Origin of the sequence: Cupriavidus sp. SHE, assembly GCF_000812445.1 — a bacterium.
Taxonomy (GTDB): Bacteria; Pseudomonadota; Gammaproteobacteria; order Burkholderiales; family Burkholderiaceae; genus Cupriavidus; species Cupriavidus metallidurans.
In genome coordinates this window covers 57,672-103,412 of record NZ_JWMB01000020.1, presented here as the reverse complement: position 1 = coordinate 103,412, position 45,741 = coordinate 57,672, and the positions used below count along the sequence as shown (strand labels likewise).

General features: G+C 65.2%; 40 protein-coding genes and 1 tRNA gene (1 of these 41 cut by a window edge). 16 read left to right on the top strand and 25 right to left on the bottom strand.

Features of this window, described 5'->3' with window-relative positions:
- Positions 1-145: 145 nt before the first annotated feature.
- From RN01_RS11000 to bcsB, 14 genes are all read right to left on the bottom strand, one after another.
- Positions 146-236, bottom strand: a tRNA-Ser gene (locus RN01_RS11000).
- A gap of 427 nt (positions 237-663) precedes the next feature.
- Positions 664-1,377, bottom strand: coding sequence for a GGDEF domain-containing protein (locus RN01_RS10995; RefSeq protein WP_017515510.1), 714 nt, complete (start codon positions 1,375-1,377; stop codon positions 664-666).
- A 26-nt stretch (positions 1,378-1,403) separates the two neighbouring features.
- The gene (locus tag RN01_RS10990) at positions 1,404-1,793 is read right to left on the bottom strand and encodes a DUF1987 domain-containing protein (RefSeq protein ID WP_017515511.1); all 390 of its coding nucleotides are present in this window, start codon (positions 1,791-1,793) and stop codon (positions 1,404-1,406) included.
- A gap of 21 nt (positions 1,794-1,814) precedes the next feature.
- Complete coding sequence (locus RN01_RS10985; RefSeq protein WP_008642446.1) at positions 1,815-2,387, bottom strand: SiaB family protein kinase; 573 nt, start codon at positions 2,385-2,387, stop codon at positions 1,815-1,817.
- A gap of 35 nt (positions 2,388-2,422) precedes the next feature.
- Entirely contained in the window at positions 2,423-3,598 is a 1,176-nt protein-coding gene (locus tag RN01_RS10980; RefSeq protein ID WP_024570388.1) for a SpoIIE family protein phosphatase, read from the bottom strand.
- Between the two features lie 217 nt (positions 3,599-3,815).
- Complete coding sequence (gene bcsR / locus RN01_RS10975; RefSeq protein ID WP_017512799.1) at positions 3,816-4,043, bottom strand: BcsR/BcsP family cellulose biosynthesis protein; 228 nt, start codon at positions 4,041-4,043, stop codon at positions 3,816-3,818.
- Entirely contained in the window at positions 4,040-5,602 is a 1,563-nt protein-coding gene (gene bcsG / locus RN01_RS10970) for a cellulose biosynthesis protein BcsG (RefSeq protein ID WP_017512798.1), read from the bottom strand. Before bcsG ends, bcsR begins: the two co-directional genes overlap by 4 nt.
- A 27-nt stretch (positions 5,603-5,629) precedes the next feature.
- Positions 5,630-8,203 (bottom strand): UDP-forming cellulose synthase catalytic subunit, encoded by a 2,574-nt coding sequence (gene bcsA / locus RN01_RS10965; RefSeq protein WP_024570387.1) that lies wholly within the window; start codon positions 8,201-8,203, stop codon positions 5,630-5,632.
- Positions 8,200-8,955, bottom strand: a complete 756-nt coding sequence (gene bcsQ, locus RN01_RS10960; protein WP_017512795.1) for a cellulose biosynthesis protein BcsQ — start codon at positions 8,953-8,955, stop codon at positions 8,200-8,202. The genes bcsA and bcsQ overlap by 4 nt, the downstream gene beginning before the upstream one ends.
- Positions 8,952-9,152 (bottom strand): hypothetical protein, encoded by a 201-nt coding sequence (locus tag RN01_RS10955; protein WP_017512794.1) that lies wholly within the window; start codon positions 9,150-9,152, stop codon positions 8,952-8,954. Before RN01_RS10955 ends, bcsQ begins: the two co-directional genes overlap by 4 nt.
- Before the next feature lie 3 nt (positions 9,153-9,155).
- Complete coding sequence (gene bcsE, locus RN01_RS10950; RefSeq protein ID WP_017512793.1) at positions 9,156-10,910, bottom strand: cellulose biosynthesis protein BcsE; 1,755 nt, start codon at positions 10,908-10,910, stop codon at positions 9,156-9,158.
- 28 nt (positions 10,911-10,938) lie between these two features.
- The gene (locus tag RN01_RS10945; protein WP_024570386.1) at positions 10,939-14,742 is read right to left on the bottom strand and encodes a cellulose synthase subunit BcsC-related outer membrane protein; all 3,804 of its coding nucleotides are present in this window, start codon (positions 14,740-14,742) and stop codon (positions 10,939-10,941) included.
- The gene (bcsZ, locus tag RN01_RS10940; RefSeq protein WP_017513317.1) at positions 14,724-15,887 is read right to left on the bottom strand and encodes a cellulose synthase complex periplasmic endoglucanase BcsZ; all 1,164 of its coding nucleotides are present in this window, start codon (positions 15,885-15,887) and stop codon (positions 14,724-14,726) included. Before bcsZ ends, RN01_RS10945 begins: the two co-directional genes overlap by 19 nt.
- A gap of 1 nt (position 15,888) precedes the next feature.
- Positions 15,889-18,141 (bottom strand): cellulose biosynthesis cyclic di-GMP-binding regulatory protein BcsB, encoded by a 2,253-nt coding sequence (gene bcsB, locus RN01_RS10935; RefSeq protein ID WP_017513318.1) that lies wholly within the window; start codon positions 18,139-18,141, stop codon positions 15,889-15,891.
- A 360-nt stretch (positions 18,142-18,501) separates the two neighbouring features.
- On the opposite strand from bcsB, the gene RN01_RS10930 reads away from it, so the two are divergent.
- Positions 18,502-19,350 carry a D-amino acid aminotransferase gene (locus tag RN01_RS10930; protein WP_024570384.1) on the top strand — a complete coding sequence of 283 codons (849 nt, stop codon included), beginning with the start codon at positions 18,502-18,504 and terminating at the stop codon, positions 19,348-19,350.
- Between the two features lie 69 nt (positions 19,351-19,419).
- The gene (locus RN01_RS10925) at positions 19,420-19,695 is read left to right on the top strand and encodes a hypothetical protein (RefSeq protein WP_008651922.1); all 276 of its coding nucleotides are present in this window, start codon (positions 19,420-19,422) and stop codon (positions 19,693-19,695) included.
- Positions 19,696-19,710: 15 nt separating this feature from the next.
- On the opposite strand, the gene RN01_RS10920 is transcribed toward RN01_RS10925, so the two are convergent.
- From RN01_RS10920 to RN01_RS10905, 4 genes are all read right to left on the bottom strand, one after another.
- The gene (locus RN01_RS10920) at positions 19,711-22,263 is read right to left on the bottom strand and encodes an EAL domain-containing protein (protein ID WP_052261171.1); all 2,553 of its coding nucleotides are present in this window, start codon (positions 22,261-22,263) and stop codon (positions 19,711-19,713) included.
- 285 nt (positions 22,264-22,548) lie between these two features.
- Positions 22,549-23,052 (bottom strand): OmpA family protein, encoded by a 504-nt coding sequence (locus tag RN01_RS10915; RefSeq protein WP_008651927.1) that lies wholly within the window; start codon positions 23,050-23,052, stop codon positions 22,549-22,551.
- A gap of 9 nt (positions 23,053-23,061) precedes the next feature.
- The gene (locus RN01_RS10910) at positions 23,062-24,342 is read right to left on the bottom strand and encodes a diguanylate cyclase domain-containing protein (RefSeq protein ID WP_024570383.1); all 1,281 of its coding nucleotides are present in this window, start codon (positions 24,340-24,342) and stop codon (positions 23,062-23,064) included.
- On the bottom strand, positions 24,339-24,968 hold the full coding sequence (locus tag RN01_RS10905) for a YfiR family protein (RefSeq protein ID WP_017512297.1): 630 nt from the start codon (positions 24,966-24,968) through the stop codon (positions 24,339-24,341). Before RN01_RS10905 ends, RN01_RS10910 begins: the two co-directional genes overlap by 4 nt.
- Positions 24,969-25,174: 206 nt before the next feature.
- Between RN01_RS10905 and RN01_RS10900 the strand changes: the two genes are divergently transcribed.
- From RN01_RS10900 to RN01_RS10890, 3 genes are all read left to right on the top strand, one after another.
- Positions 25,175-25,378, top strand: a complete 204-nt coding sequence (locus RN01_RS10900; RefSeq protein ID WP_008651931.1) for a hypothetical protein — start codon at positions 25,175-25,177, stop codon at positions 25,376-25,378.
- Between the two features lie 125 nt (positions 25,379-25,503).
- On the top strand, positions 25,504-25,935 hold the full coding sequence (locus RN01_RS10895) for a YXWGXW repeat-containing protein (RefSeq protein ID WP_017512296.1): 432 nt from the start codon (positions 25,504-25,506) through the stop codon (positions 25,933-25,935).
- A 98-nt stretch (positions 25,936-26,033) separates the two neighbouring features.
- The gene (locus tag RN01_RS10890) at positions 26,034-26,258 is read left to right on the top strand and encodes a hypothetical protein (protein ID WP_008651933.1); all 225 of its coding nucleotides are present in this window, start codon (positions 26,034-26,036) and stop codon (positions 26,256-26,258) included.
- A 109-nt stretch (positions 26,259-26,367) separates the two neighbouring features.
- Here RN01_RS10890 and RN01_RS10885 read toward each other — a convergent pair whose 3' ends face one another.
- From RN01_RS10885 to glpK, 3 genes are all read right to left on the bottom strand, one after another.
- Positions 26,368-26,751 (bottom strand): hypothetical protein, encoded by a 384-nt coding sequence (locus RN01_RS10885; RefSeq protein WP_024570382.1) that lies wholly within the window; start codon positions 26,749-26,751, stop codon positions 26,368-26,370.
- A gap of 78 nt (positions 26,752-26,829) precedes the next feature.
- Positions 26,830-28,434, bottom strand: coding sequence for a glycerol-3-phosphate dehydrogenase/oxidase (locus RN01_RS10880; RefSeq protein WP_024570381.1), 1,605 nt, complete (start codon positions 28,432-28,434; stop codon positions 26,830-26,832).
- A 19-nt stretch (positions 28,435-28,453) separates the two neighbouring features.
- A complete protein-coding gene (glpK, locus tag RN01_RS10875) occupies positions 28,454-29,986 on the bottom strand; it encodes a glycerol kinase GlpK (RefSeq protein ID WP_024570380.1) in 1,533 nt (510 codons plus the stop codon).
- Between the two features lie 33 nt (positions 29,987-30,019).
- Between glpK and RN01_RS10870 the strand changes: the two genes are divergently transcribed.
- A complete protein-coding gene (locus RN01_RS10870) occupies positions 30,020-30,871 on the top strand; it encodes an NUDIX hydrolase family protein (RefSeq protein ID WP_024570379.1) in 852 nt (283 codons plus the stop codon).
- Between the two features lie 47 nt (positions 30,872-30,918).
- Positions 30,919-31,785 (top strand): formyltetrahydrofolate deformylase, encoded by an 867-nt coding sequence (gene purU / locus RN01_RS10865; protein WP_008641549.1) that lies wholly within the window; start codon positions 30,919-30,921, stop codon positions 31,783-31,785.
- A 172-nt stretch (positions 31,786-31,957) separates the two neighbouring features.
- Here the strand turns inward: purU and RN01_RS10860 are convergent, their stop codons facing one another.
- The gene (locus tag RN01_RS10860) at positions 31,958-32,728 is read right to left on the bottom strand and encodes a DeoR/GlpR family DNA-binding transcription regulator (RefSeq protein WP_024570378.1); all 771 of its coding nucleotides are present in this window, start codon (positions 32,726-32,728) and stop codon (positions 31,958-31,960) included.
- A gap of 162 nt (positions 32,729-32,890) precedes the next feature.
- Here RN01_RS10860 and RN01_RS10855 point away from each other — a divergent pair, with 162 nt between their 5' ends.
- The 7 genes from RN01_RS10855 to RN01_RS10825 all read left to right on the top strand — a co-directional run bounded on the left by RN01_RS10855 (position 32,891) and on the right by RN01_RS10825 (position 40,390).
- On the top strand, positions 32,891-34,015 hold the full coding sequence (locus RN01_RS10855) for an ABC transporter ATP-binding protein (protein WP_024570377.1): 1,125 nt from the start codon (positions 32,891-32,893) through the stop codon (positions 34,013-34,015).
- A 1-nt stretch (position 34,016) separates the two neighbouring features.
- A complete protein-coding gene (locus tag RN01_RS10850) occupies positions 34,017-35,117 on the top strand; it encodes an ABC transporter ATP-binding protein (protein WP_017514822.1) in 1,101 nt (366 codons plus the stop codon).
- Positions 35,114-35,998 carry a carbohydrate ABC transporter permease gene (locus RN01_RS10845; protein WP_011516938.1) on the top strand — a complete coding sequence of 295 codons (885 nt, stop codon included), beginning with the start codon at positions 35,114-35,116 and terminating at the stop codon, positions 35,996-35,998. Before RN01_RS10850 ends, RN01_RS10845 begins: the two co-directional genes overlap by 4 nt.
- Positions 35,991-36,821, top strand: a complete 831-nt coding sequence (locus tag RN01_RS10840; protein ID WP_008641554.1) for a carbohydrate ABC transporter permease — start codon at positions 35,991-35,993, stop codon at positions 36,819-36,821. Before RN01_RS10845 ends, RN01_RS10840 begins: the two co-directional genes overlap by 8 nt.
- A gap of 11 nt (positions 36,822-36,832) precedes the next feature.
- Positions 36,833-37,141: a DUF2160 domain-containing protein gene (locus RN01_RS10835; protein ID WP_017514823.1), complete on the top strand. Its 309-nt coding sequence runs from the start codon at positions 36,833-36,835 to the stop codon at positions 37,139-37,141.
- Positions 37,142-37,264: 123 nt separating this feature from the next.
- Positions 37,265-38,995: an ABC transporter substrate-binding protein gene (locus tag RN01_RS10830; protein ID WP_008641556.1), complete on the top strand. Its 1,731-nt coding sequence runs from the start codon at positions 37,265-37,267 to the stop codon at positions 38,993-38,995.
- A 183-nt stretch (positions 38,996-39,178) separates the two neighbouring features.
- Complete coding sequence (locus RN01_RS10825; protein ID WP_017514630.1) at positions 39,179-40,390, top strand: hypothetical protein; 1,212 nt, start codon at positions 39,179-39,181, stop codon at positions 40,388-40,390.
- 27 nt (positions 40,391-40,417) lie between these two features.
- Here RN01_RS10825 and RN01_RS10820 read toward each other — a convergent pair whose 3' ends face one another.
- Entirely contained in the window at positions 40,418-42,382 is a 1,965-nt protein-coding gene (locus tag RN01_RS10820; RefSeq protein ID WP_017514629.1) for a diguanylate cyclase domain-containing protein, read from the bottom strand.
- Positions 42,383-42,637: 255 nt separating this feature from the next.
- Positions 42,638-43,468 carry a LysR family transcriptional regulator gene (locus RN01_RS10815; RefSeq protein ID WP_231582270.1) on the bottom strand — a complete coding sequence of 277 codons (831 nt, stop codon included), beginning with the start codon at positions 43,466-43,468 and terminating at the stop codon, positions 42,638-42,640.
- 115 nt (positions 43,469-43,583) lie between these two features.
- Here RN01_RS10815 and RN01_RS10810 point away from each other — a divergent pair, with 115 nt between their 5' ends.
- Together RN01_RS10810 and waaC are read left to right on the top strand one after the other, a co-directional pair.
- Complete coding sequence (locus tag RN01_RS10810; RefSeq protein ID WP_024570375.1) at positions 43,584-44,192, top strand: cysteine hydrolase family protein; 609 nt, start codon at positions 43,584-43,586, stop codon at positions 44,190-44,192.
- Positions 44,193-44,382: 190 nt separating this feature from the next.
- On the top strand, positions 44,383-45,405 hold the full coding sequence (gene waaC / locus RN01_RS10805; protein WP_011516931.1) for a lipopolysaccharide heptosyltransferase I: 1,023 nt from the start codon (positions 44,383-44,385) through the stop codon (positions 45,403-45,405).
- On the opposite strand, the gene RN01_RS10800 is transcribed toward waaC, so the two are convergent.
- Positions 45,360-45,741, bottom strand: the 3' portion of a protein-coding gene (locus tag RN01_RS10800) for a hypothetical protein (protein WP_017515614.1). 308 nt of this gene lie beyond the right edge of the window; only the last 382 of its 690 coding nucleotides appear in the window; its start codon lies off the right edge, out of view; it ends in the stop codon at positions 45,360-45,362. The two genes, waaC and RN01_RS10800, sit on opposite strands and share 46 nt — an antisense overlap.

The following is a 45,741-nucleotide window of genomic DNA, read 5'->3' as shown; positions in this document are numbered from 1 at the left end:
CGACTACGAGGCTCTGCTGCCCTGGAGGCTCAAGCCCTCAACCGTCTAGCGGATACCGCCGGCGGCCGCAAGGGGCGCCCTTAAAAGACCGCTTACAAAAAAAACCCGGTAGATCTTGGGATCTGCCGGGTTTTCTCGAAATCTGTGGCGGAGAGAGGGGGATTCGAACCCCCGATGGGCTATTAACCCATACACGCTTTCCAGGCGTGCGACTTAAACCACTCATCCATCTCTCCGGGAAGTCCGCGATTATAGCAGAGCCGCTCCGGCTGTCCAGCGTCGCGCATGTGCAACGTATTACTCGCTCGCTCGGCCTCCTTTTCCGGACCTCAGGGACTTTGGCAGCAGGCGCAGCATGATTGCCAGGAAGAAGAGCGTCGACAGCGCGCCTTTCCCTTGCCAGCCGGAGAGCGAGTGGGAGCAGTAGAGAGGATGAGCAGGCCGACGAGGTAGCGGAATCTGACGACAGGTTGCTTGGCGGGGGGGCAGATTCGGCCGATGAGCCAGACGCGGCCGTAGGCGGCAGCGTAGTAGCCGAGCATGATGAGGAGAGCGCCCGTGAGGTGACGGATAACGGATGCGGCACAAGACGCCTCATCTATCGGGCTGTGCCGGCGATTGCTTTCCCCTCGGAGTAGTGGGGCACTGGCTGGACGATGCCAGTCACTCCAGCGCCTGCACCACCCGATTCCGCCCGCCTCGCTTGGCTTCATACAGCGCCTCGTCGGCGCGGCCGTAGGCGTGCTCGAACGGGCGGCCCTGCGGTGACCAGCTCACGCCGAAGCTGGCCGTGACCTCGCGGTTGACGGGGGCAGGGAAGCGATGCCCGGCGATGGCCTGGCGCATCTGGTCGGCCAGCGCGGCGGCCGCGTCGATCGTGAAGTCGGGCAGCAGCGCCGCGAACTCCTCACCGCCCATGCGACCGATCATGCCTTCCATGCGGACCGTGTCCTTCAGGCAGGCCGTGACGCCGCAGATCACCGCATCGCCTACGGGGTGGCCGAAGTCGTCGTTCAGGCGCTTGAAGTGGTCGATGTCGATCACGATCAGCGCCAGGCTGCCGCGCGCCAGCGCCGCCGTGGCACGGTCGATGACGGCGCCGCGGTTGAGCGCGCCGGTCAGTGTGTCGTGCGTGGCGCGGTATTCGAGTTCCTGGGCCAGTTCCTGCAACCGGTGGTTGAGCCGGTTCATTTCCAGCTCTTCACGGTCGCTGCGCCGGATCAGGCGGCGCGTCTCGCGCATCAGCCGCTCGTAGTAGCTGATGAGCTGGCCAAGGGTGTGACGATAGGCTTCCTCGCCCGCGTCGACATCGCAGAACACGGATCTGGCGTGGGCCAGAACGCTGTTCTCCGATTCGAACAGATCGGGCTCGGGCATGGCGGCGACGGTAGCGAGAGGGGGATTCAACTGCTGGTCGTCACTTCATCGATGAAGTCGATGGCGGGGAAATCGGCGTGCAGTTCCTGGCCGAACTCGAGGATGGTGTCGTCGTCCTCGTCGTGGAACCAGTGCAGGCGGATCTCGTTGCCACGCTCGGCGGCCTCGTTCAGCGCGTCGAACATGCTGAACAGCATCTTGGTGCTGGAGCTGTTGAAGTACGTCAGCGCGACGTTGACCGTGACGGACGCGCCATCGCAATCGGACAGGTACTTGCGCAGACGCGCTACGGCTTCGCCGTAGAACACGGCGGCATTCTCGGGGTAGGACTCACCCTTGAGCGAAAGAACGTGCCGCGTGAAGTCGAAGCTCACTTCGGGCGAGCTTGGCGTGGCGGCGATGAACAGGTTTTCCATGGCGGGCTCTTTCCGATGGGCTCAGATGGTGGCGACGAGCTGGAACATCGTCGAGACCGGATCGGAGTCGATCGGCTGAAAGTTGTACTCCAGAGGGGCGCTGGCATCGCGCGCCATCGTCAGGATGCCGAGACCGGCGCCTTTGCTGCCCTCCGGCACCTCGGCCCGCAGGGTTTCCTTGTAGGCGCGCTTGATCTCGTCGAGCGTCATGGTGCGCACGCGTTCCAGCGTGCCGCGCAGTTGCGCCACGCGTGCGGTGGACACCGGGTTCGAGCACATCAGGCGGTAGTGCTCGTCGACCATGCTGATGCAGACGGAGCCGTGGCGCAGATGACCGTCGGCTTGCGATGGCGATGTCAGCGAATCGGACGAGTAGTGCACGATGTTCTGCGCCATCTCCACGAACGACGAGAACAGCTTGCGGCGCGTGGCGCCGTCCACGCCGCTGACGGAAAGCTGCAGGCGCACCGCGTCGGACATCGCGGCGATGATGTTCTGCGAAAAATAGCCGACGTAGTAGAAGATCACGTTGCGTTCCCGAGCCATCGCGAAGAAGGGCTCATATTCATTGTCAATCGATTGTGCGGCGGTCATGTGTTGGCGAGTGGGCGCGGTGCAGCCGGATGGCGTCACGGCGCGCGGAAACAGAAGAAAGTCAGGTCGTCGCGTCGGCGCTGCGTGCCTTGCCAGTCCCGGTGCGCGTCCTGCACGGCCTGGCTGATCTGCGTCGCCGATGCGACGCGATTCGCGCAGATCGCCTCGCGCATCCGGCGCTTTCCGAAGGCGATTTCCTTTGGGCCGCCGATCTGATCGATCAGGCCATCGGTGGTGACAAACACCAGCGTGCCAGATGTGGTCGGAACGGCGCTGTTCTGCCATGTGAATGCCATGTCGGTATCGACGTAGCCGACACCCATGCGCGCGCCGTTGACCATCTCGCCTTCGGCGTCGGCGGGTTGCAGCACGAACAGCGATGACTTCGCGCCGGCGAAGGTCAGTTGGCGGGTGGCGTTGTCGAACCAGAAGAAGGCCGCGTCCATGCCGTCGTCGGATTCCGACGCGCTCGGTGATTCACGCGGCTCGCGGTCGTTCTGGCCGAGCATCTGCTTGATGCCGCGATTCACGGCCATCAGCAACGCGCCGGGGTCGCGTGGGCCGATCTGCTCGATGGCCTGCGTGAGTAGCGACGAGGCGATCAGCGTCATGAAGGCGCCCGGCACGCCGTGGCCGGTGCAGTCGGCCAGCGCCGCGAACCAGCCGTCCTCGAAGGCGGCAAAGTGGTAGAAGTCGCCGCCGACCACGTCACGCGGTTCCCATACCAGTGCCGCGTCGGGCAGCGTGGCGCCCAGCATCTCGCGCGAGGCGCGCAGCATCGCGCGCTGGATCGTGCTCGCATAGTCGATGCTGTGCATGATCTGGCGATTGCGCTCGGCCTGCATGTCAGCCACTACGCGCATCAGTTGCAGACCCTGCCCCAGGCCGATGTACTGGTCGTCGCGCGCGATGATGAATCCATCGGCCAGCGCCTTTTCACCGTATTCCACGGTTCGGAACGTCAGCGCGTCAATGCTCATGGCCGCGTCGACGATCAGCGGCTCCTTGTCCATGAACGCGATACAGCTTTTGCGGTTATAGAGCTCGCGATGGTATGGCTTGCTCATCTGCGAGAGGAAGATCGACCGGTTGATCAGGCCGATCGGCTTGCCTTGCTCGGTGACGGGCAGGCAGGCCAGGTCGCGATGGGCGGCAAAGACTTCCAGCACATCCTGGTTCGTCTGGTCGGTGGTGACAGACGGGGTCGGCATGGCCAGGTCTTCGGCGCATGGCTGTCGGAAGCGTGGACGGGCAGCGGAAGGGTCGACCAGTACGCCAGACATGACGGGAGGGACACTGTGTGGAAAGTGGCCCAGAGTCTAGGCAGGCTATATGACGAATCCGTGACGCTTCGGCCCCGAAGGCCAATGTTGCTTCCCTACTGGCGAGGGATGGCGGGCGTAGCGCTTTGAGGAGGGCGGGCGACCGTCAACCGCCACCGTTCGGGCCGACGGCGACCGCCGGCGCCGCTTCGGCCAATGCCGCGCACCCCATCACCCGGGCCAGCAGAGGCCAGCGTTGCGCGGCGGCCACTGTTTCTACTTCGACTTGCTGGTCGAAGTACTGCTGCGCGTCGAAGCCGTCGACATGTTGGGCCAGCATGTCGATATCGCTGTAGGCCGTGGCCGCCTTGCGGGACCCGATGGGTTTGCTCATTGCTGCTCCACCCAGACGCCGTCCGGTGTGTGAATCACATAGCCGTTGGTTCGTTTCATCGTCAGCGTGGCTTCGTTCTCGCCGACCATCTGGGTCTGCGGAAGATCCTCGACGTAGTGCGCCAGATCGGGCGCCCCCTGGCGGAACGGGCTGTCGGCCACGAGATTGAACACCAATTGTGACAATCCGAAGAAGCTCGTCGGGGCGTCGATGGTTACCGGCTGCGGCGTTTCCGTGGTGGGCAGGCCGACCAGTTTCACGCCCACGGGCACGTGGATGATGTTGGGAGTGGGAATCTCGCGCAGCCCCGAGATCTGGTTCTTGTCGCCGCGTAGCGCCGCGCCATGCTCGGGCACGAAGATCACCACCGCCTTGCGGCCGGACTTGCTGATGGTGTCGATGATCCGGTCGACATCGTCGAGCAACGTCTTCAGGCGCAGCGGGTAGGACTCGATGCTGGTCAGGCGCTTGTCGGGCAGACGATTGCCGTCGTGCAGCGTGACCGTGTTGTAGTAGAGCGCCACGGGGCCCTTGTCCTGCGCCAGGTGCTGCTTGTACCAGTGGTCAAAGGTATTGAAGTCGTCCAGGATCGGCGAGTCGTCGAAAGCGCGCATGGCCACCGGCACGCCTTCGGTCGACTCCATCTTCACGCCCTGAATGCCAATCTCGGTCTCCACGTAGGTGCGGAAGTTGTCGAAGCGGCCATCGTGGTTCATCAGGATGCGCGGCGTGAAGCCGGCCTGGGCCAGGTCGGCGAACAGGTGGCATTCGGCGGGCGCGGGGTCGTACAGGTCCTTGTGCGGCTGCTGGCCGCATGACGCGCGCAACAGGCGGATGGCGGCCGGGCCGCTATAGCTGGCGGCGGAACTGAAGTTCTTGAACAGGTAGTCGAAGCGCGACAGCAGTGGGTGATTGAGGCTCTTGGCCGCGTCGAGGTCGTCCCACGACAGCGAGCAGATGTGCAGCACGATGATGTCGAACTGTGCGTCAGGCGTTGCGGTGAGCGGCGAGAAGGTGGCGGTGCGCTGGGCTTCCTGCTGGCGGAACGCGGCCAGGATGGCGTCGTAGTTGTTGGTGGCGTTGATATCCGCGCGCGCCGATCCGGCGGATTGCGCCGTTGCTTGCTGAGCCTTCGCGCCCGGCAGCGTGATACCTGTGCCATACCAGATCGGCATGGCGATCAAGGCAAGCAGGACGAGCGTGGTGGTGCGAATCCATCGGTTGATCAGCAGGTACACCAGGACCACCAGCACCACGGCCACCACCATCTCCACCGGCACGAAGCGCTGGAATAGCTCCACCAGGTATCCGGGCGTGAAGGTGCGGATGTTGGAAAACTCCGTGAGCAGACGCGCGAACGGCGGCAGCGTGGATTCCCGCCACGCCAACGCCGCACCGGCGCCAATCGCGATGATCTGCCGCAGTACGCGCAGAATGCGCGACTCGAGCGGTATCACCAGCAGCAGGGCGAAGACCAGGTTCAGCAGCCATATCGGTTGCATCTGCCCGGTATGGAACAGGTAGATCTTGGCGAGGAAGTAGAGGTTCCAGAGTCCCATGGGGTCTCGCTTAGGGGTTCGGGGCGGTCAGGGCAGACGTGAGCGGCGTCGCGCGGTTACCAGCTCGACGGCATCGACGAAGGCGTCGTAGAGCCGCAGCAGACCCTGATAGCCCATTTCAACGACTTCCTTGAAGCTGCGCAGCGGGGCATCGACGCGCTCGTCGTCGAGCCAGTCGATCCACGCGTCGGCACGGCCGAACGTGCACTGGATTAGCTGTGCTTCGCGCTCGACGCTCAGATCGTCCATGCGCACCCCAAGGTGGCGATTGATATTGCGCGTGACCACGGCGGGGAAGTGATAGGTTCGTGAGCCGCGCGACAGACATACGCCAACCGGCGCGCCTTCGACCAATGGCACGTCGATCGGCAGCACCATGCCCAGGCCGCCCATCGAATAGTTCTCGGTCTTGCACGCGATCGTGCGGCCATCGGGCAGCAGCAGAGTGGCCGGCACGCGCATCGGGATACGGTGCGATACGCGCACCTGCCGTGCCTCGCGGGCCACGCCCACGGCAGCGCCGAGCATGATGAGGTTGAACGTTGCCCATCCCATGTTCATCAGCACAGTGGCCGGCTCTTCGGTGCCCCAGAACAGCAGGCGGAGCACGCCGAAGACAAGGCCGGCCACGTTCAGCGCCAGCAGTACCAGATAGGGCTTGGAGATGGTCCAGTCCAGATAGTCGTCGGCAATCTGCCCGCCCTTGGCCGTTACGTTGAACTTGCCGGCGCGCGGATTGATAAAGGCCACCGTGGTGGGCAGCACGATGTACCACGCCAGCACGGACTCGTAGACCTCCGCCCAGAACGAATGTCGGTAGCGACCCTGAAGCCGCGAGTTGGTTACGTTGGCGATCAGCAGGTATGGCAACACGTAGGCCATGATCATCAGCGCCGACGTATTGATCACGTGCAGCCCGAAGTACAGATACGCGATCGGCATGGTCAGGAAGATCAGCCGTGGAATGCCGTAGAAGAAGTGCAGCATCGCATTGCTATAGCAAAGGCGCTGGAACAACGTCAGGCCCTTGCCAAGCAGCGGATTGTCCAGGCGGAAGATCTGCGCCATGCCGCGTGCCCACCGGATGCGCTGGCCGATGTGGCTGGACAGGCTTTCGGTGGCCAGCCCGGCGGCCTGCACGGTACGCAGGTATGCGCTGTTGTAGCCACGGCGGTGTAGTTTCAGTGCGGTGTGCGAGTCCTCGGTGACGGTCTCTACCGCGATGCCACCGATCTCGAGCAGCGGCGCGCGCTTGATTACCGCGCAGGAGCCGCAGAAGAAGGTGGCGTTCCAGAGGTCATTGCCGTCCTGGATCAGGCCGTAGAAAAGGCTGCCTTCATTCGGCACGCGCCGGAAGGTGTCGAAATTGCGTTCGAACGGATCGGGCGAGAAGAAGTGGTGGGGTGTCTGGACCAGCGCGCACTTCGGATCGTCCAGGAACTCGCCCATGGTCATCTGCAGGAACGAGCGCGTGGGGATGTGGTCGCAGTCGAAAATCGCGATGTAGTCCCCGCTGGTGCGCGGTAGCGCCTGATTGATATTGCCGGCCTTGGCGTGGCGATTGTTGTCGCGCGTGATGTAGCCCACGCCCGCCGCTTCGGCGAACTCGCGCATCGCGGGCCGGTGGCCGTCGTCGAGGATGTAGACGCGCAGCTTGTCGGGGGGCCAGTCCATGCTGCGTGCCGCGTACACCGTCGGCTGGACCACGGCGAGTGATTCGTTGTACGTCGGGATGAAGACATCGACGGTAGGCCATAGGGACGAGTCGGCCGGCAGCGGCTTTGGCTTGCGATGCAGCGGCCAGGCGGTCTGCAGGTAGCTCAGCGCGAGCACCAGCCACGTGTAGCACTCGGCTGCGTAGAGCAGATAACCGATCACGGCCTCGGTCGTGGTGGCGAACTGCAGCGTCTGTGTGGAGCGCCACCAGATATAACGCACGGCCATCAGCATGGAGACGGCGATCATCGTGATCGTGGCCAGCCGCCCAGGAATGCGCCGCACGACGATCAGTATGGCCCAGACCACGGCGAACATCAGCATCTGGCTCGCGAACGTCAGCGGCGTGGTGCCGATGACGACGGTGGCGATGGCTGCGATGACCATGGAGATCGGCAGGACGAATGGAATACGCCCGACCTGCGCGGCAAGCGACTCGAGCGAATAGGCCACTCGATTCCAGTCCGGTCGAGGCAGGATCGACAAGAACTGGTGGTGCAGTCGCGATGTCGTATTCCAGACGGGCTCGAGTACCCGATCGAGCCAGCGGCGCAGCCAGCTGTCGCGCTCCGGCTCGGTCATCGAACGTTGTTTGCGTGGATCGGCCGCCAGTCGAAATCGAGGTCTTGGGGGGCGGATAAACAGGCGCCACATCCACGTGCCTGTGCCCTGGCGCTTGCCGATGCCGAGCCGGGTCATGGCGCGTCTGTGAACCTGCGCGGCCCATTCCGCCGGGATGTCGCGCTTGCCCGGTCGCGGCGGACGAAAGAACAGGCGGAGCAGCCAGTTGCCGGCATTCGCGGCGCGCGTCACGCCGAGCGCCCGCGCCACGCGGTCGCGGGCGCCGGAGAACAGTTCGCTTAGCGAGAAGCCGCGCGCGCTCATGGCCGGGACTCCTGTGTGGCGGCTTCGAGCCATGCCGACAACCACGACGCCAGGCCATTCATGTCATGCGCGGCCTGCGAGTGCGGCGTGCTGCGGCAGAAACTCTCGCTGCGGGCCAGCGCCTCGGCCACGCTGCTGTCGTCATGCACGTGATAGGGCAGCATGGCCTGTCCGAGCATGGCCTGCAACAGCGCGACGATATCGACATGAAGTTGCCGCGCAGGCTGCAGCCGCGTAGCCACATAGCGGGCGGTCTTGTCTTGCGCGGTCAGCGCGTCGGCCAGTCGGCGCAGCGTCAGGCAGGTCTCCGGTTGCGCCGGGGCCAGGACAAGCACCAGATCGGCGGCTGCGATGGCCTGATCCGCAAGTGGCGATGGCCAACGCGCGCAGTCGATCAACGTTACCCCGCGCGGTGGCAGATCCACCTGCGCCAGCAGGCGGCCGAGCCAGTCGGGCGCGGCGTTTGCCAGCGCGGCGGGGGCGCCGCCGCTGCCCCAGGGCACGAACAGCACGTCATCATCGCTGCGTTGTCCGGCGCGTGCCCACGCGCCAGGGGTCGGTGCGTCGAGATAGTCACCGAGGCCATCCTCGGGAATTTCTCTCATCCCGAAGTGAAAGCCGAGCACGTTGGCGGGATCGCATTCCAGCGCCAGCGCCGGGTGCTTGCGCTGGGCCAGCAGCGAGGCCAGTTCCGCCGTCAGCGTGCTGCGGCCAGCGCCGCCCGTGGTGGAGACGATGGCCACGGTATTCATAACTGGTCTCCACCGCCGATACGGCGCTTGCCACGTATCACCAGGGCGTCGAGTTGCGGTGGTAGTCGCACGCTGCGACGGGGCCGTGGCGCGGTCCAGCGTGGCAGCCAGCGCAGCAGGTCAAAGCGCCACGTCAGCCACGCAAGCGGTGCCGCCAGAATCAGTCCCCAGACGAAGTAGCCGAGAAAGATGGGCATGGGTCAGCGTAGTGGTTTGAGCGGCACGGGATGGTGTCGCGGCAGGTCGCGTGGGCCACCGCCGCCTTGTGCCCGGCGAGGCGCGATCAACGGCAAGGTCTGTGCCGGGGCCGGGGCCGGTGTCGTTGGGGATGCCTCCGTTGGTGCATCCGACGGTTCCGTGTGGCTCGATGGTTCCTGGGCCAGCCAGCGCGTGTAGTCGGGAGGCGGATAGGCCTGAATGTCGGCCTCCAGTTCGCTCAGCGTCGCGGCGATTGATTCGTTGTCGCCGCTGCGCAGATCACCCTGGAACATATCGGCCATCGGACGCTGGAACACGCGCGCGCATACGGCGTCAACATCGTCCAGCCGGCAGGCGAAGAAGAACGCGTACACGCTATCACTGCCCGCGGTGCAGAGGTCGCCGGCGCGATTCATATGGCAGGCGCGCAGCGCATCGATATGCGCAACTTCGGGCAGCAGCGGCAGTTGCAGCAATACGTGTGGCAGCCGGATCAGGCGGCTGCGCTCCACCGCATCGCGCACCAGAGACAGGAACGTGTCGGGCGTCACGTAGCCGGTGGCCGACGTTGTCAGCACGGCCGAAAGGGCGCTGTGATAGTCGGAGAGGATCGGTCGCGAGAATACCTGACCCTGCAACGCGTCGATCATCGCCTGCATTCGCGCGAACGGCGTGCGTTGCGCTACCACGGCATTGGCGCCGAGGTTGAGCATCAGCAGCTCATAGTGCTGGCGCATGGCCTCACGGTCCTCGCGGATCACGATCTTGAGTGCGCGGCCCGCGCTACGCCGCAGGCGGTGCACCTGGCTGGCCAGCAGTTCCAGGTCACGGCTGCCCGAATAATGCAGGATCACGGTCGCGGCCACGGACTGGCTGGCCGTGGCGACGGCGGCTTCGTTGCTGTCAACGATGCGCCAGTTCTCGGGAATGAAGCGCTCGCGCAGCACCGCGTCGCGGCTGACGATCACGCGGTCTTCGTCGGGCGCCAGCATTCCCGCTTCCTCGATCTGGTCGCTGTAGGTGTCGGACGCCACCATCAGCCGCTGCTCGTGCGGCGCGAAGCGAAGCCGCAAGACCTCGCCGGCCACCACCGACTGCTTGTCGCGCCAGAACGCCACTTCCCAGGTGTACTGCCCCTGCTGCTGGGAAAGTTGCGCCGCACCGGCAAAACGGCCGTGGAAGGCCTGCAGGTCGGGCGGCGATTGTCCCGGCGCCAGTGGTGGCGGCGCGACCACGAGCAGCACGCCGCAGCGTTCTTTCGCGCACCAGTCGTTCAGGCGAACGCCTTGGCTCGCCAGGGCAACCGCATCCTGCCAGCTGAAAAATGCTTCGGCGCCTTCGATCAGGAACATCGTGCCCCGCGCGCCGCATTGATCGGTGAGTGCCTGAAGCGCGTCGATCAGGGCATCGATGCCGTCGCGGCCGGGTTGGGCACGCAAGGCACAGAGATTGGCGCGCGAATGCAGCGCGCGATTGACGTCGATATCGAGCCCATGCTCGCGGAGTACCTTGGCGATGCCCTCGGCATCACGCGTCGAGAGCACACTGGCGGGTCCGCGTAGCGCGACGGCGGCGGTTTGCCAGAAGAACGCATCGCGTGCGGGCGAGGGCTGCGCGTACACCACGTGCGCGCGGCCGCTGGCCAGCGTGCCGAGCGCTGGCGCCAGCCCTTCGATCGCGAGCAGGGTGCGCGCCTGCAGCCGCGCCAGCAGCGGTTTGCGAGAGGGGCGGGGGGCAGAGTGTTCGACGTCGTTCATGACAGAACCCGATAGCTCAGTATGTCGCTCAGTAAGTCGAATAGGGCCGCACTGGCGCGGGCGGGTACGGCACCGGGTCTTTCCGCTTGTCGAACAGATACCGGAGCCAGGCCATGGCACGGTTCGGCGCGTAGTCGCGTGACCGGTCGATCGAGAATGCCGCGCCAACCACCCAGTGCGGCGCGAGCGTGTATTCGATCGTCGCGCCCAACGTGTAGCTGAAGCCACCGCCCGAACCGCCCTTGTAGATCGCGTTGCCGCTCATCGCCTGCAGGTCGGGGCGGGTCGGGAAGTACGGCGCGTCGTTCTCGTAGGTGAATGACCACCCTGCCGAGCCAAGGAAGCGCCACGACCACTTGTGATATCGCCCGGTCCAGTCCAGCGGGATGCCGAACGACACATAGCGTTGGGGGCTGTAGTAGCCGCCATGTCCAAACGTATAGAACCGCTGGTTGTCGGAGTAATGCCAGTAGTTGAGCACCAGGCCGCTGGACACCCTCTGGTCTCTAGCCATGTAGACCGGCACGTCGAACCCGGTGCGCACGGTGATCTCGCGATTGGTCTTCACGTTGTCACCAGTGTAGAGGCCGGCGCCGACGTCGGCAAACAGGCCAACGCGTCCCACGTCACGCGCATAGCGCAAGTGGACGCCGTTGCGCACGATGCCGCCCCAGTGCTCCCCGGTGACCGGATCAACGGCCCCGGCGTACGAGATCAGCGAACTCGTCACGGCCCGCCGCGAGATGTCCGCGCTGAACGACGAAACGCCGAGGTCGGCGCGATAGCGGAAGCCGCCAACCACGTTCTGCTCGGTGAAACCAAGCGGCGTGGTGCCGATATCGGCGCGCCAGCTGTTGTACGCGCCATCGTATTCGTAGCCGGCGGCCAGGGCCACACCCTTGTCGGTCTGGCCGATCGGCCCGAGCCCGGCGTTGCCGAGCGCCGGAATCTTGCCGAAGGGCAGGTCACTGACCGATCGATTGGCTTGCAGCGTACCGGCATTGAGCAGCACGGTATCCGCGTGGAAAAAATAGTGGCCCGTATAGCCATTTGGAATGCGCACATAGAGCGGAATCTCGGTGGCGTTCAGCTTGGAGATGCCGTCGTCGCCGGACTTGTTCGACTGCAACACGGCCGTTGCCACTTCGCCCTGGCGACGTGCCTCCAGGCCCGCCAGCGCGCGCTGCGCGGGCGTGCCCTCGGGGCCCGGGAGCACGCTCTCGCTCTGCTCCAGCCCAAGTGCGGTGCGATAGATTTCCGCCGCATCGTTGTAATCACCGCGCGACTGGGCGATGCGGCCGCGCTGCACGGTGATATCGGCGCGATTCGGGAAGCGGGCGTCGAGCGCATCGACGACGGCATCCGCTTCGTCCTCGCGCCGCAGCGCGGTGAAGCGCCGCGCCACAGAGAGGCGTGTGTCGATATCGTCCTCGGGCGCTTCGGCCAGCACCGTGCGCACGATGTCGAGCGCCTCGTCGGTGCGGCCCATGCGTTCGTATTGCCGCGCCAGCGTCAGTTGCGCGCCGGCGTCGTGCGGATCGGTGGCCAGCACCTGACGCGCCGCATCGGCCGCGCCCTTGAAGTCGCCATGGGCCTCGCGCAGGTCCGCGAGCTCCAGCAGCCAGCGACGGTCGCGTTGCTGTGCTTCGGGCACTGCATACAGGGTGTCGCGCGCGCCGTTGAAGTCGCCTTCGGCGATCCGCCGATCGGTCTCGCGGATGGCCAGTCGCAGTGATTGGTCGGCGAAGCTGGCACGTTGTTCGTCGGTGATGCCGGGCAGGGCGGTCGAATCGGCGATCCACTGGCGCAATGCTTCGTCGCGATCGGCCGCCGCCAGCAATTCGCCATAGCGCAGGCGGATGTCGAGACGCGGGTCCTCCGGGTGCGCGGCCAGCCAGTCGCTGACCAGATGCAAACCGGTCTCCGGCTCGCCGAGCGCGATCCATTCGCGTCCGATCGACGCCAGCATGTGCGGATCGTTCTGGGCCTCCTGCGCGGCCTGACGCAGCAGGGCGCGTGCCTCGTCGTCGTGTCCCTCGGCAACGCGCAGCCGGGCTTCGCGCAGCAAGCGCTGGGCGGCCAGGTTATGTCCCAGGTTCCTCATCCCCTCCGAGCGCTCGGCATCCGGCACGGCGGCCAGCACCGTAGTGGCCGCGTCGATGTCGTCCACGCTGTTCAGGTAAAGCGCCGTCGCATAGCGCATCTCGCTCGTCGGCGCGGCCTTGAGACCGTCGTCCATGACGGTGCGGCCCAGCGCGGGCAGTCCCAGGTCGCGATAGAGTCGGGCCAGCGTGAAGCGTGTCCAGGCGTCGTCGGGCTGCAGCCGAACCGATGCCTCCAGGTTGGCGATGGCGGGGCTGCGCTTCTGCTGCGCCAGCAGCCGTTCCGCCTGCACGGAAAGCAGGTCGGCACGCATCGCGCGCATTTCGCTCTCCGAGCCTTTCATGCGCGGCTCGACGCTGGCGATCAGCGGGTCGATTTCGGCATCGCGATGTTCCTTCTGCAGAAGTTCGACCAGCGAGCGCAGCGCGCCCATGTCGGGTTTGGGGCGGGCCAGCATCTTGCGCAGCAGCGCCTCGGCTTCGGCATCCTTGTTCTGCGCGATCAGCGCGTCGGCCAGGATGCCTTCCGCGCTGTCGTTGCCAGGCTGCTGCGCCAGTGCCTTGCGAGCCAGTGCTTCCGCTTCAGCCGGCTTGCCTTGCTTGTTCGCGTCGCGTGCCTTGGAGATCATGCCCCAGAACGTCGCCGTGGCCATCAGGCTGCGCCATTTGTTGCTCGGGTCGAGCTGCTGCGCACGTGCGAACAGTTCGCGCGCCTCGTCGTGCCGGCCTTCGCGCAGGCGCACGAGTCCGAGCCCGCCCACCACTTCCGCATCGTTCCGCCGCTTTTGATACGCCTTTTGCAGGGCGATGTCGGCCTCACTGAGCTGGCCACGCTCGAGCTGTGCCAGCCCGCGTTGCCGGGCCTGATAGGCGGGGTCGGCCTGCAGCCGCTTCTGCTCCTCTACTTTCTTGCCAAGATCGGCGAGCGTCTGCCGCGCGGCGTCGTCGTCGGGCACTTCCTTGAGGTAGCGCTCGAACCAGACGTAGTAGGCCGGGTCATCATTCACGCGGTAAAGCGTGCGCCGCCAGATGTCGAGCGCGGTCTTGCGGTCGCCATCAGGGCGCTGCGTGATGCGGTAGAGGATGCCGATACCTTCCTGGCGGGTGCCGGCGCGGTCGGTCAGCAGATCGCCCAGTGCGAGCTGCAGTGCCATGTCGTTGGGGTTCTGGCGCGTGCGGCTGCGGAGTTCGCTGATGGCCCGCGTGCGGCCATCCGGCGTGCCGGAGAGGATGCGGTAGTAGTCACGTGCCAGATCGCCACTGGGCGCGCCGCGCGGGAACAGTAACAGCAGCCGCTTCACGGCTTCCTCGTCCTTGCCAGATCGCGACAACAACCGGATGGTGGCCATCTCGCGCTTGTCGCGCGTGGCGATCCGATAGGCGTCCTCGAGTTCGAGTGTCGCGGCGCTGCCCGGCGCGGTCTGCCGCAACTTGGCCAGCAGCTTGCCGGCTTCGGCGGGGCGGTTCGAACGGATCTCGATCAGGCCCATCAGCTTTAGCGCCTCGGGCTGGTTCGGGTCGATCAGCAGTGCCTTTTCCAGGATGCCGCGCGCCATATCGGTGCGGTTCTTTGCCTCCCACATCTTGGCGGCGGCAAGCAACTGCGCCATCTGCGCGGATGTGGCAGGCGGCGACACACCTGCCGCTGGCGCAGGATCGGCCGCGAAGGCCGGCAAGGCGGAACTGGCCAGCAACAGCGCCAGCGTGGGAGCTAGCGTGTGGCGGGGCATGTGGATTTCCAGGCCGGCACCAGAGTGCCGTCCGCTTCGAAGCGGAAATGTCCGTCAAGATGGCCCAGGCCGAACAGCGCCAGCACCTGGCTGTAGTAGCCGGCGGGCTTCTGCGCGGCCAGGTCGCGGGCGCGCTGCGCCTGCGCGCGCGCGTCATCGGTCTGTCCCAGGGCGGCAAGGTAGGGCGCGATGGCTGCCGAGAAGCCACCGTTGCCGCTGTTCGGCCCGAACGTGCCCGACTGGGTATCGACCCGCTCGGGCGGATACCCTTGCTTGCGGACGTAATCGGCCATCGGGCGGAACGCCTGGAGCACCGAAGTGCGCAGCGGATCGCGCGGCGCCATCATGCCGGCCCAGAGATAGACCCGGATCGCGTTATATGAGCCGCCTGCCTGAGTCTGCGTGTCGGGCCGGAAGCCTCGACCCTTGTGATACTCCACCCAGTCAGGCGAAAAGCCGTGCGGCGCCGTGTTCATGATCAGCCGGGCCGAGGTATCGACCAGCGTTTTCCAGCTGCTGTCCTCGCCCGGCATGGCTGCCAGCCGCCGCATGACCTGCAATGACACATAACTCGGATTCAGGCGCCAGACATCGGGCGACGTGTGGAATCCAGTGGGCCCGGGCAGCAACGTGCGGCCGAGTCCGGGCAGCACCGCTGTTTCCTCGCGCAGGGCGCGGCGCGCCAACAGCGTTCCAAGCGCCGTGAAGCGGCGCTCGTTCCAGAGACGGCCGGCTTCGAGCAGGGAGTAGGCGATCCACAGGTCCGCGTCCGATGCCGGATTGGCGTCGATGACACCCCAGGTGCCTGCGTGCTCGCCCTCGGTGCGCTTGCCCCAGATCCACGCGGGCAGATGGGCCGTCAGGTCGCCTTGCGCGAGGTTGTTCTCGGTCCAGGTCAGCAGCTTGTCGAAGGTGGCGCGGTCGTTGGCCACGAGCGCGAAGAACAGCGCATACGACTGGCCTTCGGAGACCGTCACCTGCTGGTCGGTGCTGTCGTCGATCACGCGGCCGTCCTGGCTGATTGTGCTGCGCCGGAAGGCATCCCAGTCGGGCCACGCGCAGGTGGCCGCGGCACTGGTCAACACCGTGCCGGCCAGCGTGCATACGACGGTAGCCCGCAACAGCCAGGCCATTGCCCGACGCATGTCAGCCTCCGTTGCGGCGTGCCGCCAGTCGGCTCAGCGCCCAGAACAGCGTCAGCGCCACGATCAGGCCGGCAATGATGCCCGCGATCGCCAGGAGCGCCGGATGCCCGGACAGGCGCATCCACAAGCGGCCATACCAGGGCAGGCTGCCGACGTAATACCGTTCGCCCAGGCGCAGGCCTTCCAGGTCCCGATGGTGAATCACGGTCAGGTCGCCGCGGATCTGCGCCACTCTGCCGGGGTCCTCGAGCACATCGAGTACATCGCGCAGACGCTCGTCGGCCGTGGCCGTCAGCGCGACGATGCTGTGCTGCGCCTTGAACGGCGATTCGAAGCCGATCAGCGCGGCCAACGGGCCATCGGCGGTCAGGATCGCGCGCCCGGCAGGCGAAACGTCGACGTCGTCGGTGCCGCTGAGCCAGTTCGACCATGCGTGCGAGCGTTGGTCGCGCAGCGTGATCTCGGTCTTGCCGCGCTCGATCATCAAGGGCAGCGACTTGCCCCAGCCGGTCAGGATCTGCGCCGCGCTGCCGGTGCCGATGATGACGAGGTTCCGGTCCTTGACGGTGTCAATGGCCTTGGCAGGCGCCACGGCCACGCGCAGAGATGGCAGGCCGGTCCATTTGCCCATGTGGCCGAGCATGGTCAGTGCGGCTTCCTGATCGATGGTGGTGGGTGCGTCGGGCACCACCACGGCGGTATCGGCCAGATCGGCCAGGCGCGTGAACGGATAGCCACTATTGGCGAAGAACGCCAGGTTGGGCAAGGCGGCGTAGTGTGAGAAGCCGCTGAAGTCGATCGACGAATCCGGGTCCACCGCCGCGCGCGCCACGTTGGTCGCCGTCGACGCGCACAGGCCGGTCTTCTGCGAGTCCATACTGAAGCGGAACTGCATCTGGTTGTTGCTGCCGACGCGGAACGCGGGGATCAGGATGTCGCTGCTGGCCGAGACACTGCCGCCGGACAGCAGCGGCACGCTGACGAGGTTCTCGTCGCCCTGCGTGGTCAGCGGCTTGAGGCGATACGAGCGCACGAGCTGGTCGTTGATATCGACGCTGAGCACTGAATCGTTGTACGTCGAGGGCGCGGTGTAGCGGTACTTGATGCTGAGCGGCACGGAGCGGTCGTTCCAGCCGAACAGGTCGGCCGGCACGCGCAAATTAACGCGGATGGCATCCGGGCTGGCGCCGGCCACCTGGAGCTGCTGCGGATCGGTGACGAGTTCCTTGAACAAGACTGGGCGATCCACCGGGGCCCACGCTGGCGCGTCATAGGGCTGGCGCGGCTTGCCCAGGTCCACGGCCTGCACGCCGGTGCTGGCGCCGGCCATGGCGGCCTTGCCCATGACCAGCGCATTGGCGGCCAACTGCAATTCTTCCGGATTGCGCCCGGCCAGCACCAGCAGCTTGCGCGCGGGGTTTGCGGGGTTCGGCATGACGCGTACCGAGGCGCCTTCGATCTTGTCGATACGAAGACCGTCCGGCATGGCGTTGGGCATCACCAGTGCGATCGCGTGCGCATCGCCGGGCGCGGTGCGCGACACCGGGAAACGGAGCTCGCGATAGCTCGCCAGCGCGCCGAGCCACGAAGCCACGACGCCAGCGGCGCGCAGCACGGCAGGATCAGTATTCGCAGGCAGCACAAACGGCACGGTGACGCGGTTGTTGTCGCGGCGGTCGAAGAACGGCGCGGGCAGCAACGCCAGGTTGTCCGGCAGCGTCACGTTGGCCTTGCTCAGCGTCAGCGTGGTGCTCGGACTGATATCGGCCCACAGGCTTGAATGGAACGGGTCTTCGCAATGATCGAGCGTGTAATGCGCGATCATCTGCACGTTGATGCGGTTGAAGTCCGTGAAGTAGCGCGGGTCCAGATCCACTTCGCGCGTGACCTGTTGCCCGGCGTGCTCCTGATCCAGCGGAATCGTTGCCACTACCTCATCGTTGAGGCGAATCTTCAGGTGCGAGAGCGGAAAGACGAGCGCTGGCGAATAGGTGAAGACCAGCTTGAGCCGGGCCGCGGTGACCACTTCGTCGAGGCGGACGCCCACGTTCAGTGTGTGGTCCGGGTCCACGCCGCGCAGCGGAATCGGATAGTTGGCCCCCATCTGGGCGAGTGTCAAAACCTGGGTGCGGGTGACCAGCGGAGAAGCCGCTGTCGCGCCCGGCGAGGGCGGGGGTGCTGCGGCGGGTGAAGAGGCCGCGACCTGGGCGGCCGACTGGCCAGGAATCGTCGAGATCAGGAAGGCCGTCGCCATGGCGGCAATCCGCGTGCAGCCACATCGCAGGCCTGACTCCAAATTCGTCATATAGGGCGCCCTGTAGGAGTGGCACGGCGAAGGCACGTGAACGCAATGCCGATGTCGCGCACTGAAGTTTCGCGTGACGAATATATCACGCTGTTTTTCGTCTGCTGCATGGCAATGCACGCTAGATCAATGAATTAAAAAATATTCAATACAGGCCGACTTTGTCGTTGAAATAGTTTTAGGCGCGCGTCTTGCCGAAGTCACATCGACGGAGGGGCGATGCCGCGACGACATGCCAAAATTGCATAAAGGCAGCCCGCGCCATGTGAAAGAATTCACTTCACAATCTTCCTTGCCCAAATATTGACCATGTCTGAAACAGTCGTTTTCCTGAATGGGGAATTGCTCCCCCTGTCCGAAGCTCGCGTGCCCGTGCTCGATCGCGGGTTTATCTTCGGTGATGGCATCTACGAGGTGATTCCGCTCTACAACGGCAAGCCGTTCCGTGGTGCTCAGCATCTGGCGCGCCTGCAGCGCAGCCTTGCCTCGATCGGCATCCCCAACCCCTATTCGGAGACCGAATGGCTGGCGCTGATCGACCGCGTGGTCAAGGCCAACGGCCTGGGCGACCAGATGGTCTACATGCAGGTGACGCGCGGTGTGGCCAAGCGGGCCCACGCATTCCCGAAGGAAGTCACGCCGACCGTGCTGATCATGACCAACCCGATGGCCCTGCCGCCGGCGGCATCGGTGGAGCAGGGTGTGGCCTGCGTGACGATGGAAGACCGCCGCTGGCTCAACTGCCAGATCAAGTCGACCTCGTTGCTCGGCAACGTGCTAGCCGCTCAGGTGGCCGCCGAGGCAGGCGTGACCGAGGCGATCCAGTTTCGCGATGGCAATCTGACCGAAGCGTCATCGTCGAACGTCTGGCTGGTCAAGGATGGCCGCGTCTACGCGCCGCCCAAGGACAACCTGATCCTGGAAGGCATCCGCTATGGCCTGATGGAAGAGCTCTGCGCGGCGATGGACATCCCGTTCGAGGCCCGTCGCATCACGCGCGACGAGGTGTTCGCCGCCGACGAAGTCCTGCTGTCGTCGGCCAGCAAGGAGCTGTTGCCGGTGGTGACAATCGATGGCAAGACCATCGGTGCGGGCAAGCCCGGCCCGGTGTTCCAGCGCCTGTTTGCGGCGTATCAGGCAGCCAAGTCGGCGCTATGACAAGCGTCATGTCCCTGCGGTGGTCGCGTGCTAGGATGGCGCGCACGAACCACCGAAAGGAGGCTGCTCATGGCCAAGCGCGAGCGCAGCCGGCATGCCATCAAGGAAGAGGTGAGCCGGCGCATTCATCAGATCGATGAGGTTGCCGACGATGGCGCGCATATCCGGGTACCCGACCCCGAGCCGCACGAGCGCGACGCGTGGGGTCGTAACTGGGACATGGACTATTTCGGCAATGCGCGCGGATACGAGGCATCGATCCGCAGCGTGGTCGATGACGTACGCGACGAGTTCGATCTCGTCGACGATCCCGTAACAAGGGTGCCGAACCCCTTCGGCGACTAAGCGGGGGCGAAATCCCTAGTGCATCAACCCTGGCCAGGACGGCTGGGGTTGCCATCTCTCGATGGACGCGGCCGGCAGTGGCTGGGCGAACAGGAATCCCTGGCCTACGTGACAGCCTTGGTCGAGCAGGAACTGTCGCTGGAGTGCGCTGGTGACCCCCTCGGCCACCACGTTCAGATCCCGCGCGCGGCCAATCCGGATCACGGCCTCCACCAGGGTGCGCGTGGCCTCGCTGGTCTCCAGATCCACCAGGAAACTGCGGTCGAGTTTGATCTCGTCGACTGGCAACTGCATGAGCCGGCTCAGGCTCGAAAATCCCGTTCCGAAATCGTCGATCGACAGGCGCACGCCAAGCTTGCGCAGGGCTGCGATTGTGGCCTCCGCTTCGGAGGTGTGATCGAGGAACACGCTTTCCGTGATCTCGATGGTCAGTTCGCCGGCGGGCAGCGCGTGCGTTCGCAGGGCCTGCGCCACCACGTCCGGCAGCGCTGGGTCACGGATCGATAGCGGCGAGAGGTTGACGGAGATGGCCGGCACCGCGGCGCCGAGCCGTCGCCAGCGTGCCTGCTGCGCACATGCTTCGCGCACGGCCCAGTATCCGAGCGCCACGATCAATCCGGATTCTTCGGCCAGCGGCACGAACACCGTGGGCGCGATGTCGCCGCGGTGCGGATGCGGCCAGCGCGCCAGCGCTTCCACCGCCCAAAGGTTGCCCGAAGCCAGATGGATCTGAGGCTGGTAGCGCATCTGCAACTGGCCGCTGCCGATGGCTTCGCGCAGCTCGCATTCGAGCATGCGCCGATCGCCAAGGCGTCGCGCCAGCACGGCGTCATACACACAGATCTGGTTGCCGAGGTCCGGGCCGCTGCGCTTCCTGGCCTGGCAGACCGCAAGGTCGGCATGATGCAGCAGCGTTTCGCGGTCGCGCGCCTGCTCGGTCAGCATGCTGATGCCGATGCTGGCCGAAGGCGAAAGGCTCAGGCCGTGTGCGACGGTAATCGGCGGATCGAGCGCGCGCAGTAGCTCATCGGCGATGGCCAGGGCCTCGTCACGCCCGTGGCCCGGTAGCAGTACGGCGAACTCATCCCCTGACAACCGGCCGACGGTGGCATCCCGCGAGTGTTCGGCAGTGGCGAACTGCAGCCGTGATGCCACTTCGATCAGAAAGCGGTCGCCGGCGCCGTGACCCTGCACGTCGTTGACGCGCTTGAAGTTGTTCAGATTGATGAACAGCAGGGCGAGCGGGGTGCCATGGGCGTTGGCGCGCGCCACGGCATCGTCGGCGCGGGACAGCAGCAACTGGCGATTCGGCAGGCCGGTCAGCGCGTCGTAGTACGCCAGGCGGTGGATGCGCTCCTGGGCCTGGTCGCGCACCAGCGCCAGCGCGCAGAGGTCGGCGGCAACACCCACCAGGTTTTCGTGGAACCCGTCCGGCAGGCGTGGCTCGTTGAAGCACAGCGCGAACGTGCCCAGCACACGCCCGTCAGCGGCACGCACGGGGGTGGACCAGGTGGCGGCCATGCCGGCGGCAAGCGCCGGTTCGCGTAGCGTTTCGCAGCGCGGGTCCTGAGCGATGTCGTCGACGGCCACGGCGTGGCCGAGGAAAGCCGCCGCGCCGCAGGAGCCTGACTGCAGGCCGATCTGCAGGCTGTCGAATGCGGCAAGCAGTTCAGGGGTGGCAGATGGCATCGCCACCAGCCGCAAATGGCCGTTGGAGACGCGCATGACAGCGGCCTTCGTGCCCGGTGCCATTCTTTCCACGCGACGGCACAGATCATTCATGATCTGCGCGGTCGGCAGGTCGCGCGCCAGGGCGTCCAGCGTGCGGTGCTGGATCGATTCGCGTACCTTGGTTGCCGTGATGTCGGTCAGGACCCAGACCGTGTTGACCAGTCCGCCACTTTGCGTCGACGCCATGATCGGACTGACCGCGACCGATAGCCAGCGCGGCTGCCCGCTCTTGTCGGGCACCAGTGCTTCATTGCGCAGCGGCAGGCCGGCCGCCAGTGGCGCCAGCAACGACGGGATCTGCGCCGGCCGCGCGTTGATCGGCATGAGCAGATCCTGCCAGCGGCGGCCTACCGCCTGATGCCGCGCGTAGCCGAGCAGACGCGTGAAGCCACCGTTCAGGTGGCAGATCGTGCCGTGGGCGTCGGTGATCATGACCGGGTTTTCGGCGTGGTCGAGGCACAGCGAGAGCATACGCAGCCCCGGCGGGCTCAACGTGGCGCTGGGCTCGTTGCCGGTGCTGGCGTCGTCATGCAGGAAAGCGGCGAACTGCTTCGCAGGCACTCCTGGGTTGGAGGCGCCATCCGTGCCGAAGATGGTGATGTGCAGTCGCACATGACGCACGGTGCCATCGGCGCGTGCGATGGCGAGGTTCTGACCGCTCTGGCCATTGGCCACGCGCAGATCGCCAAGCGCCAGGACGGACGCGCACTGGCCTAGCACGGTGGTTCGTTCCAGACCCCACAATGCCTCCGCTGCGGCATTGAAGAGGGTGATCTGGTTGCGTGCGTCGACCGCGACCACGGCATCGATCGCCTGTTCCAGCGCCTGGGTACGCATTATTTTTTGACTATCTCGTTCTTGTCGGGTGTTACGTGCGCGACCAGGTGTTGCCTGGTCTCTCCCCATCGACCTGATCGACTGATCGACGTGCGCACCACGCGAGTGTACGACCGTTCCACTGCGCCCGTGGGCAGGGTTTGTCCGGCCTTCTGTCGTTGGCCGATCCACCGCAAACCAAGGCTGGGCGGGCCTGGGGACATGGGTAAAGGGCGAGAAAGGCGCTTTCGCTCCGGCCTGATTGTCTCGGTACGCCCGAATTAGAGTGTTTCTTCGGAACAGGGTCTATTCGACCGTGACAATGATCGCCACGCGGCGGTTCTCCGCGCGGCCCAGCGCCGTGCCGTTGTCGGCGATGGGGCGGGTCTTGCCGAATCCGCGCACATCGAGATGATCGCGTGCGAATCCGCAGGTGAGCAGCACGCGCGCCACAGCCTCGGCACGGCGCATGGAGAGCTGCTGGTTGTACTCGATCGTGCCGACGTTGTCGGTGTGGCCGTCCACGCGCAAGGCGTCGATGCCGGCATCCCGCAGCGTGCGCGCAACCCGGGCAAGGGCGTTCTGTTGTTCGGCCGAGACCGTGTCGTCGTCGAAGCCGAACAGCACCTTGTCCGGCATGACAAGTTCCCAGCCGTTGCCGGTCAGCATGAACCCCTGGTTCTTGAGCACGGCAATTTGCGCGGGTGTCAGCTTGTGGGCGGGGCTGGCGCAGCCGGACAGCGCCAGCGCGCCCAGACCGGCCAGTGTGGTCAGCAGGAAAGCGCGGCGGGGTCTGCTGGGCGCTCTCATGGTCGGCCCCTAGAGAGATGGCTCCGGTGGCGCGGACTCCGCGCTGTGCCAGGTGGCGCCGGACTGGCGCTTGGCCCCGTACATCGCGGCATCGGCGGAATGGAGCAGCGCCGTGCCGTTGCGGGCATGCAGCGGGTACACCGCCAGGCCGATGCTGAGTGGCGCGAAGATAGTGGTGCCATCCGCCAGACACACAGGGGTGGCCATGGCGTTGAGGATGTGCTCGGCGATGCGAACCGCGTCCTCGGGCGCGCGGAGGGCGTTGACCAGTACGGCGAACTCGTCGCCGCCCAGCCGCGCCACGCTGTCGCCTTCGCGCAGGCAGCCGCGCAGGCGCTGACCGACGGCGACGAGCACGGCATCGCCCGCCGCGTGGCCATAGCGGTCGTTGATTCCCTTGAAGTCGTCGCTGTCGAGATAGAGCACGGCGGCATATTGGTTGCGCGCCGCCGCAGTACGCACGGCGAGATCGAGCGCTTCAGTGAAGGCGGCGCGGTTGAGCAAGCCTGTCAGGCTGTCATGGCTGGCGCGGTGCGCCAGCGAACGGTTCTCATGCTGAAGCTGGTTTTGCCAGGCCTCGAGTTCGTCCAGCAGGACGTTGAAGTCTTCGGACAGCGCATTCAGTTCCTCGATCCGCGCTGGCGGCATTCGCTGTCCAAACGCGCGTTCGGAACGCACCGCGTGGGCCACGCGCATCAGGTTGCGCAGGGGATCGACGACATCCCTGAGCATTCGGCGGGACATGTAGTGCGCCACCAGCGCCGTCAACAGCAGACAGGCTCCCAGGCCCAGCGTGCCTTGCAGCAGGAAGTGCAGCAGCGCCACCGGATCGCCTGCCACGCGCACGCTGCCTACCTGCTGGGCTTCGTGAAGGATTGGCTGCTCGACGGCGCCCGATATCAGCAGGTCGCCGGCCACCCGGCGCAGCGCGGGGAATCGCTCGTGGCCGGGGCGCTGCCACACGGTCATCGGCTGGTGGTCGCGGTCGTACACGATGACCCGCGTCACGTCCTCGGATGCGGCGATCACGGAAAGCGCATCGGCTGCTGCGGCGGCGTCGCCGAACACGACCGGCGCTTCCACCGTATAGGCGATCGAGCGCGCCACCAGCCGGAGGTTGTGATCCGCATAGACGCGCAGCGCGGTCAGCCCGAGCGCGGTCAGCGAGATGCCGACCGTGAACACGGCGATCAGCGCCACGCCAAGGTGGATACGCCGCAGCGCGCGGTACAGCGTCGGGCGCTGTGGCGCGGCGTCGTCGGGGGCGGGGGGGCGGCCGGGCCAGTTCATGATGCGGGCGTCCTGCGGCGGCCGAGCTGGAGCACACCGGGGTGGATATGAATCCCGCTGCGCGCGATGGCATCGAGATTGATCCGGAACGAGACTTGATTCTCGCGGAATGTCAGGCAAAACATGCTGCCAACTTCACATTCGAAATCTTCCTCGACGATCACCAGCACGGGCTTTCCCACCAGATCCGCCGTCAGCTTCTTGCGGCGAGCATCGGTCATGGCTCCCATATAGAGTGCGTCGCACTCGGGCGCGAGCGTGTCGGCAAGCGGATCGACGGAACGTGCCTGGACCAGCCGGCCCGTGGATAGCGAGCCGCCTTCCATCAGCTTGCCGCCGTAACGTGCGTCCGTATCCACGCACAGCCGCAGCGTTTCGCGCTCGGCAGGCCAGCGCGCATAGCTCAGCAGGCTCATCACCATGCGGGCCACGGCTTCGGAACGTGAAGCCGGTGCGAGGGGGGGCGATACCGGGGCCGATACCGGGGCTGATGCAGGCGCTGCTGCGGCAACCGTGGAAGCGGCCATGGCTGCCGGCCACGTGCCGGGCGTGGCCAGCAGCAGAACCAGTGGCAGCGTCAGCGCGGAGCGCGGTCGGTGAGCGAAATTGGGCGTCAAGTACGGCAATTGTGGCGGCTGGCAGAGGGGTCCGGGGACATCTGGTCAAGTGTCGGCACCGTTACAGAAAACTGTAGCCACTCTGGCTTATGTCCGCACCGGGCCAGATGTCTTAGATATAAGAGGATGAGGGGTGACGGAGGCGGCAGCCACCCATCCCGTGTGCTAGAGTTCCCGGACGCGTTTGTCTCGCTTGTTTCGACCGGAGGAGTCTCATGACGACCGAATCCAGACCGCAACTCAAGGCTTTCGTGCAAACCGCGCCACAGGCCGGGCGCTATGTGTGGGTGATCTCGCTGGTGGATTTCGGCGGGCAACAGATCCGGCGCACCATCGTGTCCGATGACACCTTCACGACATCCGACGCCGCCCGCGTGGCCGGTGACGCCGAACTCAAGGCGATGGCGGCGGACCACTAAGCGTTTCAGCTGCCTAGTGCAGGCTGGGTCGCGCGGTAATTTTCAGATACCCTTTCTTACATCACATTCCAGATGGCACCGATAGACTTCTTTCTATCGGTGCTAATTAAAAAGAGAGGGTCCCTATGAAACGACAGCTTATCGTGCGCGCCTTTGCTGGCGCGGTTCTGCTTGGTTCGGCAGCGGCGCTGGCGCCGGCCGCCATGGCGCAGGTCAGCATCAATATCGGCATTGGCGTTCCGCCACCGGCCCCGGTCTATGAAGTCGTGCCGCCTCCGCGTGCTGGCTACGTTTGGGCGCCCGGTTACTGGGATTGGGACGACCACGGTCACAAGCATGCATGGAAGCAGGGACACTGGGTCAGCGAACGTCCTGGCTATGTTTATGAGCAGCCGCGCTGGGTTCGAGCCAGCAACGGCTGGGTGCTGCAGCCTGAGCGCTGGAACCGCGGGCAGGGCCGAGGCGATGACGATGATCAGGGCCACGGCCATGACCATGACCGCGGCCGTGGCGGCTATCACTGCCCGCCCGGACACGCCAAGAAGGGCGAGTGCTGAGGATTGATCTCGATTCGTCGCGCCTCGCGATGCGGTGACAGCAGCGCGTGATGCCATGCTAGGATGCCCGGGCCAGAAAATTACCCGGAGATGCCGACATGTCCAAGCAGGTTTTCACGCGCGCGCAGTATCTCGATATTCTCAATGACAGTCTGCGCCGCCATCCGGGTTTCCAGCCCGGCATGGCGTTCGTTTTCCTGCCGCCGGGCGCCAGCGCCAGCCAGGCTTCGGGCGTGGGCTGCACCGGTCCGATGGAAGCGATGCCGATCTACTGCGAGATCGAGCGCGTGGCGTCGGGGCTGATCGAGGTCGAGCCGGCGTAGTGACGGGCGTAGTGGCCAGTGTGACGGCTGGTGTGGCGACAATAGCGATAGGACAAAAGCAAAACAGGCACCCCTCGGGGTGCCTGTTTTGCTTTGTGGCGTGGCCTGCTTACGCTTCGTCTTCCTCGTCGTCGAGGAATTCGCGACGCAGCATCCAGTTGGCGATCGCTTCGTCGCAGACCTTCTTGAGCTTGCCCTTGTCGGGCAGCTTGTCGAATAGCTGAAAGTTCACCAGCGCCATGCCGATATCGGTGATGTAGAACATGCGGTCCGGCTCGTCGTGGTGGACGATGCGTCCGTCAATGCCCGAATCCTCACTGTCGGCGGGCATGTCCTCGAGTTCGACCACCCGGCACGTGAAGCGCGGGCTGCGGGTGTGGGTCAGATATTCGAATTCGTCGTGCATGACGTCGCCGCCCTTGTTGGCGATGACGGCGAAGCCCCAGATGAACTGGGGAATCGGCAGATCGGACAGATCGTCAAGCTCGTCCATATCGTCCATGGTGTTCTCCCTGATGCGTTAACCGGCATTATCGCCCAAGTCCGGCACCATGAACGCAGGTATCGTCGATCATCCGAGCATATAGCCCCTGGCGAGCTTGCCGAAGTCCTCGAGTTCGCGTGCCTGCCAGGCCGAGTCGTGCGCGAGTTCCTCCGCCAGGATCGCCGCCACCCGGGGGGCGCCGTCCTGCGCAGCGCGGGCGTCCAGGAACAGCGCCCGATTGCGCCGCGCCAGCACGTCCTCAACGCGGCGGGCCAGCTCGTAGCGCGCGGCAAAGCGGACGTGGGCCTCGGTCAGGCCGGAGGCGGGCACGAGCACGTTGTCCGCGCCAGGCATCGCCTGAACCAGGGGGAGGTCGGCGCCGTAATAGCGGTCGGGCGATCCGGTGCCCGAGGGCGGCAGGTCATTGGGCATGTTGGTCGCGCCGTGCAGCGGCAGGTCGGCCGTGCGGCACGGCGCGGCGCGCAGCAACTGCCGCTGGATCGCGGTTTCCATCACGTCCTCGGCCATCTTGCGATACGTGGTCCATTTGCCGCCCGTGACCGTGATCAGTCCGGCTTTGGATACCAGGATCGTATGCTCGCGCGACAGCGACGCGGTGGAGGCTTCCCCGGTGGCCTTCACCAGCGGACGCAGGCCAGCCCAGACGCTGGTCACGTCATCGCGGGTCGGGTCGCGGGCCAGGTAACGCGCGGCCGTTTCCAGGATGAAGTCAACGTCATCGCTCGCAGCCCGGGGCTCCAGCGGCAGATCCTGGCGCGGGGTGTCGGTGGTGCCGACGATCGTGTGCCCGTTCCAGGGCACCAGGAACAGCACGCGGCCATCGTCGGTTTTCGGAATCAGGACTGCGCGATCGCCGGGCAGGAAGCTGCGCGGAATCGTCAGGTGAACGCCCTGGCTTGGCGCCACCATCCGCCGGGCCTGGCCGTCTTCCATCTGGCGCACGGCATCGACCCACACGCCGGTGGCGTTGATCACGCAATCCGCGCGCAGGTGGAACGTCTCCCCACCGATCACATCTTGCGCCGTGACGCCGGTGATGACGCCGTTGGACTGCGAGAGTCCGCTCACGCGCATGTAGTTGACCGCGGTGCCGCCCACATCGAACAGCGTGCGCATCAACGCCATCGCCAGCCGCGCGTCATCGAACTGGCCGTCGAAATACAGATTGCCGCCGCGCAGCGGACGCCCGCCCACGTGCTCGGCCAGGGTTGGCGCGGCCTCGAGCGTTTCGCGATGGCTGAGCCAGCGGCTGCCTGAAAGGTTCAGGCCGCCTGCCAGCATGTCATAGAGCTTCAGGCCGATCCCGTAGAACGGCTGGTCGAACATCTGGTAGGCCGGCACGACGAAGCCGAGCGGCCAGACCACGTGCGGTGCGTTGCGCGCGAGCAGGCCGCGTTCGTGCAGGGCCTCGCGCACCAGGCTGATGTTGCCTTGCGCCAGGTAGCGAACGCCGCCGTGCACGAGCTTGGTGGCCTTGCTCGACGTGCCCTTGGCGAAGTCGGCGGCCTCGAGCAGCAGCGTGCGGTAGCCGCGCGAAGCAGCATCGAGCGCGGTGCCCAGCCCGGTGGCGCCGCCGCCGATGACGATCACATCCCAGCGTGGCTCGCGCGCGAGCGTCTGAAGCAGGGTGTCGCGGGAGGGAGGGGCGACCGGAGTGACGGAAGTTTGCATGGGAAATTCGAATCTGGGTTCAGCGTGCGGCGTCATCGGACTCGCGCGCCCAGTCGCGGGCGCGGTCGACGGCGCGGTGCCAACGCGCAATGCGGCGTTCGCGTTCGTCGGCGGACAGCTTCGGCTCGAAGCGCTGCTCCACCTGCCACTGCCGCGTGATTTCTTCGGGGTCGGTCCAGTAGCCGGTTGCCAGCCCGGCGAGGTATGCCGCGCCTAGCGCGGTGGTTTCCGTCACGCGCGGCCGGACCACGGCGGTGCCGAGCAAGTCAGCCTGCATCTGCATCAGCAGGTCGCTGCGCGAGGCGCCGCCATCGACCCGGAGTTCGGCCAGCGAGATGCCGGCGTCCTTCTGCATGGCGTCGAGCACGTCCACGCTCTGCAGCGCGATGGATTCGAGCGCGGCCCGGGCGATGTGCGGCCCGCCGGTACCGCGCGTGATGCCGACCAGCGTGCCGCGTGCGAACGGATCCCAGTGCGGCGCGCCGAGGCCGGCGAATGCCGGCACCAGCACCACGCCGCCGGTGTCGGTGCACTGGCGTGCCAGCGGCTCCACCTCGGGGGCGCTGTGGATCAGCTTGAGACCATCGCGCAGCCACTGGATCGTCGCGCCGCCCATGAATACGCCGCCTTCCAGGCAGTACTGGGTATTGCTGCCGATCTGCCAGCCGATGGTCGTGATCAGCCGGTTGTGCGATGTCACGGGTTTGTCGCCGGTGTTCATCAGGATGAAGCAGCCGGTGCCATAGGTGTTCTTGGCCATGCCCGGCTGGAGGCACGCTTGCCCAAACGTGGCGGCCTGCTGGTCGCCGGCGATGCCGGCAATCGGAATCTCTACGCCGAACAGCCGTGCCGACGCGTGCGCGACCTCGCCGCTCGACGGCACCACTTCCGGCAGCAGGTTGCGCGGAATATCCAGCAGGCCCAGGAGTTCATCGTCCCAGCGGAAATCGTGGATGTTGAACAACATCGTGCGCGAAGCATTGGAAACGTCGGTGACGTGCCGCGCACCATCGGTCAACTGCCAGATCAGCCAGCTATCGACGGTGCCAAAGGCCAGCTCGCCGCGCTCGGCGCGTGCGCGGGCGCCCTCGTAGTTGTCGAGCATCCAGCGCAGTTTGGTGCCGGAGAAATAGGCGTCGACGATCAGTCCGGTCTTGCGCTGAAATGTCTCCGCGTGGCCCGCTGCCTGCAGGTCCTCGCACATCGGCGCGGTGCGGCGGTCTTGCCAGACCAGCGCGCGGCCCACCGGTTCACCGGTCTTGCGATCCCACAGCACCGTGGTTTCGCGCTGGTTCGTGATGCCGATGGCAGAAATTTGCGTGCCGCTGACGCCCGCGTCGCCCAGTACCTCGTGCGCCACGGCCAGTTGCGACTGCCAGATCTCGTAGGGGTCATGCTCGACGTGGCCGGGATGCGGATAATATTGCCGAAACTCACGCTGGGCGATGCGTACGACATTGCCCAGGTGATCGAACAGGATGGCGCGCGAACTGCTGGTGCCCTGATCCAGGGCCAGCACGTACTGCGGCTGATGAGAAGTCGTGGATGTCATGCGTTCCATCCGGATGTGTTGAATTGAATAGTCATGGCCGAAACAGCTTCCCGCCCCGCCGATCCAGCCGATATCGTTAGCGTAGTCACTGCCGGCGTTGCCGCGCGCAGTCCGTTTGATCCCGCTGCCCACCTTCGCCTGATGGTCGATGGGCGGCACGTGGGCTGGCTGCCGCGCAAGCACGCTGACATCCTCGCGGGGTTTGATGGCGTGCTGGGCCAGCCCGACGGGCAGGGCGCCATCACGCTGCTGCCCGGCTGTACCACGGTGCCCGCGCGCAATGCGGCACTGGCGACGCTGGCCACCCAACTGGCCGACGCCGGCCATGTGCGCGGCTGGCGCAACGAACTGTTCGCGGTGACGCCGGCGCTGGAAGCCAAGCCGCTGGCCGTGATCGAGCGCGCGGCAGCCCGCTTCCTGGGGCTGCTGACGTTCGCGTCGCACATGAACGGGATCGTGGCCGGCCAGCGGGCGCTGTGGATATCGCGCCGTAGCCCGCGCAAGGCGGTGGACCCGGGTATGTGGGACAACCTCGTGGCCGGTGGCATGCCGGCAGGCAGTGATCCGCTGGAAACGCTGGTGCGCGAATGCGACGAGGAATCGGGGATTCCGCCCGCGCTGGCCAGCCAGGCCGAGGCCCACGGGGTGATCGATGTGCTACGTGAAATCCCCGAAGGCGTGCAGTGGGAGCGTGTGTATGTATATGACCTTATGCTGCCGGCCGACTTCGTTCCCCATAACCGGGACGGTGAAGTGGCCGAGCACCGGCATATCGATCCGGAGGCATTGCTTGCTATCATGGCGGATTGCGCCATGACCGTCGATGCCACGCTGGTGACGCTGGATGCCCTCCGCCGACGCGGCTGGGCCGGTATCCAGCCCTGAATCGAGGCCTTCACGGTCCCGGCCCGCTCAATTCCGAATCGCTTACGATGAGTTCCACCGGATTTATCCTCACGCTTTCCTGCCCGGACCAGCCGGGCATCGTTCACGCCGTATCCGGCCTGCTGTTCCAGCACGGCTGCAATATCGTTGACTCCGACCAGTACGGTGATGCCTTCGCTGGCCGCTTCTTCATGCGCGTGCATTTCAGCGCCGCGCCGGGCGGCCCGGATCTGGCCGAGCTTCGTGCCGCGTTTGCCCCCGTGGGCGACCAGTTCGGCATGCAGTGGGAGGTGCACGACGCGACCGTGAAGCCGCGCGTGATGATCATGGTGTCGAAGATCGGCCACTGCCTGAACGACCTGCTGTTCCGCGCCAAGGTTGGCGGTCTGCCGGTGGAGATCGCGGCGATCGTCTCGAACCATCGTGACTTCTATCAGCTCGCCGCGTCCTACGACGTGCCGTTCTTCCATCTGCCGCTGATGAACGCATCGGCGGAGCAGAAGGCCGCGCAGGAAGCGCGCGTGTTCGAAGTCGTGCGCGAGCAGAATATCGACCTGGTCGTGCTGGCCCGCTACATGCAAGTGCTGTCCGATGACCTGTGCCGCAAGCTCCAGGGCCGCGCGATCAACATCCACCATTCGTTCCTGCCGAGCTTCAAGGGCGCCAAGCCTTACTACCAGGCGCATGACCGCGGCGTGAAGCTGATTGGCGCGACGGCCCACTACGTGACCGCCGACCTCGACGAAGGCCCGATCATCGAACAGGAGATCGAGCGCGTGGACCACAGCATGGATCCGGAGCAACTGACCGCCGTGGGTCGCGACGTCGAATGCGTGGCGCTGGCCCGCGCCGTCAAGTGGCATGCGGAACATCGGATTCTGCTGAACGGCCACAAGACGGTGGTGTTCAAGTAATAAGGACCGGAAACCGCAATGGTTTTCTCCCCTCTCCCGAAAGGGGGAGGGGGGCGGTGAAGAGGGTAGGCGGTTCAATTTGCGACCCGTCCTGGCTGCTGCTACCCCAATGCCTTCTCCCAGAACCCCTTTCTCACAAGCATGAGAAGGGAGCGCGAGACGTGAGCCCACCTCACTCCTGATCCGCGACCACACATTCCACCCCGCTTTCCTGCAGCATCGTGTCGAAAGGCGCGGGTAACGGCTCGTCCGTGAATAGCCGGTCGATGCTCGCGAGCGGCGCCAGTTCCACCATGGCTCGCCGGTTGAACTTGCTGGCGTCGGCCGCCAGCCAGATTTCGCGCGAGTGTTCCATGATCGTGCGAGACACCTTGACCTCGCGAAAATCATAGTCGCGCAGCGTGCCGTCGGCCTCGATGCCCGAGATGCCGATCAGGCCGATATCCACCTTGAATTGCCGGATAAATTCCACCGTAGCCTCGCCAACGATGCCGCGGTCGCGCGAACGCAGCACGCCACCGGCGACGATGACCTCGCAGTCGGGGTTGTCGGCCAGGATATTGGCCACGTTCAGGTTGTTCGTGATTACCCGCAAGCCCCGGTGATGGATCAGCGCGCGCGCCACTTCCTCCACCGTGGTGCCGATGTTCAGGATCAGCGAGCAGCCTTCCGGCACGGCAGCCGCCACCGCGCGCGCGATGCGCGCCTTGCCCTCCGCATTCAGCACCTGGCGTTGCCGGTAGGCAATGTTCTCGGTGGTCGATCCCTCTACCCGTACCCCGCCATGAAACCGGGCCAGCATGCCGTTCTCGGCCAGCAGGTTGACGTCCCGGCGCACCGTTTGCAGGGTCACGCCGAACTTGCGCGCGAGTTCGTCGATAGAGGCAAAGCCCTGCGTGCGGACTTCCTCGAGGAGTGCGGTCTGGCGTGGATTGAGCGTCATGTCCGGCATTCTAGTTCAAACAGAAACGAAAACAAATGATGCGGCGCAGTATTGTTTTGTGTTCGTTTTTGAGCTAAAACGAGCGGGTTGCTATGAAAAGTGCGCTTCAGCCGCAGGTTTTCGAAGTGGCTGAGCTGTCACAAGAAGAATATTGGAGACTGGATGCAGCTCAGCCTGGAAGGCATTGCGCAGCACGTGGGATCGCAAGCCTATCTTTACCCGATGTCGCTGGCCCCCGTGCCTGGCGCCGTCACGATCCTGCTGGGAACGACCCAGGCGGGCAAGACATCGCTGATGCGGGTCATGGCGGGGCTGGACAAGCCCACCGCGGGCCGCGTGCTGGTAGACGGCGCCGACGTGACCGGCGTGCCGGTGCGGGAACGCAACGTGTCGATGGTCTATCAGCAGTTCATCAACTACCCGTCGCTGCGCGTCTTCGACAACATTGCATCGCCGTTGCGGCTGCGCCGGGATCGCCAGGCCGACGTCGACGCGCGTGTTCGCTCGCTGGCGGGGCGCCTGCACATCGAGCATCTGCTCGACCGGTATCCCTCGGAGCTATCTGGTGGCCAGCAGCAGCGTGTGGCCCTGGCCCGTGCGCTGGCCAAGAATGCGCCGCTGATGCTGCTCGATGAGCCGCTGGTCAACCTCGACTACAAACTGCGCGAGGAACTGCGCGAGGAACTGACGCAACTCTTCGCGCAGGGCGATGCCACCGTGATTTACGCCACTACCGAGCCGGCCGAAGCGCTGTTGCTCGGTGGCCATACCGCCGTGCTCGACGCTGGCGAACTGCTTCAGTATGGCCCGACGCCGGAGGTGTTCCACTATCCGGCGTCACTGCGCGTGGCGCGCGCCTTCAGCGATCCACCGATGAATCTTCTCGAAGGTGCGCTGGCGCATGGCCGCGTCGTGCTGGCCGGCAACATTTCCATCCCGATGCCGGATGTGGCTCATGCCGATGGGCCGGTAACGGTGGGCGTGCGTGCTGGCGCGCTGCGGCTCGACGCCGTGCCACAGGCTGTGGCCGTGCCGGGCAGGATGGCGCTGGCCGAACTGTCGGGTTCGGATACGTTCGTGCATGTCGATACACCCGCCGGCAATCTGGTGGCCCAGCTTACCGGTGTACGCGATCTCGAACTGGGCGCGCAGTTGTCGCTCCATATCGAGCCAGCGCAGATCTACCTGTTCAACGCGGACGGCGATCGCATACACGCGCCGCGCCGTCCAGGCATGTCGCCGGCATCGGCGGGCCCGGTCGCCGCGATCATCGAGTCAGGAGCCTGATATGGCACGTATCGATCTCGACCTCGCGCACGCCTATGTCGCCAATCCGCAGAAGGATGAGGACTACGCGCTGCTGCCACTACATTTCGCGTTCGAGGACGGCGGCGCCTACGCGCTGCTGGGCCCGTCAGGCTGCGGCAAGACTACGTTGCTGAACTGCATCTCGGGTCTGCTGCGTCCCTCGCAAGGCACGATCAGCTTCGATGGCAAGGACGTGACTGGCGATTCGCCGCAGGCACGCAATATCGCCCAGGTATTCCAGTTCCCGGTGATCTACGACACGATGACGGTCGGCGAGAACCTCGCGTTCCCACTGCGCAACCGCGGTGTACCGGCCGCGCAGGTCAAGGAGCGGGTTGGGCGCGTGGCCGAAATGCTCGACCTCTCGGCGTCGCTGGACCGCCGCGCGAGCGGGCTGGCTGCCGACGCCAAGCAGAAGATTTCGCTGGGTCGTGGTCTGGTGCGGCAGGACGTATCGGCGATCCTGTTCGACGAGCCGCTGACCGTGATTGACCCGCACCTGAAATGGCAACTCCGTCGCAAGCTCAAGGAGATCCACCACGAGTTTCGCCTGACGCTGATCTACGTGACCCATGACCAGACCGAGGCACTGACCTTTGCCGATCAGGTTGTGGTCATGTCGCGTGGCAAGGCCGTGCAGGTGGGCTCGGCCGATGCATTGTTCGAGCGGCCCGCGCACACCTTCGTGGGGCACTTCATCGGCTCGCCCGGCATGAATTTCCTGCCGGGCCAATGGCGCGATGGTGGCATCGAGATGGCGGGGCGGCGCTACGCGCCCGACCTGTCGCCAGATGTGGCAGCGAGGCTGCAGGCTGCCGGCAGCTTCAAGGTCGGCGTGCGTCCGGAGTACCTGAAGCTGGCAGCCGGCAACGATCCGCAGGCGCTGCCCGTGCGCGTGGAGCGCGCGCAGGATATCGGCACGTACTGGCTGGTGTCCTCAACGGTAGACCACGGCGAAGCCGCGACCCTGCGCGCGCGGCTGGGAACCGAGGCCGCGCATCTGCGCGCTGGCGATACCGCGTGGTTGTCGGTGTTCAACCGGCATACCTGCTTCTACGTCAACGAGGAACTGGTCCAATGAAGCCCGTCAACCAGAAGGCCTGGCTGCTGGTGCTGCCAGTGGTGCTGTGCGTGGCGTTCTCGGCCATCCTGCCATTGATGACGATCGTCAATTACTCGGTGCAGGACATCATCTCGCCTGATCGGCGGGTGTTCGTCGGCACCGAATGGTTCCGCACCGTTCTCCGGGACGAGGAACTGCATGGCGCGCTGTTCCGCCAGCTCGGTTTCTCGCTGGCCGTGCTGTGCGTGGAGATTCCGCTCGGCATCCTGCTGGCGCTGTCGATGCCGGCCAAGGGCTGGAAGGCATCGGCGACGCTGGTCATCATCGCGCTGTCGCTGCTGATTCCCTGGAACGTGGTCGGTACGATCTGGCAGATCTTTGGCCGTACCGATATCGGACTGCTCGGGGCCGCGCTCGACGGGCTAGGCTTCGCCTACAACTACACCGGTAGCGCGTTTGACGCCTGGGTTACCGTGCTCGTCATGGACGTGTGGCACTGGACACCCCTGGTGGCATTGCTCTGCTACGCGGGGCTGCGGGCCATCCCGGATGCCTACTACCAGGCGGCGCAGATCGACGGCGCATCGCGCTTCGCGGTGTTCCGCTTCATCCAGTTGCCGAAGCTGCGCGGTGTCCTGATGATCGCGGTGCTGCTGCGCTTTATGGACAGCTTCATGATCTACACGGAGCCGTTCGTGCTGACCGGCGGCGGGCCTGGGAATGCCACCACGTTCCTGTCGCAATACCTGACGCAGAAGGCGGTAGGCCAGTTCGATCTGGGGCCGGCCGCGGCGTTCTCGATCGTCTACTTCCTGATCATCCTGCTGACCTGCTTCATCCTCTACAACTGGATGCAACGCGCCGGCACGGCGGGCGCCGAGGAGATTCCGAATGGCTGAGCACGTGCTTCCGGGCCAGCGCGCCAGCTGGTGGCGGCCTGTATTCCTGACCACCTACCTGTTGTTCGCGATCGTGCCGATCTACTGGATGGTGAACATGTCGTTCAAGACCAATGAGGAGATCGTCTCGACACTCTCGCTCTGGCCGGCATCGTTCACGCTCGAGCACTACGTGACGATCTTCACCGACGCGTCGTGGTACTCGGGCTACATCAACTCGATGATCTACGTGGTCCTGAACACGGTGATATCGATCGGCGTGGCGCTCCCGGCCGCCTACGCGTTCTCGCGCTACCAGTTCATCGGCGACAAGCACGTGTTTTTCTGGCTGCTGACCAACCGCATGACGCCGCCCGCGGTGTTCCTGCTGCCGTTCTTCCAGCTCTACACGACGATCGGCCTGATGGATACACACCTTGGCGTGGCGCTGGCGCATCTGGTGTTCAACGTGCCGCTTGCGGTGTGGATCCTGGAGGGTTTCATGTCGGGCGTGCCACGCGAGATTGACGAGACCGCCTACGTCGACGGCTACTCGTTCCCGCGTTTCTTCCTGACGATCTTCCTGCCGCTGATCAAGGCCGGCGTGGGCGTGGCGGCGTTCTTCTGCTTCATGTTCAGTTGGGTGGAGCTGCTGCTGGCGCGGACGCTGACGTCCGTCAACGCCAAGCCGATCGTGGCGACGATGACGCGCACGGTGTCGGCGTCGGGTATGGATTGGGGCGTGCTGGCAGCGGCCGGCGTGCTGACCATCGTGCCGGGCGCCATCGTGATCTGGTTCGTGCGGCACTACATCGCGAAAGGCTTCGCGATGGGCCGCGTTTGAGGGAGGCACCGATGCTGAGCTGGATGGTGTGGACCACGCCAGTGGCGGTGTTCTTTGCCGCCGTGGTGGTGATGCTGATTGGCATGACGATCTGGGAAACCCGTACGCCGACGTTGATGCGCAAGGGCTTCCTGCCCATCGCCACCACGCGTGGCGACCGCCTGTTTATCGGGCTGATGTGCGCGGCGTGGATCAACCTTGCGTGGGTAGGGCTGGGTGAAAAGATCCAGAGCTGGCTGCAACTGGCCGAAGAACCATCGATATGGATCAGCGCGGGCGTCTCTGCTCTGGTGCTGCTGCTGATCATGCGCCGGGGCTAGTGCTTCGGCGCAACGCGGATTTTGCTGATGTGGGCTGCGAGATCTTGTCCCTTCCCCAGGGCCGCAACCCAATTACAGAGAGCCGGGGAAGGGGTTCATGAGGAGACACAGATGAAAGAGCGCGTGAAGTTGGGGATGTCGGCCCTGGCCTTTGCGGCCGCGCTGGCTTGCGGTCATGCGGCCTGGGCCGACGAGGCCTCCGCGAAGAAGTGGGTAGACAACGAGTTCCAGCCGTCGTCGCTGTCCAAGGACAAGCAGATGGCGGAAATGAAGTGGTTCATGGACGCCGCCGCCAAGCTCAAGGCGAAGGGTGTCACCCAGATCAACGTGGTGTCCGAAACCATTACCACGCACGAGTACGAATCCAAGACGCTGGCCAAGGCCTTCGAGGAAATCACCGGCATCAAGGTCAATCACGACATCATCCAGGAAGGCGATGTCGTGGAAAAGCTGCAGACGTCGATGCAGTCCGGCAAGTCGATCTACGATGGCTGGATCTCCGACTCGGATCTGATTGGCACGCACTATCGCTATGGCGCGATCCTGCCGCTGTCCGACTACATGACCGGCGTGGGCAAGGAGTACACGAACCCCGGCATCGACATCAAGGACTTCATCGGGACGAAGTTCACCACGGCGCCGGACGGCAAGCTCTACCAGCTGCCGGATCAGCAGTTCGCCAACCTGTACTGGTTCCGCGCCGACTGGTTCGCGCGCAAGGATTTGCAGGAGAAGTTCAAGGCCAAGTACGGCTATGACCTGGGCGTGCCGACCAACTGGTCCGCCTACGAGGACATCGCCAACTTCTTCACCAACGACGTGAAGGAACTGGACGGCAAGAAGGTGTTCGGCCACATGGACTACGGCAAGAAGGATCCGTCGCTCGGCTGGCGCTTCACCGATGCGTGGCTGTCGATGGCCGGATCGGCCGACAAGGGGCTGCCCAATGGCATGCCGGTGGACGAGTGGGGCATTCGCGTGGCCGAGGACAAGTGTACGCCGGTTGGTGCGTCGGTCTCGCGTGGCGGCGCCACGAACAGCCCGGCCGCGGTCTACGCGCTGACCAAGTACATCGACTGGATGAAGAAATACGCGCCGCCGCAGGCCATGGGCATGACCTTCTCCGAGGCGGGCCCGGTGCCTGCCCAGGGCCAGGTGGCGCAGCAGATCTTCTGGTACACGGCGTTCACGGCCGACATGACCAAGAAGGGCCTGCCTGTGGTCAATGCCGATGGCTCGCCGAAGTGGCGCATGGCGCCGTCGCCGTACGGCCCGTACTGGAAACAGGGGATGCAGAACGGCTACCAGGACGTCGGCTCGTGGACCTTCTTCAAGAACACCGATCCGAACCGTCTGGCTGCCGCCTGGCTCTACGCGCAGTTCGTGACGTCCAAGACGGTCTCGCTGAAGAAATCGCTGACCGGCCTGACCTTCATCCGCGACAGCGATATTCATCACGAGTACCTGACCAAGAACGCGGACAAGTATGGTGGCCTGATCGAGTTCTACCGCAGCCCGGCCCGCGTGGCCTGGACGCCGACTGGCAACAACGTGCCTGACTATCCGAAGCTGGCGCAACTATGGTGGAAGAACGTGGCCACTGCGGTGACGGGCGAAAAGACGCCTCAGGTGGCGATGGATACCCTGGCCGAGGAGATGGACAACGTGATGGGCCGCCTGCAGCGTGCTGGCATGGCGAATTGCGCGCCGAAGCTCAATCCGAAGAGCGATCCGTCGAAGTGGCTGTCGTCGGAACATGCGCCGTGGAAGAAGCTGGACAATGAAAAACCAAAGGGCGAAACCATCGCCTATGACAAGCTGCTGCAGGCGTGGAAGGAAGGGCGCGTGCGCTAATTGTTGCTGAACGGGGTGTTCGGCTTGTAGGGAGGAGCGGCGGCGCTGTTGCGCCGCCGTTTCGTTTTGTGCCGGATCTGTGCCAGTTTGGAACTTCCGCGTTGCACTCCGTATTCGACACCCTAAAGCCTCCCATGGCTATCTAGAATCGCTCGCAGTTGGATCTCATGGACAGAGGCAAAGATGAACGAATCCGAAAGCATTTTCAGCCGGCGACAGCTCGCGGCCGAACTCGCCGACGAGCTGATGGGCGATTCACGGACGGGCATGGCGTGGTCGGGGTTGTTCCTGTCGGCGCCACGCCGCACGGGCAAATCGACGTTTCTGCGGGAAGACCTCCAGCCGGCACTCGAGCGTCGTGGCGCACTGGTTCTGGTTGCGGATCTATGGAAAAACAACGATGTCGATCCTGGGGACGTGATCGTCGACGTCGTACGCCAGGCACTGGCCGCGCATGAGGGAGTCGTTGCCAGAGCGGCGCGCGCCGTGGGGCTGGACCGGTTCGGATTCGGAGGCTTTTCTTTCTCCATAGACCGGGTGGGGCTCGGCAAGGGTGTTGCCCTATCCGATGCGCTGGCCGAACTGTCGGACAAGGTCCAGCGGCCCATCGCGCTGATCATCGACGAAGCTCAGCAATGCATGGCCACCCGGCGCGGCAACAACGCGATGTTCGCGCTCAAGGCGGCACGCGATGAACTGAACTTCGCCCATCACGGCCTGCGCATCATCGCCACGGGCTCCGATCACGTCAAGCTGCGCATGCTGCTTGGCTCGCGCGAGGCATTCTTCTGCGCGACGGAACGGATCTTCCCGGTGCTGGGGCGTGACTACATCGATTGGTTTCGGTCGCGGCACGGCTTTTCCGACCTACTGAACGCCGATGTCATGACGCATCTGTTCGCGCGTGCGGCGTATCGTCCCGAGCTATTCGAGTCCGCGGCGGTTGCGGTGGGCAGGGACGGTCTTGTCGGGGACGATGCAGCAGCGGTGCTCGAGCGGCGGATTGACGAACAGATGCGCGCCGTTCATGCGCCCGCTATGCGAACGCTGGAAGAACTGCCGCCGCTCGATGACGCGATCATCCGCGTCATGGCGACGAGCAAACAGATGTTCGCTGGATTCAGCGCGTCAACGATGCAAACCTATCGGCGAGTCATGAACGCCCTGTCAGGCGAACCATCGTCGCGTCTCGACTACGCCGAGGTGGAGCGGGCACTGGAAAGACTGGTGGTCCTGCGACTTGTCTGGCGCTCCGCATTGGGCCTGCATGTTCTCGAAGACCCAACGCTCGCCGAGGCGATGCGCCGGGCAGGGCTGCTTGACGTGGTCAGGCGCGTCTCGGGCAGAAAGCTGACCCTCGTATCCGGAGCGGAGCACGACTTATCGGTTGCCTGAGGCGGGGCTGCAAATAGGCCACGTCAGCTACGCGTGCGGAGCGATATCCGTGGCCTTGTTGGGGCCGGTCGCCGAATAGCAGGCTTTGCCATGTCGCTTGGCGTCGTACAGGGCCATATCCGCCCGTATGAACAGTTCGCTGACGGATGCGCTCTGGCCGGATTGGTGGATCGCGCTGCCGACGCTGCACGTCGAGACGAGTGTCTGGCCATCGATCGTGAACGGGCGTAGCGCCGCATGAACGACAGCATGTCCGATGCGTTCGACGATACTCGGCGTGGTGATGTGTTCGAGGATGATGGCGAACTCGTCGCCGCCAATTCGGGCCACAGCATCGCCGCTGCGTACACAGGTGCGCAGCCGTTCGGCGAAAGCGACCAGCAGGCGGTCGCCGACCGGGTGGCCGTAGCTATCGTTGACCGCCTTGAAATCGTCGAGGTCCACCAGCAGCAGCGCGGCGCTGTGATCTGCCGAGTCCGCTCGCGCCATGGCTTCCTGCAGTCGCCGGTCGAAGCCCTTGCGATTCAGCAGGCCGGTCAGGTGATCGGACAGCGTCTGAGCTTCGAGTGTGCGTAGCTTCAGGCGTTCGCCGGTCACATCGCGGGCGAACATGTGCAGTCCGGTGAGGACGTCCTGCGTATCGTTCCACGCTGGCTGGTAGGTGATCTCCCGGGCGGTGCCGTCGGAGGTTTCTCGCGTGAAGGTCACGACTTCGCCAGTGCTTGCGCGCTCGAGGTAGGGCTTGTTGGCGACGTAGTCTGGCGTGCCCCAGAGCTCTCGCACAGAAAGGCCCGTGATCTGGTCGGCCGGCAGACCATAGTGTCGCGCATAGGCCTGATTGACGAACGCGAACCGCTCGCTGGCATCGATGAAAGCGACGAACTCGGGAACATGATTGGCGATGGCCACGAAGCGTTTCTCGCTCGCCGCGGCGCTGTCGTTGGCGGCCTTGAGCGCTGCCTCGCGCTCGGAGAGTTGCTGCATGACCTCGCAGAAGGCGCCGGCAAGCTCGCCGATTTCGTCTTCGCGGTTGACGGGCAGGTCCGCCACAGCGGATGGGCGCGTGGCCAGTTGCCTGACGGCGCGATGCAGATGTTCGAGCGGGGCCAACAGGAAACGGATCGTCATCCACATCAGCGCGGCCGCAAAGATCAGGGAAACGAAGCCGATGACGATGGCATGTTGGCGGGCTTCGAGCAGCGGCCCGTAGGCTTCCTTGGCGGGCAGGACCGATATCACCTCCCACCCGTTTGATGCCAGCAGGTGGCGCGCGACGACCGGTTGCTGCGGCTCCAGCATTTCCCAGCGCGAAGCTGGCAGTTCGGCGCCGCAGGATTCTCCCGAGGCGCGTGCGGGCGCGAGCACCTTGGCGCTGTCGGGATGCATGGCATAGCGTGGATTCGGACCGGCCGATACCAGGCAATAGAACCCGGTCAGGCCGATGCGGCTGCCGGCCAGTTCGCGCAGGAAGTTATCCGCGGACAGGTTCAGGATGCCGCCGACGACTGCGCGCAGTTCACCCTTGGCACCCCGCAGGGGCACGGCGAGGATGACGCCGGGGGCGGCGCTATGTTTGCCCTGCAGCAGGTCCGAAACGACAAACGGGGAGCCGCGCAGGATTTCCTTGAAGTAGTCGCGGTCGCTGATCGTCATCTTGACGCCATCCGGAACCGCCGTGCTGAACGCGAGTGTGCCGTCTGGCCATGCCATGAAGACCGCGTTGAATTGCTCCGGTATGTCGATGGTGTCGGTGGCAAGCTGGCGCTGTCGGGCGGAGGGCGCGTCGAGCACGGGCGACAGGTTGCGGGCGAGCCGTCGCAGCACGACTGCGCGTGATTCGAGCTTCTCGTCCAATTGGTTGGCGACGAGCCTCACCAGTGTGTCCTGCTGGCTCTGAACGAGGTCGTTCAGGCGCCCATAGGCGTACCACTGGGAAATCCCCGCGCGTGCCACAAATACCAGCGTGACCACAATTGCGGCAGCGATCGCCATCCGGTACTTCAATGAGTGCCGCATGATTCTTGTCTATTCGCGCACTGACCCGTATTTGGCTGCCTGGATGCTTTCATTGAATGGCCCCACCTATCTATCATCGGCAACCGGTTCAAAGCGTAGCAGAACTGTTACCGGTTGCCTTGGGAGTACCGGCGCAAACGCGTGTGTGATTGCACGCGAGGTGGAACATGGCGCACACCGTGGCGGTGGCGCGACATTCGGGAGCTTCCTGTGCGGCGAATGAGAGGATTGTCAGCGGCACTCGGCCAGCGCTTCGACCAGCCAGTCGATGACCGGGCGGAAGCGTGACGCCCCGCGAAACTCGGCCGGGTAGGCCAGCCAGATTTCACGGGTGACCTCGGGTACGTCCTGCGCCAGGATCAGGCCCGGGTCTCCAGCGGCGAGGTAGTGGGGGAGCAGGGCGACCCCCAGGCCGGTGCGCACTGCCTGGCTGACCGCCAGCAGGCTATTGGACTGGAATGCGAAACGCCGATTCAGCGATTTCGGCCACTCCACTTCCGGCAGCGTGAAACCCTCGTCGAGCAGGCCACAGAGTGGCGTATCGCTGGCGAGCGCGGTGGCCACTGTCATACCGGCCGGTGCATAGAGTCCGAAATGCACGGTCCCCGCGCGTTGGGCGACCACCGTGTCTTCCTGCGGCCGTGCCAGACGCACCGCGATATGCGCGCGGCGCCTGGCCAGGCTGGCTACCCGGTTGTCCAGTTCGAGCCTGACTTCCGCATCAGGATTGGCCGCGTAGAGCGCCGGCAGGCGCGGCGTTAGCAGGCACGTGCCCATCGCCGCGGTGGCTGCCACCCGCACCACCCCCGAGACCCCCGATGCCACGCCTTCGATTTCCCGCAGCAGGCGGTCGGCGGACTGCTCCATCTGGCGCGCCGCAATCAGTGCGTTGCGCCCTGCTGCGGTCAGCACGAAGGTGCCGTCTGCCCGGGTGGCAACGGGCTTGCCCAGCGCTGTTTCCAGGCGCCGGATCCGTCGGATGGCCGTGGCATGGGTGATATCGAGTTCGCGCGCGCAGGCGGAATAGCTGCCGGCCCGCATCAGCGTTGACAGCGTCAGCAAATCATCCCATGAGATTGTGCTTTTTTGCACAGTGATTGTGAATGAGTGGAGAATTGGCGCACAGCTTAGCCTGTCCTACGATGCCTGCATAGTCACCTGGCCATGGAGATGTGAGATGTCAGTCGCCCCCGTTCCAACAACGCTTCTTGACGCTGCAGGCGCGAGCCGCCAGCCATCCGCCTGGTCGGATGCCGTTCTGGTGCTGGTGGATCACCAGCGCGAGTATGTCGACGGCAAGCTGCCGCTGACCGGTATGCCCGAGGCGGTGGCAAGCTGCGCAGAGCTTCTGGCGCTGGCGCGCCGGCACGGCTCGCCGGTGATTCACGTCGTGCACCACGGGAAGGCGGGCGGGGCGTTCGATCCGACTGGACCTCATGCGGCGATCATCGAAGGTCTGGCCCCCGTCGATGGCGAGCAGTCCGTGGTCAAGCACCTGCCGAACAGCTTTGCCGGCACCGACCTGGCCGATCTCCTGGCAGCCACGGGCAGGAAGGAACTGATCGTGGCGGGCTTCCAGACCCATATGTGCATCAGCGCGACCGTCCGGTCCGCGCTCGACCACGGCTACCGCGTGACGCTGGTGGCCGCTGCCTGCGCCACGCGTGATTTGCCCGATCCACTGGGAGGTGCGCCGTTGTCCGCAGCGGTACTTCATCGCGTTACCCTGGCAGCCTTGAATGACCGGTTCGCCACCGTTGTGGCCGATGCATCGGTTTGGCACTAGCGGCAGGAATCGGCAGGAATCGGGAGGGATGCGCGCCGGTCAAGTGCCGGCGTTGGGTTTGAGGGGGTGAACAAGCGCGCTTGCCGGGATGCTGCGCGCGACTGGCTGAGGCATACTAGCGCCTTCCAAAACGCGGCCTGTCCGGCGGCGCCCCCCATTTTTGCCGGCCATCGTGGCCGACCCACACCTCATGAAGCGCATCCTACTGATCAAGATCACGTCGCTCGGTGACATGGTGCATACGTTACCGCTGGTCCACGATCTGCGACGCGCCTATCCCGGCGCGAAGATCGACTGGGTAGCCGATGCCTCCTGCGCGGACATCCCGCGTTGGACGGTCGGCATTGATCGCGTGATTGCACCGCCGCTGCGCCAGTTCAAGAAGAACGGCAAGAAGTGGCGAGACCTGCGTGGAATTCTCGGCGCGGTGCGCGATTTGCGCCGCGAGCCCTATGACGTGGCCATCGACGTGCATGGCGTCTACAAGAGCGCCATCGTTGCGCGCCTGTCCCGGACCCGCCGCCGCCTGGGGTATGCCGCCGAATTTCTAGGTGAGTCGCGCGCCGAATTTGCCTATACCGAACTGTTCGGGCCGCACGGCGATGCGGACTGCCGGCACAAGATGCGCCTCGTGGTGGCCAATGCGCTCGGCTACGAGATCGAGCCGCAGGAAACCTGCGAGTTGAGCATCCCGAAGCCGGCCGCGCCGCTCGCCGCAGACGGCGTGCCGCGTGCGATGCTGTTCCACGCCACGTCCGCCGAGATCAAGAAGTGGCCGCAGGCAAACTGGATCGAGGTGGGCCACGCGCTCTCGCTCCGGGGCTACCGCGTGCAGTTGCCGTGGGGATCGCAGCAGGAGCACGAAGAGGCGAAGGCACTTGCGGCCGCCATTCCTGGCGCGGAAGTGCTGCCGCGCATGTCGATCACGGAGTGCGCGCAGCGCGTCGATGCGGCGGCGCTGGTCGTCGGCATGGACACGGGGTTCGTGCACCTGGCAGATGCGCTCGGCAAGCCCACGGTCATGCTCTTCACCGCCACGTCCCGGCCGCATTTCGGCGTGAATCGGCCTGGCCAGTCGATCTCGGTCGGCGACAACGGCGTGCGCCCTCCGGTCGACGAGGTGCTGGCGGCGGTTGCCCAGGTCACTGGGCACGGTGCCGGCGCAAGTCAGGGATTGCCCCGCGATCGTGCTACGGGCGACGTGTCGGCGTAACGCCAGTAGTTGAATGCGACGATCGTGGCGCCGGCATACGCCGTGACCAGATCCAGCATGAACGGCAGTTGGCGAATCCGTAGTCCGATCATGTAACGGGCCACGCCCCTCAGTCCTGCAGGCGGTGCAATGCGCTCCCCGTGGCGCATTGCCAGCCGCAAGATGTGCACAGGGACGAATCGCTGTGGATCGCTCATACGTGCGTGCGCGGCCTCCGCATAGAGCAGCGGCGTGTCCGCCAGCGCGGCGAAACGCGAACGCAACTGCGCGAGCATCGCGGGTGCCAGCGCCATGCCTGAGCCGTTCAATCCCAGTGCGGTCATGCCACGCACGTTG

Excerpts from the sequence above, each read along its gene's own strand:
- RN01_RS10995 (WP_017515510.1), bottom strand. The coding sequence starts at position 1,377 with ATGCCCGAGCCCGATCTGTTCGAATCGGAGAACAGCGTTCTGGCCCAC.
- RN01_RS10990 (WP_017515511.1), bottom strand. The coding sequence starts at position 1,793 with ATGGAAAACCTGTTCATCGCCGCCACGCCAAGCTCGCCCGAAGTGAGC.
- RN01_RS10985 (WP_008642446.1), bottom strand. The coding sequence starts at position 2,387 with ATGACCGCCGCACAATCGATTGACAATGAATATGAGCCCTTCTTCGCG.
- RN01_RS10980 (WP_024570388.1), bottom strand. The coding sequence starts at position 3,598 with ATGCCGACCCCGTCTGTCACCACCGACCAGACGAACCAGGATGTGCTG.
- bcsR (WP_017512799.1), bottom strand. The coding sequence starts at position 4,043 with ATGAGCAAACCCATCGGGTCCCGCAAGGCGGCCACGGCCTACAGCGAT.
- bcsG (WP_017512798.1), bottom strand. The coding sequence starts at position 5,602 with ATGGGACTCTGGAACCTCTACTTCCTCGCCAAGATCTACCTGTTCCAT.
- bcsA (WP_024570387.1), bottom strand. The coding sequence starts at position 8,203 with ATGAGCGCGCGCGGCTTCTCGCTAAGCGAACTGTTCTCCGGCGCCCGC.
- bcsQ (WP_017512795.1), bottom strand. The coding sequence starts at position 8,955 with ATGAATACCGTGGCCATCGTCTCCACCACGGGCGGCGCTGGCCGCAGC.
- RN01_RS10955 (WP_017512794.1), bottom strand. The coding sequence starts at position 9,152 with ATGCCCATCTTTCTCGGCTACTTCGTCTGGGGACTGATTCTGGCGGCA.
- bcsE (WP_017512793.1), bottom strand. The coding sequence starts at position 10,910 with ATGAACGACGTCGAACACTCTGCCCCCCGCCCCTCTCGCAAACCGCTG.
- RN01_RS10945 (WP_024570386.1), bottom strand. The coding sequence starts at position 14,742 with ATGCCCCGCCACACGCTAGCTCCCACGCTGGCGCTGTTGCTGGCCAGT.
- bcsZ (WP_017513317.1), bottom strand. The coding sequence starts at position 15,887 with ATGCGTCGGGCAATGGCCTGGCTGTTGCGGGCTACCGTCGTATGCACG.
- bcsB (WP_017513318.1), bottom strand. The coding sequence starts at position 18,141 with ATGGCGACGGCCTTCCTGATCTCGACGATTCCTGGCCAGTCGGCCGCC.
- RN01_RS10930 (WP_024570384.1), top strand. The coding sequence starts at position 18,502 with ATGTCTGAAACAGTCGTTTTCCTGAATGGGGAATTGCTCCCCCTGTCC.
- RN01_RS10925 (WP_008651922.1), top strand. The coding sequence starts at position 19,420 with ATGGCCAAGCGCGAGCGCAGCCGGCATGCCATCAAGGAAGAGGTGAGC.
- RN01_RS10920 (WP_052261171.1), bottom strand. The coding sequence starts at position 22,263 with ATGCGTACCCAGGCGCTGGAACAGGCGATCGATGCCGTGGTCGCGGTC.
- RN01_RS10915 (WP_008651927.1), bottom strand. The coding sequence starts at position 23,052 with ATGAGAGCGCCCAGCAGACCCCGCCGCGCTTTCCTGCTGACCACACTG.
- RN01_RS10910 (WP_024570383.1), bottom strand. The coding sequence starts at position 24,342 with ATGAACTGGCCCGGCCGCCCCCCCGCCCCCGACGACGCCGCGCCACAG.
- RN01_RS10900 (WP_008651931.1), top strand. The coding sequence starts at position 25,175 with ATGACGACCGAATCCAGACCGCAACTCAAGGCTTTCGTGCAAACCGCG.
- RN01_RS10895 (WP_017512296.1), top strand. The coding sequence starts at position 25,504 with ATGAAACGACAGCTTATCGTGCGCGCCTTTGCTGGCGCGGTTCTGCTT.
- RN01_RS10890 (WP_008651933.1), top strand. The coding sequence starts at position 26,034 with ATGTCCAAGCAGGTTTTCACGCGCGCGCAGTATCTCGATATTCTCAAT.
- RN01_RS10885 (WP_024570382.1), bottom strand. The coding sequence starts at position 26,751 with ATGGACGAGCTTGACGATCTGTCCGATCTGCCGATTCCCCAGTTCATC.
- RN01_RS10880 (WP_024570381.1), bottom strand. The coding sequence starts at position 28,434 with ATGCAAACTTCCGTCACTCCGGTCGCCCCTCCCTCCCGCGACACCCTG.
- glpK (WP_024570380.1), bottom strand. The coding sequence starts at position 29,986 with ATGACATCCACGACTTCTCATCAGCCGCAGTACGTGCTGGCCCTGGAT.
- RN01_RS10870 (WP_024570379.1), top strand. The coding sequence starts at position 30,020 with ATGGCCGAAACAGCTTCCCGCCCCGCCGATCCAGCCGATATCGTTAGC.
- purU (WP_008641549.1), top strand. The coding sequence starts at position 30,919 with ATGAGTTCCACCGGATTTATCCTCACGCTTTCCTGCCCGGACCAGCCG.
- RN01_RS10860 (WP_024570378.1), bottom strand. The coding sequence starts at position 32,728 with ATGACGCTCAATCCACGCCAGACCGCACTCCTCGAGGAAGTCCGCACG.
- RN01_RS10855 (WP_024570377.1), top strand. The coding sequence starts at position 32,891 with ATGCAGCTCAGCCTGGAAGGCATTGCGCAGCACGTGGGATCGCAAGCC.
- RN01_RS10850 (WP_017514822.1), top strand. The coding sequence starts at position 34,017 with ATGGCACGTATCGATCTCGACCTCGCGCACGCCTATGTCGCCAATCCG.
- RN01_RS10845 (WP_011516938.1), top strand. The coding sequence starts at position 35,114 with ATGAAGCCCGTCAACCAGAAGGCCTGGCTGCTGGTGCTGCCAGTGGTG.
- RN01_RS10840 (WP_008641554.1), top strand. The coding sequence starts at position 35,991 with ATGGCTGAGCACGTGCTTCCGGGCCAGCGCGCCAGCTGGTGGCGGCCT.
- RN01_RS10835 (WP_017514823.1), top strand. The coding sequence starts at position 36,833 with ATGCTGAGCTGGATGGTGTGGACCACGCCAGTGGCGGTGTTCTTTGCC.
- RN01_RS10825 (WP_017514630.1), top strand. The coding sequence starts at position 39,179 with ATGAACGAATCCGAAAGCATTTTCAGCCGGCGACAGCTCGCGGCCGAA.
- RN01_RS10820 (WP_017514629.1), bottom strand. The coding sequence starts at position 42,382 with ATGGCGATCGCTGCCGCAATTGTGGTCACGCTGGTATTTGTGGCACGC.
- RN01_RS10810 (WP_024570375.1), top strand. The coding sequence starts at position 43,584 with ATGTCAGTCGCCCCCGTTCCAACAACGCTTCTTGACGCTGCAGGCGCG.
- waaC (WP_011516931.1), top strand. The coding sequence starts at position 44,383 with ATGAAGCGCATCCTACTGATCAAGATCACGTCGCTCGGTGACATGGTG.